The sequence below is a fragment of the Chengkuizengella axinellae genome (assembly GCF_030730905.1).
Taxonomy (GTDB): Bacteria; Bacillota; Bacilli; order Paenibacillales; family KCTC-33759; genus Chengkuizengella; species Chengkuizengella axinellae.
Genome location: NZ_JAVAMP010000011.1, coordinates 57,672 through 115,342, shown reverse-complemented (window position 1 = coordinate 115,342; position 57,671 = coordinate 57,672). Strand labels below are relative to the sequence as shown.

The window sequence follows — 57,671 nt, the reverse complement described above, 5'->3', positions numbered from 1 at the left end:
AGATGTATAGCGGTGGCTGTTTTGGTGGGAAGCGAGAGGATATAATATAAAAAAACGCACCTCTAATTGCATAACAATTGAGGTGCAGTTAACCCGGGATCAGACTTGCTCTGTACGTCTCTGACTAATAAGTATAGTTTTTTATTTCAAATCAAACCTATCTGCATCCATCACCTTCGCCCATGCTGCGATAAAGTCACGTACAAATTTTTCTTGATTATCGTCTTGTGCATATACTTCAACTAAAGCACGAAGAACTGAGTTTGAACCGAATACCAGGTCAAAGCGTGAGGCAGTACGTACTACTTCTCCTGTTTTACGGTCGTGGCCTTCATATTTGTTAAAGCCTGCTGGTTTCCACTCAATCCCCATATCAAGCAGGTTTACAAAAAAGTCATTTGTTAAGGTACCACCACGGTCAGTAAAAACTCCTTGTTCTGTGCCACCATGGTTTGTACCGAGGACACGCATACCTCCGAGCAAGACTGTCATTTCTGGTGCAGTTAAGTCAAGTAGTTGTGCTTTGTCTATCAGCATTTCTTCTGGACTGATAGAGTATTCTTTTTTCTGGTAGTTACGGAATCCATCAGATACCGGCTCTAATACTTCAAAGTTTTCCACTTCTGTTTGTTCGGCTGTTGCGTCGCCACGACCAGGAGAAAATGGAACCGTTACCTCAAAGCCTGCATCTTTTGCTGCTTTTTCGATAGCTGCGTTTCCACCCAGTACGATTAAATCAGCAAGGCTGATTTTTTTATCAAGCTTGCTTTGAAGGTTTACGTAGATTCCTAGGACTTTTTCTAGCTGTTCAGGTTCGTTTGCTTCCCAGTCTTTTTGAGGAGCCAAACGGATGCGTGCACCGTTCGCACCTCCGCGCATATCAGAACCACGAAATGTGCTTGCTGAAGCCCAAGCTGTTTTCACAAGTTCGCTTACGGTTAATCCTGTGTTCAGGATTTTTTCTTTTAGGTCAGTGATTTCGGCATTGGATAGTTCGTAATTAACTGCTGGAATCGGATCCTGCCAAATTAACTCTTCTACTGGAACCTCTGGACCCCAGTATCTTTCTATAGGCCCCATGTCGCGGTGAAGTAATTTAAACCAAGCACGAGCGAATGCATCGGCAAATTCCTCCGGATTTTCATAAAAACGACGAGAAATTTTTTCATATTCCGGATCCATACGCAAGGCCATATCTGCTGTTGTCATCATCGTTTTTACTCGGACGGATGGGTCTTCAGCATCAGGAGCCAAATGCTCTTCCTGCATATTAACTGGTGCCCATTGTGAAGCGCCTGCGGGACTCTTTGCCAATTCCCACTCATACCCGAATAACAGATCAAAGTAGCCATTATCCCATTTAGTAGGGTTCGTTGTCCATGCACCTTCAACACCACTTGATATCGTATCACGGCCTTTTCCGCTCTTGTATGTACTCTTCCAGCCAAACCCTTGTGTTTCAAGTGTTGCAGCTTCCGGGTCGTCGCCTACATGAGAAGCATCCCCTGCGCCATGTGCTTTACCAAATGTGTGTCCACCAGCGATAAGCGCCACTGTTTCTTGGTCATTCATCCCCATGCGTTCGAATGTATCACGAATATCACGGGCACTTCCAAGTGGATCTGGCTCTCCGTTAGGCCCTTCGGGATTTACATAAATTAGTCCCATCTGTACAGCAGCAAGTGGATTTTCAAGTTCACGGTCACCAGAGTACCTATTGTCTGCTAACCATTCTTTCTCTGAACCCCAATATACATCTTCTTCAGGATGCCAAATGTCCTCTCGCCCTGCACCAAAACCAAACGTTTTCAAGCCCATGGATTCAAGTGCCACGTTACCAGTTAACACAAGTAAGTCGGCCCAGGAAATCTTGTTTCCATACTTTTGTTTAATAGGCCATAACAGACGGCGAGCTTTATCAAGGTTGACATTATCGGGCCAACTATTTAGAGGTGCAAAGCGCTGTGATCCAGTAGAGCCGCCCCCGCGTCCATCAGCCGTCCGAAATGTTCCTGCTGCATGCCAAGACATACGAATAAAGAATGGACCGTAGTGACCGTAGTCAGCAGGCCACCAATCCTGGCTATCAGTCATCAAATGATGTAGATCTTTCTTTAGAGCATCATAATCGAGCTTAGAGAATTCTTCTTTATAATTAAAGTCTTCTCCCATTGGGTTGGATTTTTTGTCATGCTGGCGAAGAATGCCCAAGTTCAATTGGTTTGGCCACCAGTCTTTATTCGTCGTACCTCTAGGAGCTGTCGTTGTCGTTATCGCACTATCTTTGTGATGGGTTACAGGACATTTTCCTGCAGATGCAGCTGTGTGTTCCTTTTGGTCAGGATAATTGTTGTTTTCCATTCATCATTCTCCTTCCTATTTTTGAACATTAAGTCGAAGATAACATTACATCTTACTACAAATAGATGTTAGACTATTTTGATAATTCTCACTATCTATTATAGTGGACTGGTAGTTTGATTCAAAGTGATATGGGTTGTGGATTTAATAATATTTACTATTTAATATGATTTATCATCACACAAGTAGGGTGAAAAATGTTTCCATGTTATTAAACTTTCCTGAATAAGAAGTTGTTAAACAAGATTTTTCCGCTTCTTGCTACTATTTTTTGAGCAATAGCGCTGAGCGTTATTTGTTAATTATACCAATTATCATATTGCTTTAAGGCTGCTAAGTTGACTCCCTTATTTTCCAAGTTACACTGTTTACTGTCCAAACCTCGTTATACCATTCTTCATCAAACTCATCACCTCATAATAAGTTATTCCATAGAGTCATTTTTAGAAGAAAGGAGAAGAACTAACATCATATTTCAATATTAATATTCACTACTATGGACACCAAGCTGCAATAGATGTTTATATCAGCGTTGAGAAAAGACCATGAAAAATTATGGGGTTTAATGGTAGGTGATATGGATGAAGTCCTAATGTTATTATGGATAAAAGGTATTTGGTTTCATCCAATGTAATTTATATAATGAAAGTGCACATAGAATACAATGATAATAGCAACAATCAAATGAAGCATTACACATTACACAAAGGAAGGATAAATAAACGGTGAAGTATAATTTTAGAATGGATAATATAAGGAGGCTAGATTTAAATGAAAGACATCCTTATTCAATATATGAAACGCTTCACAGACTTTAGTGAAGCAGAATTAGAGACGATCACTGCAGATATACCGCTTGAAGAGTTTAAAAAGGGAACCGTCCTTCTGCATCAAGGAGAGGTTCCAGAGAAGTGTTACTTTGTTTTAAAGGGATGTGTCCGACAGTTTGCAATCGATGAAGCAGGAAAAGAAACTACTTCTAATTTTTTCACAGAGGAACAAGGGGTTACTATCTTTAATCAACATACGTCTGAAAAAAAATCAAAATATTCATTAAGCTGTTTAGAAGACTGCGTACTTGTCGTGGGTGACTTATCTATTGAGCAGCAAATGTACGACGAACATGCAGGACTTGAATCTATGACACTTAAGATGATTGAAAAAAATATGGGTGAGATGCATGATGACTTTGCAGCATTTATTGCTTCTCGACCTGAAGAACGTTATCAGATACTTCTTGAGAAGCGACCTGAATTGATTGATCGTGTGCCGCAGCACCAATTGGCTAGTTATTTAGGCATAACGCCAGAGTCGCTTAGTCGTATAAAACGTAGGTTAGAACGACCTCATCTAAGAAAAGTGCAGGACTAATTTGAAAAAGGTTTTTTACCCCCTTTAATTAATAGCCAGATGCCAAAGCCAAGCTCTCCAACAATCATTGGAATGCTTAAAATCGTTTCTATTGTAGATGTAGCGTCTTTTAAGATTGGAAAAAATCCATGTAATAGATGAACCAACATATAACTAACGCCGGCTAAGACAAGTAAAATGCTGATCACCTTTGGTATTGTCTTGTTTTTTAACGCTACAAAACCCACCACCAAGAGATGCAGACCAAACACAATTAATCCCAATGACCAAACAGATTCAAATGTCATGATAGACATCATAACTTGAGAAGCAAGAGTATCGTTTGACTGATTGAAAAGCTCCCCATGATCACTAACCAAATTACCTACTTGAATCAAATTTGATATTGCAATAGCAAGTATGGCCGTATACATTAGTCGAAGCCATGCGGCTAGTAATGAATAACCTTGATGTATAGGCTTTAGGTACATATAAAATGCCCATGATACCAAAACATCTGTTATTAAAATGACAAGCCATCCAAAGATCTCTGCGCTAAACAAACCTGAGGACATTTGGATTTTATTTAGGGTTGCAATAGATTCCCCGTTCGTAATTAATGAACTATGAACATATCCATAAGAAAAAAACGCAGCTAAGGTCATGATTAATAAAGATATTCCGGCAATCACTGCTGATTTTCGAAGTTGATTTGTATCTTGCTGTAATGTTTCCATTTTTTGTATTATTCCCTCCTTAGTGTTTTGAATGTATTGTAATTGAGAAAGAGGTACATCGCATTGACTTAAGTCAATAGAAAAACAGTTTGATTTAAAATAATAGTTCCATAATTTAATACGGCACATATTAATAACAAGATTGACTAAATATAGCTTTAAAAATCCATTAAATCCTCTGTTAAAAGAAGATCTAATGGATCTTTAAAAAGATAAATATGGTAATGAGTAAATGGTGTATCGATTCATAGCTTTAATGCTAAAAAAACCTCTAGTAATAGTAATTAATATATAAGGGCTGATCTATAAGTAGATAATTCTACTAAGTGATCAGCCCTTATCATCTTATTTCCTAAATAAATTGATCATTTTTTTAAAGCAAAGGCACCATATTATAATTTCCTTCAAACATATCTAATATAGGAAACGTAAATTGAATGTTATGGAATTTCCATTGCTCGTTTTCCTTTATAACTAAAGCTTCAAATCTAAACTCCCACAAAGATTCATCTCCAAAAGACAATTCTTTTAAGGTATAAGCGATCTGTTTTTGAGCTTCAAAAAGTTTATCCTCGCCTTTTCCTTCTTTTTGTAATGTTTCCTTGACTAGTTTCCACTCATTTTGCAGCAATTCTTCAGAGTTTATTATTTTTTTCAAAATCCCACTTGTAACGATGGTTGCTGTGTTTCCCTCAGTTCGAATCATGGATTCATGAATATTCAGGTTCATTTCATCCCATTTTTCTCTTTGCTGCCATATCATTTTTTCAATACGATTCCAACCTATAGCTGCGGGATTTTCATGAGGATCAACAACGTAAATATCATCATGGGATAAAAACAAGGTCTGTACAGTCTCTTGAATATTGGTTGATGTATTTAAATAATGATTTTGAAAGTCATGTAGAGTTTCAATAATATCTTTTTTGTTATTATCATCATACTTCTCATTATATTTGCTCATTTTCTCTTTTATTTCATTGAAATATTTTAAAGAATCGGGATTATCCCTATCTATTCTCCATTCTGGATAGCTGGACATTGGAGCTGAAAATTGCAATCTATGAATAAGCCATTTGTCATTTTTCTTTATTAACCCACCAGACAACCTTAAAGGGAAAGGAATATTACTACCTTGATTTCCACTAATGGATTTTACTATAGATGCTAATTTTAAGTTGAGCATAGCTAACTTTGGCATGGTTTTAAAGTTAATAAAACGACCTTCTTCAAAAAAATCTGCTATTAAATCTGCACACCATTCATCATAATTATCTGGTGTATCAAAGCTGATCGTACAATCGGCTATAAACCAAGCTGCATTATCTTTAGAGTTGATTTTTGCATTTTCAAAATCTACAATAAGATCTCCCCAGTATGTCCAATCACTTTCAATCATATCCTTTAAATCTTTAAGACCGAAGCACCACTCTGTACGAGATGTTCCTACCGTGATCATACTATTATCGTTAATAAATAGATCATTAATATATTCATCTAACACTTCTATGTTTTTATTTGTGTAACCTTGCTGAAATCTATTTAAGACTGTTTTAACTTGCGTTATATCTTCTTGTTTTACTAGTATGTTTGTTGTCATATGTAATGCTCCCTTACGGTTATTTCTTGGGTTCTATATCAAAAATATCATGATTATTTATATTAATAAAGTATCACTTATATAAAAAATGGGATAGGTAAAGAATATTTATAAATTAAATATACCCTTACTTTTTAACGTACAGATCATCTTTCATTTTTTCTGCCGCTTTATGTTTAACAAAAACGATTTGATGATATTACCTGGGTAATAATTTGAAAAGTGATTTTAAGTACAATAGAATATAATAAAAACCCTTAAACGATGTTTGATACGCTTAAGGGGTTTTTATGGTGTGTTTCTCACCATTCTTTTGGCTGATAATTTAGATCCTGAAACAATCGAGTTTTTTCTTTTTTTGATAGATCTCGCCATTGTCCTAATGGGAGATTGCCCAAATGAATATTCATAATTCTAGTTCTTTGCAGTCTGTAAACCTCATAACCTAGAGCTTCACACATACGACGGATTTGACGATTTAAACCTTGGGTTAATATAATTTGAAATTCAAACTTGTTTATTTGTTTAACTTCACAAGGAAGTGTTTTTGCACCTAAAATCTTAACTCCTTCTGACATCTTTTTCAGAAATTCAGGGGTGATGGGTTTATCTACTGAAACTACATATTCTTTTTCATGTTGATTTTCAACACGTAAAATTTCATTTACAATATCTCCATCGTTTGTAAGGAGTATTAAACCATCCGAATCTTTATCAAGCCTCCCAATATTAAAGATCCTTAGAGGGTGATTAACCAGTTCAATAATATTTCCCTTTACATTCTTTTCTGTTGTGCTTGTAATACCTGGTGGTTTATTTAATGCAATATAGACGTTGTTTCTGGCTATACGGATTGGCTCACCACTTACTATAACATCATCTCCAGGCTCAACCTGGCTGCCTATTTCTGCAATTTTTCCATTGATAGTCACTCTTCCTTCTCGAATGAGTTTATCTGCACCACGTCTAGAGGCTTTTCCAGTTTCACTAATAAATTTATTAATACGCATGTTAACGACATCCTTAATTTAGAAAGTTATAGCTTTAAGAATAACCAAATACAATCTTGTTTTCAAGGACTTGCAGAGATATAGTGGCTATAGATTGTAGATAAGAAAGTGAATGGTTATTATAAAGTTACATAGATAAATAAATATTAGGAGTGCGATTCAATGAAAACAGTACAAAAGATAAAAAAGATCGGGGAAAGATTTTACTATATGACGCCTGTTTCAGAAACAGATCGTCCAATATTGGGGATGATTGTTGGTGATAAGAAGATACTGATGATTGATTCGGGAAACTCAGAAGCACATGCCCAATATTTTATTAACGAGCTTTCAAAAAAACAAATTTCCAAACCAGATATTGTAGCCTTAACTCACTGGCACTGGGATCATATATTTGGTCTTTCCTCATTGACTAATACGGTATCCATTTCTTCCAAAGAGACAGCAGAGGAGATGAAGAAGTTAATCCCTCTTTCATGGTCAGATGAGGCAATAGATGAACGTGTAAAAGAAGGGACGGAAATCGAATTTTGTGCAAACGCCATAAAGGAAGAGTTCGTATATCATAGGGATATAACTATAACTTTACCAACATTAACATTCGAAAATAGGCTTGAAATAGATCTTGGTGGAGTGACTTGTATTTTACAACAGGTGGGGGGAGATCATGCTTCGGATTCGGTGGTGGCGTACATAAAAGAGGAAAAGGTTTTATTTTTAGGAGATTGTATTTATCCAGATATTTTTTCATATAAAACAAACTATACCATCGAAAGAATTTTATCGTTGTTGGAAGTATTAGAAGCATTTGAAGCGGAAACCTATATCTACTCACATGGGACAGACATCTCAAAAAAAGAATTCAATCAAGAGGTGATTCTTTTAAAATCCATAGCTAAATATACTGAACTTTCCAAAGGTGATAAAGAGAGTATAAAAGATGCATATTCTAAGCAAGTGGAACGGGAGTTGAATGATGAAGAGCTTGAAACGATTGAGTTTTTTGTGAATGGATATCAAATGAACAATGAAATATAGAGTTATGCATTGTAGGGATTTTGAGCAAAATACTAGAATAAGTAAAGAATGAAATCATGAGGGAGGGATTAAAATGATTACTTATGAAGAAGTAATGGCCAAACTTGAGGAGCTTGGAAATGAGCAAACCAAAAAGATCTTTAAAAACCACGGAGCTGTCGAACCTATATATGGTGTAAAAGTGGGTGATCTGAAAAAACACTTAGTGAAAAAAGTTAAAAAGGATCAGGACTTGGCTTTGAAATTGTACGATTCTGGGAATAGTGATGCGATGTACCTAGCTGGTTTATCTGTTGATCCGAAACAAATGACAAAGCAAAAGCTACAACAGTGGGTTGAACAAGCTAACTGGTATATGTTAAGTGAATATACAGTTGCACAAGTAGCTGCGGAATCTCCATATGCTTTAGAATTAGCTAGAGAGTGGATGTCCTCAGACAGTGAAATGGTAGCTACAGCAGGTTGGAGTACGTATTCAAATTACTTATCCATAACCCCAGATGATCTTATTGATGGGAATGAAGTAAAGAAACGCTTAAAAAAAGTAGAGCACTCTATTCATGAAGAAAGAAATCGGGTGCGGTATGTAATGAATGGATTTGTTATTTCTGTAGGAGCTTATTATCCGCCTCTGACTGAAGAAGCAAAACGTATTGCTGAAGTGATTGGGAAAGTGAAAGTCAATATGGGGAAAACGGCTTGTAAAGTCCCACTTGCTACAGAATATATTGAAAAAATAGAGAGCAGAGAAGTAATTGGCAAGAAACGAAAAACGTGTATTTGTTAATACTGTAGATCTTACTCTTCTACAAGAGGGAGATTACAGCTTACAGTTTCATCTAAATAAAGGAGGTGTTATTGTTGAAATTTAATGTTATCACTTCACAGGTTTGAAAATCAAAGTTATCTATATGAAAAACAGTATGGGTTTTGATCAAGCTCCTCAGAGCATTTGAAAGTTGTTATTCAAATAAATTATTGATGGTAAAACGACTCTAATCGTTCATTTCTTAATACTAAGAAATTACTTTTAAGGAGTGCGATTAGAATGAAATATGTGAATGCGGATGAGGTTTTTCCAAAAGAATTAGTAATAGAAATGCAAAAATATGCTCAGGGGCAGATTGTATATATTTCAAAGCTTGAAGGAAACCACAAAAAATGGGGAGAAAAATCAGGGAATAGACAATATTTAAAACAAAGAAATCAGGCGATTCAAGAAGAATTTCAAAGTGGGGCAAGCATCGTAGAGTTATCTGATCGATATTTTCTTTCTGTTTACAGTATTAAAAAAATCGTTTATACCAAAATACAAAGTTAGTGAAAAGGCTGGATGAGTAAATCCAGCTTTTTTGTGTTGCACAACAAAACAACACTTAAGTGTCTATGGGTTTACAAAGAATGGAAGTAAAATAATTACAGTCCTATATGAATCTGCTTTAACAAGAAAAATAATTTGGAGGTGTATTATGGAAGAAGCGAAACGAAGTGAACATTTAATTGATTCAGAAATAAAAGGGATTATAGATGAAATGGGTAGTATGAGTTTAACACCAGAAAACTATTTAGTAGTACGAGAACAATTGAAAGCATTTTTCTCTTCTGATGTAAGAGAGCGTTATGATGTAGAAATTGAAGAAGTTTGGATTGATAATCTATTTGATAATTCAAAAGTTAGGTTGGTCATTACAAAACCAAAAAATATAGAAAAACAATTAAATCCCTTCATTTATTCTATGCATGGCGGTGGAATGATTGTTGGTAGTCCAGAATTAGATCATGAAAAACATGCATTTTTAGCACATCATTATCATTTTGTTGCTGTCTCTGTAGACTATCGTTTAGCCCCTGAATTTTCCCAACCAGCTCAATTATATGATTGTTATTCAGGCATTAAATGGTGTATTGATCACGCTGAAGAATTAAATATTGATACCGAAAAAGTTGCTGTTTTTGGTGAAAGTGCAGGGTCTGGATTAGCTGGTGGGCTAGCGCTATTTATTCGAGACCAACAGGAATTTAATATACAACACCTGAGATTATCGGTACCAATGTTAGATGATCGAACGGCAATTAAAGAGGCTCATCCATTTAATGGTGAGTACTTCTTTAATCATACTATTAATGATTTCGGATGGAAGTCTGTTCTTAACCAAAAGCCCGGAACTGAAGGTATATCAGAATATTATTCCCCCGGAAGAGCTAACAATCTTAAAGGATTACCTAGCACATATCTATGTGTAGGTTCTATTGAATTATTTGCTGATGAAACGCTCGATTTTGCAAAACAATTAATGTATGACGGTGTACCAGTCGAATTGCATTTATATCCCGGTTATCACCATCTAGGTTTATCGGTACCAGAGGCGTATCATGCGAAACGTGAAAACGAGAATAGTTTAAATGCATTATTACGTGCATTAAAAATAAAAGAATAATGCAGGCGGTGAATAAATAGGAGGGTATCATTTTGAATAATGTAAGTGAAACGATGGATACGAATGCAATAGAATTAGATTTAAGTCATTTAAAGAGAGTTCCTATCCTTGTTGCCTTGCTTATAGGGGCATTTGTCATGATTTTAAATGAAACGTTACTGAATATTGCTTTTCCTGATCTAATGATTGAATTTGCGATTAGTGCATCCACCGTTCAATGGTTAGCTACTGCATATATGTTAGTAGTAGGAATTTTAGTGCCTGTAACAGCCTTGCTGCAGCAATGGTTTACTACAAGACAAATGTTTTTTGGAGCTATGATATTATTTTTAATTGGAACGCTAGTTTGCTCCATTTCACCTGTTTTTGAAGTTTTATTAGTTGGTCGAATCATTCAAGCGTTAGGCACGGGACTTATGATGCCTGTTTTAATGAATACAATCTTAATCATATTTCCACCAGGGAATCGAGGAGCAGCTATGGGGATGATAGGACTCGTGATCATGTCAGCTCCTGCAATTGGCCCTGCACTTTCTGGTTTAATTATTGACAGTTTGAATTGGAGATGGTTATTTTATTTAGTTATTCCCTTAGCTGTATTTTCTATATTATTTGCAAGTGTTTATTTGAAAAATGTATCTCAGTTAACAAGACCTAAAGTAGACTTTGTTTCCATCATACTTTCTACAATTGGATTTGGTGGAATTGTATTTGGATTTAGCAGTGTGGGTGATGGTTCATGGACGGATCCACTGGTATATTGGAGTATCATGATAGGAGTTATTGCTTTAATTCTTTTTGTATGGAAGCAACTACACATGAAAGAGCCTATGTTGAATTTACAAGCATTTAGGTATCCGATGTTCTCACTTGTCATCGTTTTAATGTTAATTGTATTGATGAGTTTATTTTCAACAATCATCATGTTACCTTTATTTTTAATTCATGTTCTAGGCGTCTCAGCTCTTACAGCAGGCTTAATTTTAATGCCAGGTGGAATTATTAATGGCATATTAGCACCGATTTCAGGAATTATTTTTGATAAATTTGGTCCTAAAATATTGGTCATACCTGGATTAATCATGTTTAGTGTTTCTCTATATTTATTTTCTCAAATTGAATCCACTTGGACGAGTGGATATGTTATCTTTTTACATGTTCTAATGATGATCTCCATTGCAATGATTATGATGCCGGCACAGACTGCAGGTTTAAATCAGCTGCCAAAAAATTTATATGCTCATGGAACAGCAATCATGAACACTATACAACAAGTATCTGGGGCGATTGGTACTGCTTTGTTTATTAGCATTATGTCTTCTGGTACAAGAGATTATTTGGAATTATCTTCAGATCCCTCTAATCCAGTTGAACTGATTGAAGCTCAAGTTTATGGTTTTCATATTTCATTTCTAATAGGTGTATTTTTTTCGATCGCTGCACTTGTTTTAGGTTTATTTATTAAAAAAACGAAATCACCGTCAGAAGAAAATAAGATACCGATAAAGTACAATACTGTTATTGAATAGAAGTAGATTAAATATTAAATTTAACTTTATTCATAAATTTAGAATCCATTGAATGAACCTTTTAAAAATGGATTCTTTTTGTATGTCATTTATTTTTTTCGTTAATTATTCTCATCAAACTCTCATTGTATTCTCCTCCTATTTTCACTCTACTTCCGTATTATGAAATCATAAAAACAAAGGAGTGAGAGGAATTGAAAAACAAGGCATCTCATAAAATGGTTCTGCTTAAAGGATTTTTAAAATTAGTGTTAGTGGTTAGTTTTGTTTTTCTTGCGATTAGTTTAATTAATTTGGTAGTTCCTATATTCTTTATAGATCAAATGGAAGGTGTGGATGTATTTTTAACAAAAGTTACAATGGTATTTACGATTTCTGCAATTTTATTATTCGTTTGGGGAAAACTTTGGAAAAGTGTTAGAACAAAGAAAACAAAGGAAAATAAATCTTCAAATGTAATTCGGAAAATATGGCTGTTCTTTAAAACTAGACATGTATTATTTGGATGGATTGTAGTAGCAGCAGGCATTGCACACAGCTTATATTTTACTATTTATTTGCCTGAACAAATGATTGGTTTTTGGAGCGGTGTCATCGCATTCATTATTATGATCATTGCTGTCGTTTTTGGGTATTATTTTAATAAAAAGTCAGTCACAAATCCTTTGATTGGAAAACTTCATTTATGGATAGGAGTTCTCTTTTTTATAACATTTGTATATCACTTTATCGATTCTAAGGGGTAGAGTTAAAGAGTAACACGATTGACTCAAAGGATGTGTCAGTTAATAACGTCGCACAGGACGTGACCTGAACTTAGACTAGTGCCGAGTACACTAATCAAGATATTACCACATGGACGTGCTAAATAGAAAAAGGAGATAAATCATGAGTAGGATCTTAATTATTGAGGACGAAAAAAGTCTTGCTAGGTTTATTGAATTAGAACTTCATCATGAAGGGTTTGAAACTCAGATTGCCTTGGATGGAAGAGAAGGTTTATCACTAGCCATAAATGAAGAATGGGATTTGATATTGCTCGATTTAATGCTGCCTAATCTTAATGGTATAGAAATTTGTAGAAGAATACGTACCCAAAAAGACACTCCAATTATAATGTTGACGGCACGTGACAGTGTGTTTGATCGTATTTCTGGACTCGATAGTGGGGCAGATGATTATTTAGCAAAACCGTTTGAAATTGGAGAACTGCTTGCACGTATTCGATCTTTATTCCGTCGTATGAATCGATTGGATTCTTTTAATAACAACAAATTAGTCTTTAAAGATCTGATTGTTGATCAAGAAGGATGTATTGTAAAACAAGGAGAAGATACTCTTCAATTAACGAAACGAGAATATGAGTTGTGTATCATATTTATGAAAAATATCAATCGTGTATTAACGAGGGAAATGTTGCTTGATATAGTTTGGGGTTTTGAATTTTCCGTAGAAACAAATATCGTTGATGTATATGTTCGTTATTTGAGAAATAAATTGGACGCTGATTCTCCATCTAGGTATATTAAAACGGTGAGAGGAATTGGTTATGTGATGAGACAATGATGATCATAAAATGGTTTAAAAAGCTTCCATTTAAAATAAAGGTGTTTTTCATGTCTTTTGTGTTCATGTTTGTTTTTTTTCTGATCTTTTACCGTATTTTATTTGAAATCATGATGTCAGGGTTTAAAGAACAGCAACAAGAAGAAATAATTAGGAAATCTGAGGTGTTAAGTGTTTTACCATCCATTGATGAATTGCAAGTAAACGAGTGGTTAGAGAGATTAGTGATTGAAGGAGAACGTATTCGTATAGTTAATTCGTTTGGTCAAATGATGTATGAAGCTTCATCTGAATACAAGGTTGATTTTCCAGAAACGATCTTTGTTAATGAACCATCATTTCATAGAGAAAATAAAAATGAGCTTGTAATATACACTTACCGCTACCCAATTGATGATACTGATTTTTCTGGATCTATTGAATTATCTCGAGATATGAAGTTATTGACTAATCAAATGATTAAACCAATGCGCTCCCTGTTGTTTTTGGGAGGAGCAACTGCAGCGATGTTAAGCGGTTTGGTAAGCTTTTTTCTTTCGAGACAACTGCTATTGCCAATGAGAGAAATGATTCGAACAATGAAAAGGATTCGACAAAAAAGTCTTAAAGAAAGAATGCCATTGTATAACAGAAATGATGAGATTGGTCGTCTCTCAGAAATGTTTAATGAGATGATGAATGAGTTAGAAAGCTCATTTAACCAGCAAAAGCAATTTATTGAAGATGCCTCACATGAACTCCGAACACCTATTACCATTCTTGAAGGTCACTTGAATTTACTCAATCGATGGGGGAAAGACAATCCAGAAGTTTTAGAAGAGTCATTACGAACTTCTTCACAAGAATTAAATCGATTGAAACAGCTTGTCCTTGCACTCTTGGAATTGAATCAATCTGAAGTGGAAGAAAATACGTTACCTAAAGAAATCATTAATCCATATGTAAGATTAAAAAAAATAATGGAAGATTTTAAGCCCATGCACCCTGAAGTTGTTTTTACTCTTTATGGGGATGAAAAAGAGACAGTATTAATTGATGGGAATCGTTTTGATCAAATTTTCCGTATTCTTGTAGATAATGCATTAAAATATGCTGAAAGTGAACAGATCATTGTTAAGATAAATAAGGATAGTAACCAAATTACTATTTCAGTTGAAGATAAAGGCATAGGGATATCTCAAGAGCATTTGCCACATCTTTTTAATCGTTTCTATCGAGCGGATAAATCAAGGAGTAGAGTACAAGGGGGGAGTGGGCTGGGTCTCGCAATTGCAAAAAACTTAACTGAAAAATATGGGGGAAAGATTGAAATAGATAGCAAGATAAAAAAAGGAACGACTGTAAAAGTTTCATTTTCTGCAATATACCTTAGTTAACATAGCGATGACCTATTTTTATTATATAAACAAACTAGTCCATCATAAATTTAGAAACCATTTAAAGTATTTTTTAAAATAGTTTCTTTTTTTATGTCATTTTATATTCATTTTAGGTTACTTTGTTGTGTAAAAAATAAATATAATGACAAGTTATATATTTTACTTGAATGGCAGCATGTATACTTTTACGATAAACGTACAACAAGTTGAGGTGTAGACATGATCTATGAATTAAATAAATCACATTTTTACAAAGTATCCCACCTACTCACGGGGGATTTAGTAAATATAGAAATTAAAGGGGTGGTTCAAGGTTACCAACCTGGGTGGGTGTTTGTTGAACATATAGATCATCCAAAGACAGCTATGATATGGTCAAAAGCAATAGATGGTTTTTATTTTATTGGAGATGAAAACAATACAGATTTCAATGATTATATAAATCAATTTATAAGTCTAGATATCGCCCCTCGGGCAAAGGATCTAGGTTTAATATCTTTTGAATTTAGTGGAACAAGCTTATCTTGGGATAAGACCTTGGAGAGTGTTTTTCAGAACCGAGAACTACATCGTTCAAAGCAATTCACGTATAAATATAAAAACATAATAAATGCTTCCATAGCGGAAATTGAATTGCAAAATGGATTTGAGATGATGGAAGTGAATGTTTTCCTACTAGAGAAAAAGCTATCTAATTTAGACTTTGTTACATCTATGATTCTTGACTGGTGGGATTCACTTGATGATTTTTTTGTTAGTGGGGTTGGATTTTGTATTTTATATAAAGATCAAATCGTTTCTTGCTGTATTTCTAGCTGTGTAACTGATGATGCAATGGGATCGCATACTGTAACTTTAAATGATTATAGAAATCATGGACTCGCTAAAAAGTTAATCCATCAATTTTTAACGTACTGTAGAGATCACGGATTTGAGCCGAATTGGGATTGTATGGAGGAAAATTTGGGGTCAAGACTGTTGGCAGAAAGCTGCGGGTATACAAAAGATTCAGAATATATTTTGTATCATTTTAAACTATACTGAAGGTGAATTTTCATGAAAGAATTATTAGAAAAAGATTATAACAAGATATTGAAGCTGCTAGATAGAGGTATACAGTATCCAGAGGTGATATCCATTATAGAAAAAAATAATCCGGGTACTATCTTTGTAGACGAAATATATGAACCCAAATCGGCTTTAGTTTGGAATCAAGGAATGAAAGGATTCTATTTCCTTGGAGATCCTGAAAGTAAGTTGTTTTTAGAACATATTAATGAATTTATGGATCATTTTATTCCTAAATTTTTGAAAGAGAGAAATATAAGTTGTTTCGAAGGGTCAGGTACAACACAAGAGTGGGATGAAACGATAAAAAAAGTGTTTGAAAACAAAGATTTACATAGTGGGAAACAGCGTATATACACTTGGGATTATAACAGTAATATCCATCAAATGAAACATTTTAAGTATAAGATCTATTCAATACGATCAATGAATCATCAAAGTTTTTTTAATTGGAAGTATTATGAGAGAGTATTGGTATCATTTTGGGGTTCTATAGACCAGCTGATTGAAAAAGGAAATTGTTATTATGCTGTTGATGGGAATAAAATTATAGGGATTTGTTATAGTGGTTTTGTTACTTCTAATACGAAAACTATAGGAATAGAAACAGATGAAAAATATCGAAAGCAGGGAGTTGGGTATCACCTAGCACTTCATTGTATTAGGGATATACTCCAAGAAGGAAAAATGATATGGTGGGATTGTATGGAAGAAAACATTGGATCTGGAAGGTTAGCTGAAAAACTTGGGTTTGTAAAATCCCAAGAGTATGAATGTTATTATTCTGGTTTATAACTCAAGGGAGTAGAGTGAAATGGATGAATAGAAGAAAAATTAATATTAATTCAGTACCAAAAAAAATGTCAGTACGATATCAAAATAAAGATTTATATTTACCTGATGAATTAAAAAAAGAGTTAGATCATTATTGGGCAAACTTAATCAAAAGTGGAAAAAAATTTACTCGTGGAAACGTATATGCAATAAAAGACATCGTAATGAATAGTGAGAAATTAAATATTCATTTAGAAAAAACAGATTATGCTCACTATTTATATTCACGAGAATTTCCATTATCAGAAGAAAATGTATGCAAAGAAATACACTCAGCAGCAATGATAAAAACATCGGATGAGAAGATGTTTTTTGGAGAAATGTCACCAAATACAGCACACCCAAATCGATTGCAATTTGTTGGTGGTGGAATTGATCTCTCAGATATTAAAGGTGGGTTAGTAGATTTTAAGCATTCCTTAGTTAGAGAAGCAAAGGAAGAAGTTGGATTGGACTTATTGGATGAAACAATAACAGAAACTATTTTCCCTAAATACATTAAAACGGGTGGTTTATATCATGTTATTGCAATCATTTATGAAGTGAAGTTGAAAATAGACTCACAAAAATTTGAAGAACTGTATAATGATTTTATAGATTTATTAAAGGAAGCTGGAGAAGAACCAGAATTTGTGAATTTACATTCTGTATCTGTTAACTTAGAAAGTATAAATGATTTTTTTAATAATGAAAAGAGAGCCATGGTGGATTATATTGAACCTGTTTTTAGAGAAGAAGTTGATAATAAATAAAATAAATATCGTAGACCTATAGAGTAAAACAAGGGTGGAATTATAATACTGTTTAAAGATATTATTTGCAGAACAGCAGGAGTGTATTCTGAGCATCTTATAAGAGGAAATTCGTATCAAGTTATAGATATAAACAATGAGAAAGAATTAATTCGAATCAAAACAGAGCAAGGAAAGCTTTGTTGGTTTCCACAACATCTCTTTAATTTAAATGGAGAAGAAGTAGTATGTCTATTAGATTGGAAATTTGATGACGAAGTGACTGATGATCCCTTAGAAACAAACTGGATTGAGATAAGTTTAAATATGAATGATGGGGTATGAGTTAAAGGGTGTTTCAACGGACACGACAATAGCTATTGAAATAGAAGATTACCAAAGGGTAAAAGCGGAGTTTGCTATGAAAGCTCAGTTTCATCCATTGAATTTCATTTTAAACATCTACTCATTACCTATAGTGGTTTAGTAGTCGTTCTTATTATTGGCTTTTTATGGAGAGTAAAAAAAGTGAAAAACCTAAACCTAAACCTAAACCTAAACTATTCCTAGCCATTACTAACAAACTGTATAAACCCTATTCAAAATGATACAATTGGAAAAAATATGGAGTCATTTAAATGCGAGCGAGAGGGTGGGTACGATATGTCTGAAACTATCCTTGTAGTGGATGATGATAAAGAGATTGTTCGGTTAATCACAGATACATTGAAATATGAACAGTTTTATACTGCTTCTGCATACTCTGGTGTAGAAGCTTTGGAAAAGATTGAAAATCATAATATAGATTTTGTCATCCTAGATATCATGATGCCTGGAATGGATGGAGTCGAGGTATGTAAAGAGATTCGATCTCGTTACAACATGCCTATTTTATTATTAAGTGCAAAGGATCGAGATATAGATAAAATCATAGGACTTGAGGTTGGAGCGGATGATTATTTAACTAAACCATTTAATGTGCATGAGTTAATCGCACGTGTAAAAGCACATTTTCGCAAAGTAGGCAGAATAAGGAAAGAGCTAGAACAAGTAAATGGCTTCCCTTTAAAGGATACACCGCTTGTACTTAATGAAAATACATATGAAGTTTTCCTTCAAAAAGAGAAACTTCAACTTTCAACCAAAGAGTTTCAGTTATTGCTTTTCCTTACTAGACATCCTAACCAAGTATTTAGCCGTGAACAAATTTATCAAAATATTTGGGGAGACGAGTACGGGGATTTAAATAATGTCACTGTACACATAAAAAACATACGTCGGAAATTAGGGAAAGCACATGACTACATAAAAACGGTATGGGGTGTGGGTTATAAATTTATGATTGAAGGCGATCAAACATGAAGCTGAAATTTCACATTCCGTTGTTATTTCTAATTATAGAAATAATTTTCTTTTTTTTAGCATTAGTCTACATGAGAGTAGACGTTAGAGATAAGTTAGCTTTTGAATTTGATGAAAGTAATGAACAGTTTATTCAAAGGCATGAAGAAGTGATTAAAGAAGTAGAAAATTTATATCCAGATCAACAGCGTATTCAGAATTATTTGTATCAATTAGCTAACCAAGAGCAGTGGATCATAAAAATAAATGATCCAACATTTGAGAAAGTTTTATTCGAATTTAATAATTTAGATACCGAGCTTTTTACTAAGGAAAGTTGGTTGCCTGTAAAATCCCCACAAGATGATAACATCGTTTTATTTATCTCCATCCAAAGAAAATTAGATGAATTCATTGAAGTGTCATATCAATTTGCTATAGATTTATTTATTTTTGTAGTGATTACTCATTTTATGATCTTCTTATTGTTAACACTTTATTTTCATGAAAAGATAACGGGTCCGATCACAAAATTAATTCACCGCTTTAAAAAGGTTAATTTACATCGTAAAATTCCATCTGAAGAGGTTTCTAGAAAGGATGAAATTGGAGAACTGTATCAACGCTTTAATGAACTTGAAACAAGGCTTCAGAGTATATATGGTGAACAAATAGATATGGTTACATCCATTGCACATGATCTAAAAACACCACTTACATCCATTAATGGATTCCTTGAAGTAGTAATTTCTTCGAATATGCAATCAAAGGAACAAAAGGATGAATATATAAAGTTAGTGCAAAAGAAGGCATTGTTTATGACAGAGCTAGTAAACCAATTCTCCGATTTCTCCAGAAGTGAAATTGCCTTGCAGGAAATGGAACGGGGCATTGTTCCACTTAAACCGTTTTTCGAGTCTATTGGTGAAGAATATGAAGCTGAATTATTGGGAATGGATTACACTTTTCGCTGGAAACATGACTTTTCTGAAGAGCTCAATATAATTGGCAATGAAAAATTCCTACGTCGACTATTTGCCAATCTAATCAGTAATTCGATTAGATACGCTAATAATGAAGAACTGAAGGTATCAATGATAGGGACAGTAAAAGAAAACTCTATTATGATAACAATCGAAGATAACGGAATTGGGGTTTCTGAGTCTGACCTCCCGTATTTATTTCAAAAGTTTTATACTGTAGATAAATCTAGACAAAGAGAAAAAGGGGGAACAGGGCTGGGTCTTGCCATTGCAAAATCGATTGTAGAAGGTCATGGAGGAAAGGTAGTGGCGTACCAGTCAGAGAAATTAGGAGGTTTGGGTATTAAAATAATCCTTCCACTTGATAGCTAGTGCTTAGGCTCTTTAGGATGATAAAAAATAGAATTTTACTGAGTTAATCAAAATAAAACTGCTGTGGTTTTATTTTTTTTTATTTTTTTTTCATTTTCAATTTATGGTTGGGTGATAAATTGATCTCATACAAGAAATTAGGAGGTTTGAGATCATGAAACATATGATTAAATTACGTTGGGTGTTGGTGGTTTTTTGGGTAGTTGCAACGTTATTATTAGTTACTACCATGCCTAGTTTAGACGATTTATTAAGAGAAAAAGGACAGCCGAAAATCCCTGATGGATATTCTTCTGTTTTATCGGTTGAGCTTTTAAATGAACTAAATGGGGTTTCATCGGAGATAGAGAATATAGATGCAGTTGTTGTTTTTTATGAAAAAGAAGGAATCAATGAGACACAATTACAAAATATAGAAGACCAAATCAACGATTTAACAACAAAACAAGAAGATCTGGGGATTTCAAATATTTTAACTCATTTTGATAATGAAGAATTAAAGGAGCAGCTTGTTTCTCCGGATGAAACAACTATCATCACCGCACTTAGTATTGACAAATCAGGTAAAAAAGTAAGTGAGATTCGAGAGGAGCTTCAGAAGGAGTTAAGTGACAGTGAAGTAACGACGTATATAACTGGAAGTGAATTCATTAATGAAGATCAGATTCAAACTACGGAAGATGGTGTAAAGAAAACGGAGCTTTTCACAGTGATCTTCATCATTATTGTATTAATTATTGTATTCCGTTCTCCAATTACACCGATTATATCTTTATTGACAGTAGGGGTTACGTATATATGCTCGTTAAGTATAGTAGCACATTTAGTGTATACCTTAGATTTTCCATTTTCAACGATTACTCAAACGTTTTTGATTTTAGTATTGTTTGGTATTGGTACAGATTATAATATCTTACTCTTAAGTAGATTTAAGGAGGAAATTAGCAAAGGTTTCAAAATCAAAGAATCTATTATAAATACTTATAAAACAGCTGGGAAAACGGTCATATATAGTGGTTTAGCTGTATTTATTGGTTTTAGTATTCTGGGATTGGCTAAGTTTTCAGTCTTTCAGTCTGCTTCTGCTGTGGCTGTTGCAGTAGGTATTTTATTGTTAGCCTTGTTTACTTTAATGCCTTTTTTCATGATGGTAATGGGTCGATTGATGTTTTGGCCTGTAAAAGAGCCAAAATCTCATGGAGAAAATAAACTTTGGTCACGATTAGGTCAATTTTCAACGGCCAGACCTTTTGTATCTGTTATCCTTGTAGCTATTTTAACTATCCCATTTCTTTTTATGTATGAAGGAAATGTATCCTACAACAGTGTGGATGAAGTAAGTGATGCTTATGAATCTGTTCAAGGTTTTAACCTTTTGTCTGACAAATTTTCACCAGGTAAAGCTTTACCTACAACCGTGGTCATCGATGCAAATGAACATATGGATTCTAATGAACATTTGGATTGGATCGATGAATTAACACAAAAAATGATAAATATTGAAGGTGTTGAAGCTGTATATAGCCCCACAAGACCAAAGGGAGAAAAAATAGAGGAATTATATAGTACAGATCAAGTTGAGCAAGTTAGTGAAGGACTTGTTTCAGCGAATGATGGGGTAGCACAAATTGCAGAGGGATTATCTGAAGCTGAAGAACAATTATCTAATTCTGCTGACTTTTCCAATGTAGACAAATTAATAGTTGGGACAAATGAGATTGCTGGGAATGTGAATCAGCTCCAAAGTGCGTTGCAGACCTTAAATGAGGGGATTGCCAATGGAACAGTAGGGGCAAGACAATTAGAAGATGCAATGAAAACTTTATCTAAGAGCTTATCTGAATTAAACCAGTCGTCAAGTGAATTGCATACAAGCTATGGACAGTTGCAAAGTGGGTATTCTTTCATTGCAACTGAATACGATGAAATAATGAATCAAATGATGTTCATCCGAACATCAGCGAATGGCATGCAAGGATTAGTTGTACAAATTGAAAAAGCTCACCCTGAGGTTGCAGTTGATCCCAATATGATGACTTTAAAAACGACAATAGAGGAACTAGTTGCTCAACTGAATGCACTTATCTTAAGCTCAGAAGAGTTAAATACTATCTTTAAAGAAACAAACGATGCATTTACAAAGGCAAATGAAGGTCTTTCCCAAATGACTCAAGGGCAAACTCAATTAAGTGATGCAGCAGTAGAGATTGAACAATCTATTTCCACGCTTGCTGATGGTTTAGAGATGGGGAGTGAAGGGCAATCAGAAATCATCTTAAATCTGGGTAAAATAGAAAAGGGTATTCAGAACATTAATGATGGTCAAATTCAGCTTAAAAATGGGTTAGTAGAAGCTTCTTCTGGAATGATTGAATTAGAAGTAGGACTCTCTAAAAGTACAGAAGGATTAGATGACATCTCTTATGGTTTGGTAGAAGCTACAAATTTTTTAGAAGAAATGACAGAAACGGATTCCTCATCAACGTTCTATATCCCATCTGAATTACTTGAAGGAGAGTATCAGGAAGTACTTGATCTATATATGTCTGAGGATAGAGAAGTTTTCAAATTATCTGTTGAGTTATCTGTAGATCCGTATTCTACTGAAGCCATGGAAGTGATGAATGCATTAAATGAAGTTATTGATAGTGAACTTCAAGATTTAAAGTTAGAAAATGCAAGGTTTGCATTAGGTGGAATTTCTTCTATGAATGACGATTTAAATACAATAGCCACAGAGGATTTCGTACGAACTGTTACCCTTATGTTGATCGGGATATTCATTGTCCTTGTATGGATTATTAGAGGTTTTTGGATCCCAGTGTATATCATTGTATCTCTGATTTTAGGGTACTATACGGCACTTTCATTTACAGAATTATTAGTTGTAAATGTATTTGGACTTAGTGGATTATCTTGGAGTATACCGTTCTTCTCATTTATTATGGTGATTGCATTAGGTGTAGATTACAGTATCTTCTTAATGATGCGTTATAAGGAATACACAGATATGTCTTCACCGGAAGCTCTTTTATTAGCGAAAAAGAAGATTGGGGGAGTGGTTATCTCTGCAGCGATTATTTTATGTGGAACATTTGCAGCTATGTATCCAGCAGGGGTACTGACATTAACTCAAATGTCTACTGTAGTTATAACTGGTTTAACTTTGCTTACCGTAGTCATGCTGCCTATGTTAATTCCAGCACTTGTTTCTATACAGTCTAAGTTAAAACAAAAAGAAGTAGTCAAAGGCATTGAGAAAAATGAAGTAAATATAAAAACTCATTTATAAGCGTAAATTTGCAGAGAGCTAGGGTTATTAACCTCAACTCTCTGCATTTCTATTTATACTCGAACAAGGCGCTGTTGCCTATACATCTCAAATGCTGGATGTGAGTCTTTAACAATTACATCCCTTAAAATCTTTGCGAGTACTCCGCTATAAACTAAACCGTTATCACCATAGGCATATACAAAATAACAGTTTGGAAAGGGTATTGACCAATCATCGGTAATTCATCATGTGTACCTCCATAAAATGCTGCAAGATAGTATTCTGGATAAACTTCAATTTCCGGAAATAGCTTGTTGAACTGGGCAATGAGTTTATCCTTCTTATGCATAATTTTAGAGTCAAGATCATTTGATTTATCGGTATTGTCATCGAGTCCTCCAATAATGATTCTATTATCTCTAGTTGTTCGCATATAGATGTAAGGTCGTGCCGTTTCCCAAATTAGTGATTGTTTGTGCCAATCCGTGAAGTATTCTACAGGGTTAGTAACAACAGCATATGAACTAGTTAAAAACGCGTTTTTTTCTTTTTTAAATTCTAAGCCTTCATATCCTGCGGCAATAATGACATAGCGTGCTTTAATGGAATGTTTATTTTCAGTAAAAAATGTAGTAGATTCATTCTCTGTTTTATGTCCATTTATTCTAGTTTGTTCGAAGATTTGAACACCCTTTTTATGAGCATCCATTAGAAGACCATGGTTATATTTGAAGGGATTGATTTTTTGCATCATTATAAATATAAAGGGCTGATGTCTTTTTAAAAGGATACAAATCTCCAACTTGAGCTTTGGTTAATAAATCCACACTAAAATTATGTTTTTGAAGATAATAGGCCAGTAAAACTTTCCATTTTGTAAATCCATATATTCAACTCCTTTTAGATAAATGGTGAGTTATTACATTATGTCTCCTAAATGAATTGCTAAAATTCTTTGTACATTCTTAAAGAGAGTTAAATTAGGGATTAATCAGGTCATCATGGATGTTGATAAATTGTGTTGGAAAGTATTGATGGTTGATGATAAGAGGAATAAAAGAACCTCTGCCTCAATGAGATGAGGCAGAGGTTTCTAATGTATTTATGGAATTAGACACCCATTCGCTTGCGCTGGTTATTTATTTTTTTCGTTTGTTGACTTGTCAGCTTTTTGGTTTGATTTCCTCTGTTATTAACAGCGTTGTTTTTGGATTGGGCTTGCTTAGTATTTTGCAATTTCTGTTTAATTGCGTCTTGTAAACTTACTTTCTTTTTGGATTGATCATTTAATTGATGGTCTACTGTTTTATTTGTCATTCTGAGTACTCCTTAATGTTTTTATTCCTTATTATAGTTATATTCTATCTCTTCATTATGTTCATTGAAATCTACCTTCAACTGATGTCCTTCAAAATACCATAAATCACTTTCTTCTACGTAATAGGTTACATCATCTAGTTTTACTGATGCGCCTATTTTTTCAGGTTTATCATGGGAAATACCAAGAGAAAAGCCAGTCTGAATCACGCTGTGTCCACCGTATTTTACAAAAAAATGTACATAATCGCCTTGTTTTAATTGAAACTCATCCATAAAATGATCTGCGGCTGTTGGAGTCACTGTCAGCTTCATCTTCCCTCTCCCTTTCTAATAAGAATAACTTTATTATGGCAAAGAGTGGATATAAAAGCAATTGCAATCAATGTTTGAATGTGACTCAAGTAAGGATAAAACCAAGGGAGCCTAGTAGTATACTGGTGAAAGAACTGTTAAAGTGAGTCGTTAATCACCTTTTTATAATAAAGGACAGATAACATTCCGAATATAGAGTATAGTGCTGTATATATGCCCATCACGATAATCATCGGTGTCCAAAGTTCAGTACCAAAGAAAAACCACCCAGATTTTACAGCGAAAAAACTATGTAAAAGCCCTATGATTAAAGGAATACCAAAATTGTAGATTTGCTTTCCTCGTATCCCTTTTAAAAGATCAGATTGAGTATAGCCCAGTTTTCTTAAAATCGTATAGTTTGGCTTCTCATCTTCACCTTCTCCCATTTGCTTGAAATAAAGAATACAGCCAGAAGTGACTAGGAAGGTTAATCCTAAGAAGCTTACGATAAACATGAGGAATCCCATGTTCATTTTCCAGTCGTTCATCATTTCCAAGCGGGAATCATACGCATTATTGCTGTTAAAACCCAGTGCTTTAAAAATATCATTCGCTTGTTCAAGATCGTTTTCCTCCGTAATATGAATCCCGATATGAGTAAAGGATGGCAATTGAATTTCTGGATTTAAATCGTTTTTTAATTGCTTAAATACCAATTCGTCCACAATAGCAGCTGGTCCTCCATTTGTGAAATACCACGATATGAAATATTCATTTTTAAATCCTATATATTCATGTGGCGTTATATCGTTTTGTCCAATCCATTGGATTGAACCTGCATCTTTTAATGATAAAAACATCAAGGTATCATTACCAGTAAGTAGGGTTTCATTTGCTGCAAGGTCAATATTTTTTATGGACAGATCACTGATAACAGGAGCGCTCATCAAACTTGGATCAATACCTAATTCACCTAAATTTGTTTCTATGATCTGCTCAGCATTGATATTTACCTGAATAACATCAATTTGATATTCAGTATATTGTATGTGGTTTGTTGTTAGTTTCTGTTTAAATATCTCTGCGTCTTGTACATTTGGAATAGAGAAATCTGCAGCTACATTATTTTGAGCATTTTTCTCTGCTGAATAATACGAAATATAACTTAAGGATAAGAAACTAATGGCAAGTGCGGAAACTGTTGTAATTATGGTCAGCAATAAGGCGTTTGATTTCATTCGAAACATAATGGAAGTAAGAGATAAGACCTCATTAATACTTAAATAACCATTCTTTTTCTTACGTATCAAATGAGAAATAAAGCTAACCGATCCTTTATAAAATAAATAAGTTCCTATAATGACAGATGTTAGGATAAAGATCATAGTAAGGAAGAGTTCATTTACGGTAGAAAAGGAACCACTAAATAATTTAGATGAAATATAATAGCCAGTGGTAATAAGTAAGATTCCTAAGACACCAATCAACATTTGCAGCCATGACATTTTTTGAACTTTAGCTTCTGTTGTGGAAATCACATGAAATAGGGACAAAATATAATGTTTTTTAATAAATATATAATTCATCAGCATGATGAAAATGTAAATCAGACTAAAAACAATAAGCGTTTGAATCAGTGCTTCTGAAGAGAAGTGAAGAGTTGCAATGCGTTTGACTTCAGTGATCTTGAATAAAACCAATAGAATGAATTTTGATATCGAAAATCCAATGAAAATGCCTAATATAACGGATCCAAAATAAAGGATAAAATTTTCAGCAGTTAGGATGCGGAATATTTTATTTTTAGTCATCCCAATTAATTGAAACAGTCCAATTTCTTTACTACGCCGTTTAATAAAGATGGTATTCGCATATAAGAGAAAAATACTAATCATAGCAAAAAGCAAGAAGGATGCAGACCGAATGGCCGCAGCGCCTTTTATGGAACCACTGGTTTCATCCATAGATGGATCATATTGCAGGGTAACAAAGGCAAAATAAAGTGCAACACTAAAAATTAAAGCAAACACATATAGGAAATAATTTTTTATATTCTTTTTTAAATTCCGGTATATAAGTTGATTAACGTTCATAGTGCACACCGCCTAAAACAGCTTGTGTATTCATCACATCTTTTAAGAACATTTCCCTTGATTGATCTCCTCTATGCAATATCGTATAAATTTGCCCATCTTGAATAAAAATGACTCTATGGCTGTAGCTCGCTGCAACTGGATCATGTGTAACCATCACAACCGTTGTATTTCGTTTATTATTGAATTCACTGATTTTAAATAGTAAATCGGAAGCGGATTTTGAATCTAACGCACCTGTAGGTTCATCTGCAAAGATGATACTAGGTTCATGAATAAATGCACGGGCAGCTGAAGTACGTTGTTTCTGTCCTCCAGAAATTTGATTAGGGTACTTATCTTTTATTTCGTAAATCCCTAATTCTGTTACTACAGATTTGAACCTTTGTTCCGCTTCACTTTTTGACACTTTTGTAATGGATAAAGGTAATAGAATATTCTCTTTGACAGTCAGCGTATCTAACAGGTTATATTCTTGAAAAATAAAACCAAGGTGTTTTTTACGAAATTCAGCCAACTTTTTTTCCTTCATATTTGTAATTTCTGTTTCTTCAATTTTAATGGAGCCATGACTTAATTTATCAATAGATGAAAGCACATTGAGCAGTGTTGTTTTACCTGACCCAGATGCACCCATGATGCTAACAAACTCTCCTTTTTCAACACGCATATTTAGTCCTTTTAATACTTCTTGTTTATTAAATTTGTTTCCATAGCTTTTATGAATTCGATTGGCTTCTAATACTTTCACAACAACACATCCTTAGCAATTTATAAAATAATGTTTGTTCACTTCAACCTATATAATTGAGTATAAAAAGTTTTAGGTGTGTTTTCCTTCGATTGTGCTAACAATGCATAAAAGCATGTGACATTTTTGTCACATGCCTCTTATATTTGAGAAGTTATTGCTTTTTGGAAAGGTTAAAGTAAAGGTTGTTCCTTCTTCTGGCTTTGATTGAACATCTATGTGGACCATTAATGGTCTAGCTATTTTTTGAACTAAATACAAGCCCATGCCTGTTGCCGCATTATCATAATGGTTTGTTGTGGAAGTGAATCCTTTGTCAAATATGCGTGGTAAATCCTTTGCATCAATCCCTCTACCGAAATCCTGAATTACAAGTACACAATGTTCTTCTTTAATTCTACTTCCCATCATAATATCCGATTCGTGGCTATATTTTACTGCATTGGTTAGTAGTTGTCTGATGATAAAGGCTAACCATTTCGCATCACTATATACCTCTGTGGCTTTTAACTCAATGTCAAAGCCAATTCCTTTCTGCATACACCACGATTGCAAGGTTTTAATCTCTTGAAAAATGATTGGTTTTATTTCCACTTTTTCAATGTATAGATCATTCTCTATAAAAAGCAACCGTTTTTGATGAAGCTGATGATCGAGAAGATAATGGACTCTTAGCCACTCAACTTTTAATTGAGATTTTAATGTCTCATCTTCTATGCGATCTATCATTAATTGCATAGCAGTCAATGGTGTTTTCACTTCATGTATCCAAGATAAAAGTTCATCTTTTTCTTGCTCCAAATTGAATAAATGTAGTGAAGCTTCCTTTTTTAAAAGCCTTGTCTGATCTCTAATGCTTTGATCTATAATATGTTCAAGTGGACGTGCAGGACTAGCTACACTTGTTAAATCAAGATTGTTTTCACGTTCTTCCAAGCTTTTATAAAATTTTGTTTCTGTATTGTATCGAATGATTAAAAATATCAAAAAAATAATGAAAGATAAAAAGGTAATATAAAGGATTGGTTTTAATTCAATTTGTGTATCCAACATAGCAATAAAAACAGTTAACAATTGAAGGAATATAACTAAAAAGATCCAACTGCGCCTTTCAATTAAGTATTTTTTAATCATAAATGTTTGCACCTTCTGTTGCAATATAACCTTGTCCAACTTTAGTTTCAATAAATTGCCCTAACCCGAGTTCGTCCAACTTTTTTCTTAAACGATTTACATTCACAGTTAATGTATTGTCACTTATAAAACGTTCATCATCCCATAGATCTTTGATTAATGTTTCTCTAGTCACTATTTTGTTTTTTTGTTCAATAAGTGTTTTCAAAATCAATGTTTCATTTTTGGTCAATTCAATGGAAGCTATTTTAGTAGAAACTTTATTTTTTTCATAATCTATCGTTGCATCATGAAAGGTTTTTAACTTGATTTGATCCGTACTATAATTATAAACACGACGCAGTATAGCTTGAATCTTTGCAATCAGTACATCAAAATGGAATGGTTTTTGGATAAAATCATCTGCACCCAGCTGCATAGACATGACCATATCAGTAGGGTGATCTCGTGATGATAAGAAGATTATCGGGACGTTAGAATAACTTCGAATCATACGGCACCAGTGAAATCCATCAAACTTTGGTAATTGAATATCAATAATGACCAAATGGGGTGCTTCCAAAGTAAACTCTTGTAAGACATGATTGAAATCTTGAATTCCTACAACTTCATAGGACCACCCTGTTAATCTATCTTTTATTTCTCCAAATAGTGATATGTCATCTTCAATTAATAGAACTTTAAACAATAGGCTCACCATGCTTTCCATTATCATCCTCAAATTATTGTATATAAAACCGTTTTGTCTGGCAATTTATTTATCCTTTACTAGTAGGAGGAATGTTTGAATACAGTACATGATATGTTTTTTGAGTATCTAAAGGAGTTGGTAGGTGATTATAGAATATTTACAACATAGTACTATGTTATAAAGTTCAATTCATGGTTGTTCAGTCATAAACTAATACATGTACAGTTTAAGAATATTTCTAATGAGGGTGATTAGTTCATGTGGAAATCAGGTCTTAAATGGATGTCATTAATTATCGGAGTAATGATGGGTGCTGGATTTTCCTCTGGGCAGGAGGTTTGGCAATTTTTTGGAGAACAAAGTGAACTGGCTATACTTTTATTTATATTTATATTCTCAATGAGCTGTTTCGTTGTATTGAACATTAGTTTTGAAGAAAAAACAGAGAACTTTTTGCCGGTCTTACACCAGCTTGTTGGAAAAAAGCTCTCCTCCTTTTATGATGTATTAATTGTATTTTACTTGTTTGCAACAACAGTAGTTATGACAGCAGGAGGGGGAGCGGTTTTAGAAGCTTTTCATATTCATTATTGGTTAGGTGTTTTTCTGTTTGCATTACTTCTTGCCCTTCAATTTCTGTGGGGCTTTAAAGGTCTAATGGTCGTGAATTTTTATGTCTTTCCTGTTCTTATTCTTGGATTAATCGTTACGTTATTTTTATTCATTGCTCGTTTAGATGAACCTTTCTTGAATCCCATAGGTTTACAACAAAAGTGGTTGTCTGCATTTACTTTCACATCATTTAATATTTTACCTATTATTGCTGTATTAGCTGTAATCGGTAATAAAATGAAAGCAAAAGGAGAGGCTGCTATTGCAAGTATAGGAAGCGGAATCGTGCTAGGTTTTGTTTGTTTTATTTATAATCAGTCGCTTTTAAAAATACCCACAGATATGAACACGTATGAGATCCCTCTTTATGCAATATTAGAATATTTGCCTAGCTTCATGATGATTTTTATGTCCCTTTTTCTATTAACATCGGTTTATACTACGGCTGCTTCAGGGATTTTTGGGTTAACTGCTAGATTACAGCAGAAGTTTAGCGTGTCGATTTGGGTTGTCGTTGTGTTTGTCTTAATGTTTATGATCCCTTTGACAGCCTTTGGATTCTCCAACCTTGTTTCGGTTCTGTATCCACTAGCAGGATTAATTAACTTATTATTGCTGTTGTCCATATTGATCTTTCCATTACGATTAGCAGTGAAAAAAAGAAAAGATTCTCAGTCTTTTAAGATGTAAGCAAAGATTTAGTAGCTTAGGTTAAGAACATTTCATTTTATGATTCTTATGATAAGATAAAAAAAGAGATAGTAAAAAGCTAATGTTAAATCATTCAGTCAAAAATCATTTTGATGTTTGCAAAGACTAAAGGAGTACTACATGTTGAATAGTAAAATCAGAAAAATAGCACAACTAGACGCTGTTTTATATTTCATAGTTTGTCTACTTAGTGCATATTATATAGCAGATCATCCGCCACCACCTAGGTTTATACTAATTGTTTTAGGATTATGTATTATGACCTTTGTTGTATATAAATATTGTTTATTTATTGTAAGAAAGATGATTTTAAATGAAAGGCATTTATTATATAAAACGATAATCCATGGCGCTTTATTTGGTGTAGTATTGGGAATTATATTTAGTATGTTTCCAAACGGTGAACCTTCAAAAGAGGGAGTCTCAACAACTTGGATTGACTATCTTTTTCTTTTTGTTGTAACCATAGCTGTGAATATGATCATTGCTGGTAGTATTTATATATTTAATCGGGCTGTACTTAAAATCTGGAATAGGAACAACTAAAACACTATGAAATATGAAAATGGTGTTTTTAGTTGTGGAAAAAAAATCGAACGAAATAGACAGATGTTTCCAATATATAGTGTATATACATGAGAGATTTTTATTAGATGATGTGGATGACGTAATGCTGGACATTTACTTACAGGTGTATAACTCTCTTCTCACATTTATTTCTGTTATAATTTTAACCACCAAACTCCAGCACATTCAGGTAATCTTACAAGGTTTTCTTTTAACACTTGATCTCCTAAATCATCTCCAAAGAAAAAACGTGTCAACTCCTTAGCCTGATTAAGATTATCAAAAGTATAGTCTAGTCTAATCCAATCATGCGAAAAACTATAACCATTGATTAATGTCTCAAAATAAGGCTTCAAAAAATCAGGAGGAGAAGGCTGCTCTACACCTGTACCAAGTGTTTCAAAAATAATAATGGTTCCACTACTGCGGAGAACTCTCTTCATTTCTTCCATTACTCTATGAATATCTTCTTTCCAGTAGGGATTATTTGAACTTCCTAAATAGCAAATACTCCAACCTGCTACTATGAGATCAGTGCTTTGATCTTGAAGCGGAAGCTTCCTAAGATCGGAAACTTTCGTTTTCCAGTTCGTGAATCTTGCGTTCTCTAATCTCTCCACTGTTATCTTTAACATTTCTTCAGAAGCATCAATAGCCACAATCGAATTTGCTTTTTCTGCAAGCTCTGTGGTTAGCCTTCCTGTCCCTGCCCCTAAATCCACAATGTCCAATGATTCAAATGGCTGTATCTTTTCAATCATTTGTGTTAGCGTATTTTGTTTTGAAATTAGCTCATTGTATTTTTCAGCTTTTTGTTTGTAAATTTCTGTATGATTTGGCATAATGTCACCTCCACATTTTATGATGATTTACTAAATTGTAATGGTTTACGTTGCGTTAAGGTCAAGCGTGATTATAAATGGTCCACTCTATTAATAAACTATAAAGTAGGTAATGTTATTTTTTCAGTATAGAGAATAGGGATAGACAATCTGTGATCCAGTTCTTTGTAGTGGTATCATGAAATAGAAGAAACGAAAAGTTAATTGATCTTAACAGGAGATATCAGTACGAAGAACGTGACAAACGAAGTGATTTATAAAATTAATGGAGGACTGCATATGAATAAAACAGTGATGTTAGCTGGTCATGCAAAACTTCCACAAGGGATGGCAGCTAGTGAGCTGCACCAAACCTTAACGGTTACTCTAGAAACAGATAAAAAATATTGGGTTATCGTAGATGCTTCTTGTACATTAGCAACAAATCATGCGCAACATTTTTTTGGGCAATTATTAAGAGGGTATAGCCTGCAGGATGGTACGGAACCCATTATTCAGAAAATAGAGGAGCATTATTACGGTAAGGCACAATCTGCACTCATTTCTGCTGTTAAGGATGCATATAAACAGTATTTATCTCGTATTAACAATTCATAAGTATAAGTTTTTAATACGTAGTAAAGAAACTAAATAAATGAGAACATAACAAACGATTTGAGAAAAATAGATCAATGGAGGATAAATATGAGTCAATATGATTGGCATGAACAAGCGAAACAAATTTGGGGTGGAAAAGCGAGTGAATGGAATGAAAATAGTGAACAAATGTGGGAAAAAGGAAGTCGTAAAACGATCATCCCATTTTTAAAAAAACATATGCCAGAAAACAGTTATATTGCAGATATTGGTTGTGGGGACGGTTATGGTTCATATAAATTATTGAACGAAAATTACAGAGTAGTTGGCATGGATATTTCTCGGGAAATGATTAAAATTGCCAGTAAACGCAGTGAAGGGGATCAACTTACATTTCTTCAAGCAGATGCAGCGAAGCTTCCTTTTGAAGAGAACACATTTGATGGCATCATGTCTATCAATTGTATTGAATGGACAAAAAAACCAAGAGAAACATTATTAGAATTTCAAAGAGTGTTGAGACCAAACGCTTATATGTGTTTAGGCTTATTGGGACCTACTGCTCACCCTAGACAACATAGTTTCAATAGACTCTATGGTGAAAACGTCATTTGCAATACCATGATGCCATGGGAGTTTGGCAGATTAGCAGTAGAGAACAATTGGGAAATATTTGATAGTCATGGGGTTTATAAACAAGGGGTTAAAGAAGCATTAGTTCAAGGTTTAACAATAGAATTAAAACAATCTCTTACGTTTATGTGGGTTTTTATGCTGAAAAATAATAAGAATTAAAATGTGATGATCAAAAAGCAGTAGTATACAACCTAGTAGGGAGTATTAAATGAGAATAAGACTAGATCATAAATCAATGAAATAATTTGACACTATGCCTACTTATATGATATTTTTGGAAAAATATAAAATTTTAATCTGGAGGATTATATGATGATTTGACGTTTTTGACACCATGCTCGAGCCCCTCCTAGTAAATATTGTATCTAGTAAATGTACATGATCAATATTTATTTAGAAGGGAAGATGTACTTTGGAATACATTTATATGTTCAAACAATTATGGTTATATGCGGAACGAGAAAGATGGAAGGTTATCGTTTATCTTATTTTACACGCCATCTCTCTCTTGGGTGAAATAGGTAAACCTCTTGCACTATCAATGATTATTAATGCATTGCAGGAGAATAGTTCGACAGTACTGAACGATGTTTTAAAATGGGTTATGATTTATGTTTTGTGCTTCTTTACTTTTGAAATCTTTCATCGTTTTGCTCGTAATATTGAAAGATTTGTCGCCTTCCGTATTCGGAAGCGATTCATGAATACCATTTATGATCATCTTCAAGCTCTGTCACTGAAGTGGCACTCAGATCATCACTCTGGATCTGTGATTGACAGAGTGAATAAAGCAGCAGATGGCTTGCATAATTTTAGTCAATCACAGGACGGTTATGTAGGGTTCTTTATGAAATTCTGGGGACCACTCATCATTTTGTGGAGCATATCACCTATGATTTCAGTGATTACGGTATTCTTTGGATTGTTGTCGGTACTTATTACGAAAAAATTATATAGTTTATCAGTGCCTGAGTACCGGGCGCAGAATGACAAGTTTCACAATATCGCAGCTGCACTTCATGATTATATTAGTAATATTAGAACTATTATTATGCTGAGGCTGGGACAATCAGCAAAAGATGATATTGTAAATCGTATTGACAAAGTGTTTCCACATTTGGTGAAAGAGCATAAAATAACTCAAATTAAGTGTTTTGTGGCTGCATTTATCATCATGGTACTTGAAATTGGGACGATTTTTTATTATATCTATACTCAAAATCAAAGTGGACAAGTCATCATGATCGGTTCTGTAACGGCTATTTTCTTTTATCTTCAACAATGTATGTCATCCTTTCAATTTTATACTTTTGATTATGAATCAGTCATACTTCAAAAGACAGATTTTGAAGCAGTAAGACCTATATTAGAAGAAAAAGTAAACCGACCGAAATCTACTGAGAATGTATTAATGAATTGGAATACACTTGAAGTTCAATCATTAAACTTTTCTTACGATCATCATAAGGAGCATCTTAAAAATATCTCCTTAAAATTAATAAATGGCAAAAAAATCGCATTTGTTGGTGAAAGCGGTGCTGGAAAAAGCACCATGCTTCATGCACTCCGTGCTTTAATTCCCCCTCAGAAGGGTGTTTTAATAAAAGATAATGATGATTCTTTACCGATCTCATCTCTTTCAGGTATTACAGCTCTCATTCCACAAGAGCCTGAAATTTTTGAAAATACGATTCGAAACAACATTACAATGGGGATGCACACCAGTGAAGAAGAAGTACAAAAGGCAATTCAAATTGCAAGCTTCCATCATGTTGTAGACCGATTGCCCGATGGACTTGAAAGTGATATTCGTGAAAAAGGGGTAAATCTATCTGGCGGTGAAAAACAAAGGCTTGCACTTGCTAGAGGGATCTATTCCATACGAGACAGCAGTATGATATTGCTGGATGAACCTACTTCAAGTGTAGATCCCGCTACCGAAATGAGCATCTTCAAAAAACTATTCGGGCATTTATCTGATAAATGTGTTGTCTGTGTATTACATCGATTGCACCTAGTACAACATTTTGATTATGTTTATGTTTTTAAGGAAGGGAAAGTCGTTGAAGAAGGAACCTTCTCTGATCTTCGTAACTTAAATGGGGAGTTTACTCGACTTTGGAATCGATATTTAACCGATGAAAATGTAGCTGACAAAATGACCTCATAGAATAAAAATTAGAAAATGACCTCAATAACTGGGGTCATTTTCTACACTTTTTCACATACTAAAACCATTTTATGACCATCAGCATAGGATGGTTTTTCTTTCCATCCAGTATGGATGTGGAGTATTTTGAACCCGTTTGTATGTATAGTTTTTTTAAGCACTTGGAGGGAAGTAAATCTTAAGTTAATGGTTGATAACCGCTCCTCTGTTATTTTTTGATTTTTAAAGAATTTTCGTGTAATTTGATAGTGTTGTATTTGTGTTGCAGGCTTATAACTTATTTTGTAAAAGATATGATATTTATTATTATTTTCATCTTTGACTGTTCGGTTTAACTCTTTTGATTTAATTAATATAGAGGGATCCATAATATCAAAAATAAATACACCTTTTTCCATAAGCGTGTTATGAATAGATTGTAACAGTTATTTACTTGATTCGTTACTAGCTCTTGTAAAGCGCATTGCATCGGACAGACGCAGCAGTCACATTGGGTCTCATCAAATACTCCCAATTGTTCCACCTCCCCTTTATAAGGTTATAAGTCATTTTATGCAATGAGTTACATAGATGTTTGGACTTATGTCTTTGATTTGACTAAATCTCACTTCAAGTACAGAAAATAGGTGTTTGGTTATAAATATAAATCTACAAAAGGGTTGACATTTTTTTGAAAAATGCATAAACTGAACTCAAATTACTTGTAGAAAGGCATCTCCTTTCACACTCGGTAATCATTTTGATCAATTAAATATGAACTTAATTTTGGGTTTAAGTAACTGTAAAGTTTATCGGACTTCCAATTTGAAGCCGTAAATAGACTAATAGCCAGTTATATCAATTCGTATTTGCGAATGGTATAGGTGGCTATTTTTAGTTTCGAACCCCATAAAAGTTTAAGCTATTATTTTTATCTTAAATAAGATTTTTTAGGAGGAGAAAACAGATGAAGAATGAAGAAGTAAAACAATTCGTAGAGAAATACGATGCTTTTGAAGTAAAGGAGCATTCTGATCATCAACGTTTATATCATATTGAATTAAATCATGAATATTTAAACACCTTCTTATCTGAAAATCATGACGTTAATGTCCAACAGCTAGAATATGTTCCATATATGAGATTGGTTTTAGCACAATCATTGCAAAATGTGTTTGGAAAAAGATTTTCAGGAACGATGCGGGCTATTTTACATGACAGAAAATCGGGCGGATTTACGATGGGAATGCAGCAGCAAACAACACATCATGAGCAGTATGTTTTATTTGCAACTGCACTGACACATCTATTAGGTGGAGTCAATTTTGATGATATGTCTGGTAAATATTATGCTCGTTTTATTGTGAAAGACACTGACAATAGTGATTCTTATTTGCGTCAAGCTTATCGGCTTTTTACATTGCATACGGATGGTACCTTTTTCGATGAAGCAACAGATTGGTTATTAATGATGAAGTTTGCTGAGGAAAATGCAGTAGGCGGGGAATCACGTTTGTTGCATTTAGACGATTGGGAAGACTTAGAGAAATTTTCAACACATCCAATCGCAACATGTGGAATACAATACAAAGCACCATCCAGCAAAAATGTAAATAAAACCGTATATAATCAAACCTTTTTTCAACAGAATGGAAAACCATGTGTTTGTTTTATTGATCAGTTTGCATATCCAGCAACATTGGAGCAAGCGGCTTATTTAAAAGACTTATCCATATCGATGGAAAACAGCCCAGCTACAGTCGCGTTACCACTTCCAGTGGGTGATTTGGTTATGGTCAATAATACTTTTTGGCTTCATGGAAGGGCATCTTTTGAAAAGAATCCTAAATTACATCGTGAATTAATGAGGATAAGAGGTTATTTTTCAGTTGTATAGAGGTATGTATGTTTAAGGAGGGAATATGGACGATATCATTATCATTGGTGGAGGTATTGTTGGGTTATCCACTGCTTATGCATTAACCGAACGGTTTCCCCATGCTAGGCTGAGAGTCGTAGAAAAGGAAGATCAATGGGCAAAACACCAAACAGGGAATAATAGCGGGGTTATTCATTCAGGTATTTATTATAAACCTGGGAGTTTAAAAGCAAGATTTGCAAAAGCAGGCAGTGAACAAATGAAAGATTTTTGCGCTAAATACGATATTAACTATGAATCCTGTGGTAAAGTCATTGTGGCAACGAAGCAAACAGAGCTTCCGCTTTTGCAAAACTTATTTGAACGTGGATTAGCTAATGGACTTGATATATTCATGATTGATCCAGAGCAATTAAAGGTAGAAGAACCTTATGTCCAAGGTTTGCAAGCGATTAAAGTCCCTCAAGCTGGAATTGTTGATTATAAACAAGTATGTGAGACGTTAGTGTTGCTGCTGAAAAATCAAGGAATAGAGATGGTTTTAAATACAGAAATAAACGATATTTATGAACATGAACAGAGTGTAGAGGTCATTGCGAATGATACAATCTACAAAACAAGCTATGTTGTGAATTGTGGAGGGCTTCATAGTGATCGTATAACAAAAATGACAGGTTTAAAACCAGATCTGCAAATTGTGCCATTCCGTGGTGAATACTATGAATTAAAAGAGAAGAAGCATCATCTAGTAAAAAATCTAATTTATCCTGTTCCCAATCCAGATTTTCCATTCCTCGGTGTTCATTTTACTAGAATGGTGAATGGTGGGGTAGAGGCGGGACCCAATGCATTGCTAAGTTTAAAAAGAGAAGGATATCGCAAAACAGATTTTGATTTGAAGGATTTCACAGAAGTTATGTTTTATGGTGGTTTTTGGAGGTTGGCAGCTAAATATTGGCAGGAAGGTGCTAGAGAACTGTGGCGTTCTTATAATAAAAAAGCGTTTGTAAAAAGCTTGCAAGAGCTAATTCCCTCCATTCAAGAGGATGATTTAGAGTCTGCACCATCTGGTGTAAGAGCACAGGCCCTACAATCAAATGGTAAGCTTGTTGATGACTTCTTTATAGTAACCGGCAAAAGAAGCATTCATGTATGTAATGCACCTTCTCCAGCAGCAACTGCTTGTTTTCCTATCGGGAGAGAAATTGCAGGGCGAGTACCGGAAATAGGAACTTAAGTGATCCCTTCCAAATCAATTTCAATCCAATCTTTTGTAAATATTAGTGCGACTTCTAGATTCAATAGAAGTCGCTATTTAATTGCGATGCGTAGCCTTATTTTGTAAGTTTCTTGTAAGAGGGTTTTGATATATTTAAATAACTTGGTCATACATAATGTTTAATAGGAGGAATAAGAAATGTCATTATTTCAAAAACAAGGGTTATCGACAGAAGAATTACAACTTCTAAATTCAGAGATGCTGAATAAACAAAAAGCATCAGGAGTGACATGGTTGTTGTGGTTTTTTGCAGGAGGTTTTGGAGGTCATCGTTTTTATTTAGGCAAAACAGGTACAGCAGTTGCTATGCTATTTACATTTGGAGGAATTGGAATTTGGACTTTAATTGACTTATTTCGGTTAAATGGAATGATAAAAACTACGAATGAGCAAATTGAGAATGGAATTATTTCAGAAATTCGTTTACTTAAAAATGCAGAAAACAATACTAGTGTAAGTGTTTAATAAGAAGGTGAAAGATTGAATCAGAAATTAAAGAAAAAAGATCTTACACTTGAAGAACTGGCCTTTTTAGAATCTGAAATGCTAAAAAAGCTAAAGAGTAAGGAAGCAGCTTGGGGTTTATGGGCTGGATTATCTTTTTTTGGGGCTCACCGTTTTTTTACCGAGGATTACGTATATGCTAGTTTGATGCTTACAACTACGATGATTCCATTATTCACACTCATCATATTAGTAAGTACAAACACTACTTCAGGTATACTCATCGGTTTTTCTTTATTTTTTTTATCTGGTTCCATTGTTTGGAGCTGGATTGATGCTTTTTTTCTTAATTCAAGAATAGCTAAGCTGAATGATAATATGGAACAAACCGTTTTAATTGAAATTTCAAAGAATAGAAGTTAATGTTTATTAATTTTTGAGACCATCAAAGTACATAATCGTTTTATCAAATTTTTAAAAGAATATGTCTCTAGGATTCAATTAGAAAAGGTTGAAATACAGAGCAGATTGGGTCTGCTCTGTACAGCTTATTATTCAAAATTTTTAAGAAGCTCTATATATTCACCAGTCATATCATTAACAAAAGTAGGATCTTGAAGTATAATTTTTTTATTCACTTCTTGCCATGACATGTTTTCTACATTGATTCCAAGTTCTATAGCACGTATAAAGCTGCGATTGACAAACTCACTCTGCACAAGTTCTGATAATTCTTCCATTGTTTTTCCTTTAGTTTGTAAATCTAGACTTTGAGCCTGTAATATCGTGTGCACATCAGAAACAATGCCATATTCTTTAGAGGTGTCCACACCAAGTTCATTAGCAATTTCTAACGCTTTCTCATCATATGCTTTATCTATTAATACCCATAACTCATCGTAAGACTTGCCTTTAGTGTTAATTCCAAGCTCTTTCGCTTCTTTTATAGTGCCTTCTTCAGCAAGTTTCCAAGCTTCCTCTGTAATTTGATCAATGGATTTACCATCCACATCAACACCTAAGCCAATCGCTTGATAATATATAGTGATCGCCTCGGAAATCTCATCTATCGATTTTCCTGTCATTTCAATGCCAAGAGATAGAGCTTCCTTAATAACATCACTTTGTTTCACCATTTCTAACCAAGCTATTGTCATGGTTTTTACAAATTCAGGATCTTGAAGTGTAATTTTTTTATTAATGTCCTGCCATGATAAACTTTTCGTATCTATTCCTAGCTGTTCAGCATGTTCAATACTTTTTTTCTCTAAAGTTGTACTAACTTCTTTCTCTAGTTCTTCATAAGATTTTCCTTTCACATCAATCCCTAAGCCAATGGCTTGTAATTGATTCTGTACTTTAATAATAGCAAGTGATGGATCAGATGTATCGATACCAAAGACCTGTGCTAATTCAAGTTCTCTCTTATTATATTCTGCTTCAATGATGATCGATAAATCCTCGTATGATTTACCGGTCGTATAAATTCCTAAGACTTCAGCTTCTTCTCTTTGCATTTCTTCAGCTAGAGTCCATGTTTCATCATAAATTTGTTCAAATGTTTTTCCCTCTACCTCTAAACCTAGTTGAATAGCTTGATAATATAATGCAATATCACTGGATATTTCTTGAAACGATTTATTTTCATCGTAAATACCTAGTTCTTTAGCTTCCTTCATTATTTTTTTTGATGCTTGATCCAACTCCGGTGCTGTTTGAGCATAACTTACATTCGTATTACTTTTTACAGCAGGGGTGCCAGATAAAAGACCTCCAATAAGTAATGTAGATAATGCTATGGATGCTGCTATTTTTTTTGCTTTCATTTTCATATCTCCTTTAATCCTTATATTTATTTGCTTTTCATCTAACAAAACGAGAGTATATGAAAAATGGTTTTAAAATAAAAATAAAAATTTGAGTGAAATGAGAATGAAAAATCTGGATTGAACCACAATAAAAAAGAATACATTTTTCAATGATTAAAAAGGAGTGAGATAGACACATGATCAAGTTAAACAAATTGTTAGTGATTATTATCTGTTGCTCTATCGTATATGCACCTATAAATGCACTTGCGGAAAGATCTGAAAATGTAAAAGAGGATTGTTATACTCAAGCTGTTGTAGATTTTAAATTTGAATTAAGAAGGCTTTGGATTGATCACACATGGTGGACTAGAAATGTGATTATCAGTCTGCTCGCTGGTTTAGATGATAAAGAAAAGGCGTTAGAGAGGCTACTGCAAAATCAAGTAGACATAGGGAATGCAATCAAACCTTATTATGGGGAACAAGCAGGCGATGAATTGAGTAAACTTCTAACTGAGCATATATTGATTGCAGGTAAAATCATCGATGCGGCTAAACGAGAGGATAAGACTGAATTTGAGAAATATAATATCGAATGGTATAAAAATGCTGATGATATTGCAAGTTTTCTAAGCAATGCAAACCCAAACTGGTCAGAGGAAGAATTGCAGGATTTATTGTACACGCATTTGAAGTTAACAGCGGATGAAGTCATTGCAAGATTGAAACAGGATTGGGAAGCAGATATTGCTGCATTTGATGAAGGAGAAGATCATATCATTAAACTTGCAGATGCCCTTTCAGTAGGCATTATTGAGCAATTCCCGGATAAGTTTAAGTAATGAAGAAATCCACGGCTAATGGATGTAATGCAACTTGTATTAAGGGAATTTAAGGGTCTTGTTCAGAAGGAAATGGTTAAACTGGATTGGATTAAAATAAGACCCTCAATTTCCTCTGTTTTTGATTTCTTAAAATGCATATTCATCAGGTGTTTTTCCTGTAATGGTTTTAAAATCTTTAATGAAGTGAGACTGGTCATAATAGCCAAGATTTATCGATAAATCTAACCAGTTATGTGTGACGTTCTGATCGATCATTTCCGCTGCATTTTGAAGTCGATATAATTTAATAACCCATTTAGGGCTGACCCCTACATACTGTTGAAAAATACGCTGTAGTTTTCTCTTGTTGATATGATGATAATCACACACTTGATCCACCTTTGTTACTTCTTGGTTTTCACAAATATAATCTATAATTTCATTTATAAACGTCACATTTTTATTTTCTTCAGGAAGCTTTGCACGAATTATTTTTTCTACATATTCAACCATTGCATGTTCATTATTATGAGACAGGATGGATTTTTCAAATGTCTGTGAATCAATATTAAAAACAGATTTAACGTCCAGTGGACGATTGGATAAATCAGAAACAGCCTTTTTCAAAAAAGGATAAAACCCTCCAGGTTTGAATTTCACCCCAAAAACTTGACCCTTTCCTTCTACTAAATAAGAAAACTTATTTTTAGCTGGACCAAATATGCCAGTTTTGTTCTGCTCTATAACTAAATTCACACATGGATTTGGAATGACTTCCTGCATAAATGGTTCTTTATCTAGTAAATCCCAGCTGACACGCCAAAAATGTTTTACAAAGAAACCAACGTCCTCTGATGGAGTATATCTTGATAAGTGATAGTTTTTTCTACTTTCTTGTAACTTTAAAACTCCCAAACTGGGCATATCATGATTGGAACTCATCCTTATGCACTCCTTTTTAAATTTCAACCTAGAAGATGTCGCGTTTTTACAATACTTTCATTTTATTCAGCTTTATAATCCATATTAGCAGTGAAAAAATGATATCGCAATTGAATATAGTGATTCGTTTTATTAAGGAGGAAGTCGCATTGGATTTAAATTATGAATTTTATATTGATGCAACACCTGAGGAGGTCTGGCATACACTTGTTTCACCAGAAGGCACTCGCAAATCCTTTTTTGGATGTGTGATCAATTCCACTTTTAAAGTAGGTGATCCATATGAGTATGTTGGACCAGGGAACGAGGGGGATGAAACGGTTCAAGTTTACGGAACAATATTGTTTTATGAACCCCATAAAGTATTAAGCTACACTGAACATCCAGGTCCATCTTATCAAGTTAAACATAAAGAACTTGAATCAAGAGTCACTTTTACCCTTGAACCAGTAGGAGGGTGTACAAAACTAACTCTGGAGAATGACCAATGGACAGAAAATCATCCTGCATACGAAAATTCTAAGAAACATTGGTGGATGATGTTAAGCAATATAAAAACGGTAACTGAAACTGGAAAATCATTAGACCTTGGTTGGTAATAAGTACAAATAAAAAGTGAAGTTAAAATATTAAAAAGAAAGAAACTTGACCAAAAAATCGACTGCTTTGTTTGCAGTCGATTGCTTTTATTTTTGCATTTATTATTTCATATAAGGGGAAATACAGCTCGTTTTCTGTTACAATACAATAACTTAATATAGCATTTCTTGAAAGAGTGTAAGGTGGGAGGAACATATGGATATATCTATCCGAAAGGCTAATAAAAGCGATTACGAACCTTCATTGTGTTTATTCAGGCAGGTTCATGAATTACACGTTAGCGAAAGACCAGATTTGTACAAAGAGAATTCTACTCCAGTGAGTCAAGAGTTTTTTGAAAACCAGCTAAATGATGTCAAACAGCACATTTTTGTGGCTACCATTGGTAACGAAATTGTTGGAGTCATTGTGATGAAGGAAGAAGAAATAACTGAAAATTCATTTGTGAAAGCAAGAAAGGTATTATTTATAAACAGTTTATGCATTGCCGAAGCACAGAGAAAAAAGGGAATCGGAAAAACACTTATGAAATATGTATTTGACTTTGGGAGAAGTCTGAAAGTTGATAGTATTGAATTGGGAGTATCTGAGAAGAATCCGGATTCAATTGAATTTTATGAGTCAATTGGTATGACAACCAAGAGTAGAAAAATGGAGATTATATTAAACTAACGGGTATGCTTGTGTAATAAGAAGTCAAAAAAACCATGAATCACATAATAAATGTTGTCGTAAAGTGAACATGAATAGTCTACAGAACCTTGTGACAGATTTTACATCGCTTTATTACACATAATGGTATAATTTTCTTAATACAGTGGAGACTATGATGTTATTTCATTTAAAATCATTATTTTAATGGGGTGTTGCTCAATGCCAATGGATATGCTTTTAACCTTTTTAATATTAATCGCTGCAACCCTATTTTTTATAAGCGGAAAAGTACGTGCAGATATTGTAGCTGTGGGCTCTTTATTAGCTCTATTTATAGCTGGGATCCTTACATCGAATGAAATTTTGACAGGGTTCTCAAATTCAATTGTCATTATGATCGCAAGTTTGTTTATTGTAGGTGCTGGGATTTTTAATACAGGTTTAGCAAAGCAAATAGGGAATCAACTATTAAGATTAGCAGGTGATAGTCAATGGAAGCTCTTTATGATTATTATTATCGTTGTGGGTGGTTTTAGCGGCTTCTTAAGCAATACAGGCACGGTGGCTGTTTTATTACCTGTTGTTTTAAGTATTTGTATGAAAATGAAGGCAAATCCCTCTCAATTTTTAATTCCACTTGCTTATGCAAGCAGCTTGGGAGGAATGATGACATTAATTGGGACACCTCCAAACATTGTGATCAGTGAAGTATTGTTGGAATACAACTTTGAGCCGTTATCCTTTTTTGATTTTATGCCTATTGGTTTAGTTGCATTGTTAGTGGGAGGTTTGTTTCTTTTATTTACAAGGAATAAACTGCTGCCGAACCACCAAACTCGAAAAACCGTACAGACCTATTTATCATCAACAGAATTAATTAGTTTTTATGAATTGCAAAATAAGCTCCACTATGTTCGTGTCACTAGTTCTTCTAACATCATTGGGCAAACCTTAGAAGATATTAAGCTTTCAGAGAAATATAAAATTACAATAGTGGAGGTTCATCGAAGAATAAACGATAGGTTTATTGGATTAGGTCAAAAACAATTAACAGCAAACTCAAACACAATGCTTCAAGAAAATGATTGTTTACTTCTTTTTGGTGATGAGCAGGTTGTCCATCAATTTATTTCAGAATATGAGCTTGAACAAGCCAACAAAGAAAATAGATTATTGCATGACGATCTAGTTTCCAAAAAGTTCGGTTTATTAGAGTTGTTTATCCCTCCACATTCTAAGTTTCACAACAAAACGATTGCAGAGCTGCATTTTCGTGAAAAATATCACTGCAATGTAGTAGCGATTAATAAAAGAGGGAAGTTCATTGTTACGAATATTAAGGATGTCAAATTGAGCTTAGGAGATGCGTTGTTAATTCATGGGGATTGGGATGATATTGAATTGTTAGCCAATGAAAAAATGGATGTGATTAGTGGCGGAGATGTTTCCACAGAAGCTAAGGCTGCTTACGCTAAAGGTAAAGCACCTATTGCAGCTGCAATTATGATTTTCATGCTTTCTATGATGATTTTTGAAATAGTTCCAACTGTAGTAGCCGTTATGATTTCTGCTTTCTTGATGATTATCACGGGTTGCATTAAGTCTATTTCAGAGGCGTATCAACAGGTAAATTGGGAAGCCGTTGTATTAATCGCAGCGATGCTACCAATGGCTACAGCTTTAGAAAAAACCGGAGGCATTGCATACATATCGGATGGATTGTTATCAACGATAGGTGAGTTGGGAACTTATCCGTTGTTAATAGGTTTCTATCTTATTACGATGTTATTAAGTCAATTTATTAGCAATACAGCAACAGCTGTAATATTTGCTCCTATAGCCATCACAACAGCGATGAATATAGGTGTTAGTCCATATCCTTTTTTAATGGCCGTAGCTATATCTGCCAGCATGGCATTTGCCACTCCAGTTGCATCACCTACAAATGCTTTAGTCATGACTGCAGGTGGGTATTCTTTTTCTGATTACGTAAAAGTAGGGGTTCCATTGCAGCTAGTCCTTGGGGTTGTCATGTTGATATTGATTCCATTGCTATTTCCTTTTTAATTTATTTTCAAAGTACATTTTTTTCACGATTCATATATCGTTCTTTTGTTAAAATGAAGTAATTACATTTTAGATTATTTCTTAATTTTTTTGAGTGCGTTGGAACATACCCATTTTTTTTCATCATTTTGACTACTAATTCATAATAGGGGTTAGCCAGGTAGGCTATTGTTACAATTTCATGATGGTTTGATTTATTAAATACATAGTCATAAATTGCCTTGTTTGCTTCAGTAACGTAGCCTTTATTTCTTTGATCTTTAGAAATGAAATCCATTCTTTCTCTCTGTGTTGATTTAATTTCTGGATTCGCTATAATAGCACTCCAACCAACTAATTTTGCTGTATCTTTTTGGAAAAGACCAACAACAAACCTCGTATCATCAGGTTTAAATTGGTTGTGCTTCTCCTTTAAATATTTATTATATCTTTTTAAATCTTCTTTCTTAGAAAAATGAATCATAAAATCATTTTGACGAGTAAACGTATACAATTCATTTAAATCACTTTCGTTAAATTCCCTTATTATTAGCCTATTAGTTTCAATTATAAATACATCATTGTTTGAATTATGCATCGTATCCCTCCCAGACATTTCTGTGATTTTTATTTTCATCTTATTACATCACATCATATGGTGATACAGACAAGTGCGGATTTTTATAATTTAAGACATCTACCTAATCATCATTTAAAGCATATTCATACAGTATCTCATCAAAATAAAATACTATCGTTTGCTCATATATCTTTCTCTAGTAAGAATAAAGTAATTGCACCTCTTAGTATTACTTGTATATTTCGGGAGCATTGGGACGTACCCCGTTTTTTTCATAATATCAGTTACTAATTTATAATAAGGATTAGAGAAATAGACTCTTGCTACGATTTCATGATGGTTTGTCTTAGTAAACATATAATCATAAGTTCCCATTTCAGCTTCAGTAACATACCCTTTATTTCTTTGGTCTCTGGAAATTACAATAAATCTTTCTCTTTGTGTAGATTCGAATTTTGTATTTGGTAAAATCGCACTCCAACCCACAAATTCCGGTTTATCTTTTACAAAAATACCAAGAATAAACCTCGTATCATCAGGATTAAACTGGTTTTGCTTCTCTTTTAAATATTTAATATATCTTTTTAAATCCTCTTTCTTAGAAACAGTAAGCATAAAATCATTTTGACAAACTAATGTATACAGTTCATCTAAATCAATTTCATTAAATTCCCTTAATATAAGCCTATTAGTCTCAATCATAAATTCTTCTCTATCTAAATTAGTCATTATATTCCCCCAGACACATCTGTGATTTGTTACTTACATTTTATTCATCACATGATGTATTGAAACTGATAATTTCGGATTTTTACAACCTTAGACATAAGTCCAATCACTACATTAAATCCACGCATATTATATCTCATCAAATAAAATAAGGAGGAAGTGGATCTTATGGGACATTTTGATAAAACTATATGTGATTGCTGCGTTTGTCCGATGCAGTGTGTTTTAGAACAGTTGGTGGGCGAGGAGGTTGATATAAGAACTATTTCTCTTGAATCTGATATTGTCGGAACTTTAATGGCTGTCGATAGTTTTATTGCTACTCTTGATTTAAATAATAGTGGTGAGCTTGCTTACATTTCAGTTAGTGAAGTTTGTTACGTTGAGGTTTTAGTACCATTTACGATCAAATTAAAAGATATTAGAAAAGACAAGGGAGAATGCTCGTGTATTGAAGATCCAGTCACAAACTTAGCAAAATCTATGATAGGGGAGATGAAAGAAATTATAGTATGTAATTCACAACAAACTGTAGGTGATGAAGGACAAAATGGAAGAATTGTTAATGTTGGAGAAGGTATAGTTCTTCTTTTTATAGAAAGCGCTAAAAAAGGAGATAAATTATCAGCAATATCTAGTTGTAAAATAGAAATCATTGCTCCTCCATTTTCAATCTAAGGGATTTCTTGTTAATATTCATGTGAATCAATCTCCGAGTTTTCAAGGGAACCAATGATCTTCCATTATAAAGAATCATATGGTGTATTGTTTTGAGAGACAAGCATTATTTCGGATGTGGTGTCTTTTAAAAAACAATGAAAATATGAAAATTATGCAAAATGTATTGAATATTTAACCAGTTTAAAGTATAATCTTCCTATTATTTGCAAACGGTTTCACGTGCAGCTAGAGAAACCAAACTATATAGTTTGTTAATTGTGAAAAGACTATATTTCTACAATTGAAATCGTTTTCAAAAAGATAAAAAGGAGGATAGGAAATCATTCTACTAGCAAGAACGACTTTTACTAAAAATAAGGGAGAGGTTTATGCTGGGTAAAAAGAATCTGATTGCAGTTGTATTAAGTTTGTTGTTATGTGCTAGTTTAATATCTATCTCTATAGCTGAAGAACCATTGGATGAAAAATGGAACCTTGTATGGAGTGATGAGTTTGGTGGTACCGAGCTTAATATGGATTATTGGAACTATGACATTGGGTGGGGTCCATTTGATAATGGATGGGGGAATTTTGAGCTTCAATATTACACACCCGAAAATGTATCTGTTGAAGATGGTAAATTAATCATTAAAGTCACTGAAGAAGAACGTACAGTATATGAAGCGGATGGAAAACCATTTACAACCTATTATTCTTCTGGAAGAATCAATACGAAAAATAAAGTCATGCCTCAATATGGGAGAATTGAAGTTTCAGCCAAATTGTTAGAGGGAGATGCCATTTGGCCAGCAGTTTGGATGCTTGGTAAAGAATGGCCAGAAGAGCTATGGCCTGATGTTGGTGAGATAGATATTGTTGAGCTGTTAGGTCAAGAACCAAATAAAATATATGGAACTGTTCACTCACCACTATCAGAACAAAACGGTTTTCAGGGATATTCTAGTACCTATGTGTTGAATGAAGGCACTTTTGCAGATGGTTTTCATGAGTATGTTGTAGAGTGGGACGAGAATACAATTCAGTATTATATTGATGGAATACCATATCATACAGTAAACAAAGATGTCATCATTGCACAATATGGTGAAGAAAGTTGGGTTTTTGATAATCAATTTTATTTTATTATGAACGTAGCCGTTGGTGGTTTTTTCCCAGGCAGTCCAAATGAAAATACGATTGTACCTAATCAAATGGAAGTAGATTATATTCGTTTATATGAAGAGGTAGAGCCAACTGTACCTCAGTTGAATTTACAAAATGGGACTTTTGATAACGCATTAAATGGATGGGATACATATATTCATAGTGATGCTGCAGCCAGTATAACTGTAGTAAATGGAGAAGCTAATATCAATGTAAATTACGAAGGTAATGAATTTTGGAGTCTCCAGTTAAATCAAGGACCATTTCAGTTAGAAAATGCTCAGACTTATACCGTACAGTTTGATGCAAGATCTGATGTGGCAAGACAATTAGAAGTCGTTGCAGAGAATGAAAATTTTACGAAGTTTGTAGATGAAACATTGAATTTAACCACTCAGATGAATACGTATACAATTTCGTTTACAATGCCTGCTAATGAAGAGGTTAGTTTAAAATTACTTGCTGGAAAAATTGGTGAAATTGTAGGCGTACCTCATCAAATCTACATTGATAATGTAAGATTTTATGAAGGACTACCTGTGACTGAAGTTTCTAAAGTTACAAATGGAACCTTTGAAGGAGCATTAACATCTTGGGATCAATATGTACATTTTGATGCAGGGGCAGCCATTCAAGCTGAAAATAATGAAGTGAAAATTTCAGTTAGTAACGTTGGTGCAGAATCTTGGGGAGTACAGTTGTATCAAGGGAATTTAGACTTAACTGCAGGCAAGCAATATACAGTAGAGTTTGATGCTAGAACAGATCAAGCAAGAGACATCCAAGTCATCATTGATAATGCAGTTTACCATCAATATTTGAATCAAAATGTAAGCATCAATTCAATGATGAGTACTTATCAATACACTTTTACGATGTCAGAGGATGATAATACTTCTTTAAAATTTATGCTTGGAAATGTAAACGGTGCTCCAAGCACACCTCATCAAATCTATATTGATAATGTTAAGTTATATGAAAATTAAAGCTAAATTTATCTATAAATCACATACTAGGAGGAAATAAAAGAATGGTGAAAAATATGAAGTCTAGTCGTACTTGGGCAATTATATTATCATTATGTTTATTATTTACAAGTGTTCCAGCGTTAGCAGCATTTAATGATGTAGCAGATCATGAGGCTTATGAAGCAATTAAACGTTTGAATGACAGTGGAATTATCAATGGTTATCCTAATGGGGACTTTAAACCCGATCAACCGATTACCAAAGTAGAAGTTATTATAATTGCCAATAGAATATTAGGTATAACAGATGAAGCTGAAGTAACGTATAAGGATGTTCAAGAATCAGATTGGTATTATAATGAAGTTGCAAAAGCAGCAGGCTATCTTCCTGTATCTGAGGATGGTTTATTACATCCTTTGGAAACGATCACATTTGCTGAGGTAGAAAGCTTATTAGCTCCCTTATTAAATACTGTAAGTATTACAGAAGTTATAGATACATCTGATTCGAGCAAGTTAGTGACTCGTGCTGATGCAGCTGTAATATTTGATGCAATGATGAACTTCGATTTTGAAAAAGAAGAGTTGTTAAACAGAACAAATACTGAAGCGGATGAAGACTTGGTTGAAGAATGGCAGCTTACATGGAGTGATGAATTTGATGGAGATGAAATCGATAGAACAAAATGGACTTTTGAAATCGGAAATGGTGCAGATTACGGTAATCCTGGCTGGGGAAATGGAGAGCTAGAATATTATACGGATGAAGCTCAAAATGCTTTTATTGAGGATGGAAACTTGGTTATTAAAGCAATTAAAGAAGAAAATCCTCGTGAAGAAGCAGGAAAAGAGTTTTATTATACTTCTTCAAAGCTGACAACTAATGATTTATTCAGTCAAGCTCATGGGAAAATTGAAGTGAGGGCACTTGTTCCAGAAGGAAAAGGAATATGGCCTGCGATTTGGACTCTAGGGCAGAACTTTGATGAAGTAGGCTGGCCTCAAACTGGTGAAATTGACATTATGGAGTTGGCAGGTCATACACCGGATAAAATTTCTGGTACTTTACACGGTCCTTTATCTAGTGGTACAGGGATAACTAGTGATTATCATTTATCTGAAGGGAAATTTTCAGATGATTTCCATGTATATGCTGTGGAATGGGATGAGGATGAGATTGAATTTTACGTTGATGACGTATTGTATCATATCGTAAATAAAGATGAAGTTGTATACAACTTTGGAGAAGAAGAGTGGGTATATGATCTTCCTCAATATTTGATTTTGAATCTTGCTGTAGGAGGAAGTTTTTCTGGTGAACCAGATGAAAGTACAGAGTTTCCTAGTGAGATGAAAGTCGATTATGTAAGAGTATATGAAGATGTTGATCCTGCAATAGTTGAGAATGAAGTAATTAATACGGAATTTGAATCTGGAGAGTTAAGAAGACCAGAGGAAGCTTCCTCGTTAGATGGATTTCTGAATGGAACATTTGATTCTGCTGTAGAGCCTTGGGTAACATTTGCACATTTTGATGCAGATGTGAACATAACTTCAGATAATGGAGAAGCAAAGGTAGCTATCCAAAAAGAAGGAGAGATTTTCTGGAGTATTCAGTTTACACAAGGGGAGTTCGAGGTTAAAAAGGGACAGTCTTACACGTTAGAATTTGATGCAAGAAGTAATGTGGACAGAAAATTGATGGTTGTTGTTGATAATGTTGTGTATACAAGATATTTGGACGATACAGTAGATTTATCACAAACAAATGAAACGTTCAAATTTACATTTGATGTGCCAGAGGACGATAATGTTACGGTAAAATTCTTAATGGGTAAATTGGATGGAGAAGAATTAATTGGTCAACACGATATTTTCTTAGATAATGTGAAGTTTACAGCAACTGGAGAGGCTGTTGATGTAGGAGCTGAGGTCGAAGAAGCAGTAGATGCTAATCAGTCTGCATTCATTTCAAATGGTACATTCGATAGCTCAGTTGAAGGGTGGGAGTCATTTGTTATGACCCCAGACCAAGCTGAAATTTCAGTTGTAGACGGGGAAGCAAAATTCGCAATTCAAGATGAAGGAGATATGTTCTTTACGATCTCTTTAAATCAGGGAACATTTGAAGCGGTAGAAGGTCAAGAGTATGTTGTACGATTTGATGCGAGAAGTACAGTAGATAGAAAAATGCAAGTGATTGTAGATAATGTAAGCTATGAGAGGTATTTAGATCAGGTTGTGGATGTAACATCAGCTAACACACCTTATGAATTAACATTTACGATGCCAAAAAATGATGATGTAAACTTGAAATTTTTTGCTGGAAAAATGGATGGGGAAGAAAAACTAGGTCAAGCCCATGATATCTATTTAGATAATGTGGAAGTGGTATTGAAAGAGGAATCGTCAGCACTCATTTCAAATGGTACATTCGATAGTTCAGTTGAAGGGTGGGAGCCATTTGTAATGACTCCAGATCAAGCTGAAATTTCAGCTGTAGATGGAGAAGCGAAAATCGCAGTTCAAGATGAAGGAGATATGTTCTTTACGATCTCCTTAAATCAAGGAACATTTAAAGCAGTGGAAGGCCAAGAGTATACTGTACAATTTGATGCAAGAAGTACAGTAGATAGAAAATTTCAGGTCATCGTTGACAATGTTGACTATACTCGATATTTAGATCAAACGGTAGATTTAACATCTACTAATACATCTTATGAATTAACATTTACGTTGCCAGTAAGTGATAATGTGAATTTGAAGTTCTTTGCAGGTAAATTAGATGGGACTGAGAAAATAGGTCAAGCTCATGATATCTTTATTGATAATGTGGTAGTAACAGAAAAAGAATAGCTATCAATGTGAAGTCAATTAATCACAATAAAACACAGGGGATTTTCTCCTCTGTGTTTTTTGCGATGATGGTCAAAGCAATCTTCAATCTATAAAACTTCGGCCCCCTATTTTGAAATCAAAACCTTCTCTAGTAAAAATATATCTATTCGTTTCTTTTACTAGTTGTGTTTGTTTAAGTAACTCTAGCTCTACGACTATATGATACTGATAATAATAACGACGGAAGTCCTTTACTTCAATTTCAACCAATTCTTCTTCTGGATAACGGTTTAAATATGTTAGATTAAAAGCCATAAGTTCAGTGTGTGAAGCTTCAGCAAGATTAATACGTTCCTCCTCACTGAGCTCGTTGTTTGAGAGTTGGTAATATAATTCAATCTTATCCATTGCATTCTCTTTTAAATGCTGCTCCGTATAAAAATAGGGGGTAAACATCTTATAAACAAAGAAAAGGATGAGCAATAAACTGCAAATCAATTGAAGTGTAAATTTGAAATGAATTTTATCCATCCATATATCAATGAGAGAAGCGATAATGAAGGTAAAAATAAAAGCGCCAATGAATATGAATAAGTCAATTGCAAGATGACCAAAGCCTGAAAGCTGATTATATTTTAGGAAAAGGTAAAATAAAAATAGGGTTACTAAGAATATAAAAACGCCTTTTATTAAATAACGTACCACTCGTATTAACCCCCCCGCTTCACATGGACATATAGGTATAATAACATTCATATTATCATTTGTATGTAATAGAAAAAGACGAATTCATGTGTGAATTCGTCCTGTTACAGTTGAGTTTGAAAACATATACTTACAATCTAAATGAACTTTTCAAAGATACGATCAAATTAAAAACGATATGATCTTCTGTTGAATGTTTAGGGTCTACATTAAAGTAACCATGTCTAAAAAATTGGAATTTATCCTGAGGTTTAACATCCTTCATATTCGGTTCAATAAAACCATTAAGCACTTGTAAAGAATTCGGATTTACATGATCTAAAAAGGTTTTTTCTTCCGATTCATCTTCAACTTGTTCTTCTTCCTCGCTTAGAATCAATGGCTCATATAATCGAAATTCTGCTGGAACAGCATGTTTGGCATCCACCCAATGAATTGTTCCTTTTACTTTACGGCCTGTAAATCCTGATCCACTTTTTGTTTCAGGGTCGTAGGTGCAATGAATTTCAACAACTTCTCCATTCTCGTCTTTAATCACTTCTTCGCATTTAATGAAATAAGCATGTTTTAAACGAACTTCATTGCCAGGGAATAAACGGAAGTACTTTTTAGGAGGGTTCTCCATAAAATCCTCTTGTTCAATATAGATTTCTCTTGAAAATGGAATTTGTCTTGTCCCCATTTCAGGATTTTCAGGGTTGATTTCCGCTTCCAGCATTTCCTCTTGACCTTCTGGGTAGTTTGTAATGACAACTTTGAGAGGTCTTAAAACCCCCATCGTACGAGGAGATTTTAATTTTAAATCCTCTCTCATAAAATGATCGAGCATTTGAGAATCAACAGCACCGTCACCTCTCGTTATACCTAACGCACGAACAAATGCACGAATGGCTTCAGCAGTAAAACCTCTTCTTCTAAGTGCAGAAATGGTTGGCATACGTGGATCATCCCATCCATCTACAAATCCTTCTTCTACTAGCTGTTTTAATTTTCTTTTACTCATCACTGTATTTGTTAAATTAAGACGACCGAACTCAATCTGTTGTGGGGTACTTTCCATTTCTGTTTGTTCAATAATCCAATTATATAAAGGCCTTTGATCTTCAAATTCAAGTGTACAGATGGAATGAGTCACATCCTCAATAGCATCCTCAATCGGATGAGCAAATGCATACATTGGATAAATACACCAATTATCTCCTGTATTATGGTGTGTGGTATGTGCAATTCTATACAATACTGGATCTCTCAAATTAATATTAGGAGAGCTCATATCAATTTTAGCTCTTAATACCTTCTGTCCATTTTCAAACTCACCTTTACGCATACGATCGAACAAATCAAGGTTCTCTTCTACGGAGCGGTCTCGGTATGGACTGTTTTTCCCAGGTTCAGTTAAAGTACCACGATACGAACGAATTTCATCTCCTGTAAGATCATCGACATAAGCTAAACCTTTTTTAATGAGTAAAACTGCTCGATTATACATTTCTTCAAAGTAGTTTGAAGCAAAGAATAACCCATCCCATTCATAACCGAGCCATTTTACATCTTCTTTAATGGATTCAACGAATTCAACATCCTCTTTTAAGGGATTGGTATCATCGAAGCGTAAATTGGTCTTACCTTGAAACTCATCTGCAAGATCAAAATTTGTAATAATCGACATCGCATGTCCAATATGTAGATAACCGTTCGGTTCTGGTGGAAAACGAGTGATTACATGGTCTCGTTTACTCGTTTCTAAATCTTTCTGAATAATGGTCCTAATAAAGTTTGACGATTTATTTTCCATCATTTTCAACCTTCCTCATATTCATGATCGTGTTCACATAAAATTTAATCTTATTTATAACATATATATAAAGTTTTTTCCAACAATCATCTTTGAAATACAATAAACCAAACCATGATTTATTGTATCATGAACTACTTTTTCTTATCTCTCTTTGATTGTAAGAAAAAGATAAATAGTTCGACTGCATAGAACATGTGTTTGTTTAATGTGAATTATACTGATAAAATAGAATGACAATAGGACAAAATTATTGCATGAAATAAAGGAGGTTTGTAAATGCCGATTTATAATAAGTTGGTTCGAGACCTTATCCCAGACATCATAAGTAATACAGGGAAGAAATATCACACTAGGGTATTAAATGAAAGTGAATTCACAACAGAACTTCGTTTAAAATTAAAGGAAGAGTTGGATGAATATCTTGCTGCGAATACAGACGAAGATGCATTAGATGAGTTGGCCGATATGTTGGAGGTTATACATGCTTTAGCAAGTCAACATGGTGCATCATTAGAAGAACTTGATAACATAAGAGAGGTAAAGGTACAAAAAAGAGGTAGTTTTAAGGAGAAGATATTTTTAATAGAAGTTGCAGATAATGAAATGACTTAGGGCAGTAGTTGTTGTCTTCCCTAAGTCATAGTACAAAACGATTTGTAAGACTCCCTCTTCTTAAGGGGGGTAAAAACCTGTAGAAACCAGATTAAGGTTTATATCTGTGACTAACAATGCACTAGACTTCCTGTACTTGTCTGAGTGAAGGATTCTTTTTATAGATTTAACCATTCTTCAAAAAATGCAGTATGATCTTCTTAGAAATAATGGTTGAAAAATGCAATAAATTTTTGTGATAAAAGCTAGTTTTTTGTTCATGTTTACGAAATCACCTTCCACTATAATGGGATATATTACTAGATTTTATTATTATAATTTTATATAAAAAACTAGATTTGAATATTTATAGTAGCTGCTATTTATGTTTTTTCTTTGGTATATACCTTATAAACCCTATGATTATGGATCATTTTTACTATAGAATTCATATATTACATATGTTATGGTTATATATAATCACATTCAAAAAAATAAAAATTGAATGTAAAATGAATGGAATGGGAAATAAGGCTAAGTGGAAGGAGGATTTATCGGTTTATTAGTCGTTGGTCACAATAAAAATAAAAATAAAAAGGATTTAGTTATAATAGAGACAAGAAAGCGTTTTCAAAAATATAAAAATTAAAAAGATATAAATTTGCCTTTCAAAAAAAATAAGTACTCTATTTTATATTTTTTAAAAAGTTGCTAATGTTACTTAATTTCATGTTTGAACAATACATAGTTTGAATGAAATCAATGATCTTTACAGTTTAATCTTTGTTTTATTAAGCTTCAATTTGTGTTGTTCTATGTTTGTTATGTAATACAGCAATAAAACTAATGTTATGTAATAGATTTCATAATTGATTAAAAGAAAAAACAAACATTTAATCAATATTCAAGGGAGATTTATTACTGTATTTTAATTATTCAACAAAAAATATAAAAATCCTTTTTAATTTGGAAAATATTTTATTTTAACATGTGAGTCATTTGAATAAAAAACTTGGGGGAAAAAATATGTTAAAGAAAATGATAACCATAACCATGATGATGTCATTAGTATTATCATCATTGGTAACGGGTAATATTGTGTCCGCAGCAGATTTCACTGCTGAGCTTAAAACCGTAAATACTAACTCATCTCAGATTGTATTCGCATCTAAT

51 protein-coding genes and 1 pseudogene (1 of these 52 only partly in view) are annotated in these 57,671 nt (G+C 33.8%); 34 read left to right on the top strand and 18 right to left on the bottom strand.

Annotated features, from left to right (window positions below):
* Nucleotides 1-141: 141 nt before the first annotated feature.
* Nucleotides 142-2,361, bottom strand: a complete 2,220-nt coding sequence (katG, locus tag Q5Y73_RS18225) for a catalase/peroxidase HPI (protein ID WP_305993346.1) — start codon at nt 2,359-2,361, stop codon at nt 142-144.
* A 771-nt stretch (nt 2,362-3,132) separates the two neighbouring features.
* On the opposite strand from katG, the gene Q5Y73_RS18220 reads away from it, so the two are divergent.
* Complete coding sequence (locus Q5Y73_RS18220; protein WP_305993345.1) at nt 3,133-3,732, top strand: Crp/Fnr family transcriptional regulator; 600 nt, start codon at nt 3,133-3,135, stop codon at nt 3,730-3,732.
* On the opposite strand, the gene Q5Y73_RS18215 is transcribed toward Q5Y73_RS18220, so the two are convergent.
* The 3 genes from Q5Y73_RS18215 to Q5Y73_RS18205 form a co-directional block, all read right to left on the bottom strand.
* Entirely contained in the window at nt 3,729-4,448 is a 720-nt protein-coding gene (locus Q5Y73_RS18215) for a DUF4386 domain-containing protein (RefSeq protein ID WP_305993344.1), read from the bottom strand. The genes Q5Y73_RS18220 and Q5Y73_RS18215 overlap by 4 nt on opposite strands.
* A 373-nt stretch (nt 4,449-4,821) precedes the next feature.
* Nucleotides 4,822-6,048, bottom strand: coding sequence for a nuclear transport factor 2 family protein (locus tag Q5Y73_RS18210; RefSeq protein ID WP_305993343.1), 1,227 nt, complete (start codon nt 6,046-6,048; stop codon nt 4,822-4,824).
* A gap of 302 nt (nt 6,049-6,350) precedes the next feature.
* Nucleotides 6,351-7,058: a pseudouridine synthase gene (locus Q5Y73_RS18205; RefSeq protein ID WP_305993342.1), complete on the bottom strand. Its 708-nt coding sequence runs from the start codon at nt 7,056-7,058 to the stop codon at nt 6,351-6,353.
* Nucleotides 7,059-7,220: 162 nt separating this feature from the next.
* Between Q5Y73_RS18205 and Q5Y73_RS18200 the strand changes: the two genes are divergently transcribed.
* From Q5Y73_RS18200 to Q5Y73_RS18130, 15 genes are all read left to right on the top strand, one after another.
* Nucleotides 7,221-8,096 (top strand): MBL fold metallo-hydrolase, encoded by an 876-nt coding sequence (locus Q5Y73_RS18200; RefSeq protein WP_305993341.1) that lies wholly within the window; start codon nt 7,221-7,223, stop codon nt 8,094-8,096.
* A 76-nt stretch (nt 8,097-8,172) separates the two neighbouring features.
* Entirely contained in the window at nt 8,173-8,883 is a 711-nt protein-coding gene (locus Q5Y73_RS18195) for a DNA alkylation repair protein (protein WP_305993397.1), read from the top strand.
* A gap of 261 nt (nt 8,884-9,144) precedes the next feature.
* A complete protein-coding gene (locus Q5Y73_RS18190; protein ID WP_305993340.1) occupies nt 9,145-9,417 on the top strand; it encodes a CD3324 family protein in 273 nt (90 codons plus the stop codon).
* A 148-nt stretch (nt 9,418-9,565) separates the two neighbouring features.
* Nucleotides 9,566-10,534 carry an alpha/beta hydrolase gene (locus Q5Y73_RS18185; RefSeq protein ID WP_305993339.1) on the top strand — a complete coding sequence of 323 codons (969 nt, stop codon included), beginning with the start codon at nt 9,566-9,568 and terminating at the stop codon, nt 10,532-10,534.
* 53 nt (nt 10,535-10,587) lie between these two features.
* Nucleotides 10,588-12,063, top strand: coding sequence for a DHA2 family efflux MFS transporter permease subunit (locus Q5Y73_RS18180; protein ID WP_305993396.1), 1,476 nt, complete (start codon nt 10,588-10,590; stop codon nt 12,061-12,063).
* Between the two features lie 194 nt (nt 12,064-12,257).
* Complete coding sequence (locus Q5Y73_RS18175; RefSeq protein ID WP_305993338.1) at nt 12,258-12,809, top strand: hypothetical protein; 552 nt, start codon at nt 12,258-12,260, stop codon at nt 12,807-12,809.
* Between the two features lie 142 nt (nt 12,810-12,951).
* The gene (locus tag Q5Y73_RS18170) at nt 12,952-13,629 is read left to right on the top strand and encodes a response regulator transcription factor (RefSeq protein ID WP_305993337.1); all 678 of its coding nucleotides are present in this window, start codon (nt 12,952-12,954) and stop codon (nt 13,627-13,629) included.
* A gap of 50 nt (nt 13,630-13,679) precedes the next feature.
* Nucleotides 13,680-15,005, top strand: coding sequence for a sensor histidine kinase (locus Q5Y73_RS18165; RefSeq protein WP_305993336.1), 1,326 nt, complete (start codon nt 13,680-13,682; stop codon nt 15,003-15,005).
* Nucleotides 15,006-15,227: 222 nt separating this feature from the next.
* Nucleotides 15,228-16,052: a GNAT family N-acetyltransferase gene (locus Q5Y73_RS18160; RefSeq protein ID WP_305993335.1), complete on the top strand. Its 825-nt coding sequence runs from the start codon at nt 15,228-15,230 to the stop codon at nt 16,050-16,052.
* A 12-nt stretch (nt 16,053-16,064) separates the two neighbouring features.
* Complete coding sequence (locus Q5Y73_RS18155) at nt 16,065-16,871, top strand: GNAT family N-acetyltransferase (protein ID WP_305993334.1); 807 nt, start codon at nt 16,065-16,067, stop codon at nt 16,869-16,871.
* Nucleotides 16,872-16,894: 23 nt separating this feature from the next.
* Nucleotides 16,895-17,662, top strand: a complete 768-nt coding sequence (locus Q5Y73_RS18150; protein WP_305993333.1) for an NUDIX hydrolase — start codon at nt 16,895-16,897, stop codon at nt 17,660-17,662.
* A gap of 81 nt (nt 17,663-17,743) precedes the next feature.
* Nucleotides 17,744-17,986 carry a hypothetical protein gene (locus tag Q5Y73_RS18145; RefSeq protein WP_305993332.1) on the top strand — a complete coding sequence of 81 codons (243 nt, stop codon included), beginning with the start codon at nt 17,744-17,746 and terminating at the stop codon, nt 17,984-17,986.
* A gap of 318 nt (nt 17,987-18,304) precedes the next feature.
* Nucleotides 18,305-19,003, top strand: a complete 699-nt coding sequence (locus Q5Y73_RS18140; protein WP_305993331.1) for a response regulator transcription factor — start codon at nt 18,305-18,307, stop codon at nt 19,001-19,003.
* Nucleotides 19,000-20,337, top strand: a complete 1,338-nt coding sequence (locus tag Q5Y73_RS18135) for a sensor histidine kinase (protein WP_305993330.1) — start codon at nt 19,000-19,002, stop codon at nt 20,335-20,337. The genes Q5Y73_RS18140 and Q5Y73_RS18135 overlap by 4 nt, the downstream gene beginning before the upstream one ends.
* 154 nt (nt 20,338-20,491) lie before the next feature.
* Complete coding sequence (locus Q5Y73_RS18130) at nt 20,492-23,629, top strand: MMPL family transporter (RefSeq protein WP_305993329.1); 3,138 nt, start codon at nt 20,492-20,494, stop codon at nt 23,627-23,629.
* A gap of 53 nt (nt 23,630-23,682) precedes the next feature.
* On the opposite strand, the pseudogene Q5Y73_RS18125 reads toward Q5Y73_RS18130, so the two are convergent.
* From Q5Y73_RS18125 to Q5Y73_RS18095, 7 genes and pseudogenes are all read right to left on the bottom strand, one after another.
* Nucleotides 23,683-24,465: pseudogene (locus tag Q5Y73_RS18125) on the bottom strand (NAD(P)/FAD-dependent oxidoreductase); the annotation flags it as partial.
* A 256-nt stretch (nt 24,466-24,721) separates the two neighbouring features.
* Nucleotides 24,722-24,928 carry a hypothetical protein gene (locus Q5Y73_RS18120; protein WP_305993328.1) on the bottom strand — a complete coding sequence of 69 codons (207 nt, stop codon included), beginning with the start codon at nt 24,926-24,928 and terminating at the stop codon, nt 24,722-24,724.
* A gap of 21 nt (nt 24,929-24,949) precedes the next feature.
* Nucleotides 24,950-25,243 (bottom strand): HesB/YadR/YfhF family protein, encoded by a 294-nt coding sequence (locus Q5Y73_RS18115; RefSeq protein WP_305993327.1) that lies wholly within the window; start codon nt 25,241-25,243, stop codon nt 24,950-24,952.
* Nucleotides 25,244-25,380: 137 nt separating this feature from the next.
* Nucleotides 25,381-27,318: an FtsX-like permease family protein gene (locus tag Q5Y73_RS18110; RefSeq protein WP_305993326.1), complete on the bottom strand. Its 1,938-nt coding sequence runs from the start codon at nt 27,316-27,318 to the stop codon at nt 25,381-25,383.
* Nucleotides 27,308-28,069, bottom strand: a complete 762-nt coding sequence (locus Q5Y73_RS18105) for an ABC transporter ATP-binding protein (RefSeq protein ID WP_305993325.1) — start codon at nt 28,067-28,069, stop codon at nt 27,308-27,310. Before Q5Y73_RS18105 ends, Q5Y73_RS18110 begins: the two co-directional genes overlap by 11 nt.
* 129 nt (nt 28,070-28,198) lie before the next feature.
* Nucleotides 28,199-29,203: a sensor histidine kinase gene (locus tag Q5Y73_RS18100; protein WP_305993324.1), complete on the bottom strand. Its 1,005-nt coding sequence runs from the start codon at nt 29,201-29,203 to the stop codon at nt 28,199-28,201.
* Nucleotides 29,196-29,891: a response regulator transcription factor gene (locus tag Q5Y73_RS18095; RefSeq protein ID WP_305993395.1), complete on the bottom strand. Its 696-nt coding sequence runs from the start codon at nt 29,889-29,891 to the stop codon at nt 29,196-29,198. Before Q5Y73_RS18095 ends, Q5Y73_RS18100 begins: the two co-directional genes overlap by 8 nt.
* Nucleotides 29,892-30,152: 261 nt before the next feature.
* Here Q5Y73_RS18095 and Q5Y73_RS18090 point away from each other — a divergent pair, with 261 nt between their 5' ends.
* Nucleotides 30,153-31,196, top strand: coding sequence for a YkvI family membrane protein (locus Q5Y73_RS18090; RefSeq protein WP_305993323.1), 1,044 nt, complete (start codon nt 30,153-30,155; stop codon nt 31,194-31,196).
* 144 nt (nt 31,197-31,340) lie between these two features.
* A complete protein-coding gene (locus tag Q5Y73_RS18085; protein WP_305993322.1) occupies nt 31,341-31,763 on the top strand; it encodes a hypothetical protein in 423 nt (140 codons plus the stop codon).
* A 176-nt stretch (nt 31,764-31,939) separates the two neighbouring features.
* Here Q5Y73_RS18085 and Q5Y73_RS18080 read toward each other — a convergent pair whose 3' ends face one another.
* Complete coding sequence (locus Q5Y73_RS18080; RefSeq protein WP_305993321.1) at nt 31,940-32,626, bottom strand: class I SAM-dependent methyltransferase; 687 nt, start codon at nt 32,624-32,626, stop codon at nt 31,940-31,942.
* A 279-nt stretch (nt 32,627-32,905) separates the two neighbouring features.
* Here Q5Y73_RS18080 and Q5Y73_RS18075 point away from each other — a divergent pair, with 279 nt between their 5' ends.
* From Q5Y73_RS18075 to Q5Y73_RS18045, 7 genes are all read left to right on the top strand, one after another.
* Nucleotides 32,906-33,223 carry a DUF3870 domain-containing protein gene (locus Q5Y73_RS18075; protein ID WP_305993320.1) on the top strand — a complete coding sequence of 106 codons (318 nt, stop codon included), beginning with the start codon at nt 32,906-32,908 and terminating at the stop codon, nt 33,221-33,223.
* A gap of 87 nt (nt 33,224-33,310) precedes the next feature.
* A complete protein-coding gene (locus Q5Y73_RS18070; RefSeq protein ID WP_305993319.1) occupies nt 33,311-33,997 on the top strand; it encodes a class I SAM-dependent methyltransferase in 687 nt (228 codons plus the stop codon).
* 253 nt (nt 33,998-34,250) lie between these two features.
* Nucleotides 34,251-36,008 carry an ABC transporter ATP-binding protein gene (locus Q5Y73_RS18065; RefSeq protein ID WP_305993318.1) on the top strand — a complete coding sequence of 586 codons (1,758 nt, stop codon included), beginning with the start codon at nt 34,251-34,253 and terminating at the stop codon, nt 36,006-36,008.
* 946 nt (nt 36,009-36,954) lie between these two features.
* Nucleotides 36,955-37,884: a glutarate dioxygenase GlaH gene (gene glaH / locus Q5Y73_RS18060; protein WP_305993317.1), complete on the top strand. Its 930-nt coding sequence runs from the start codon at nt 36,955-36,957 to the stop codon at nt 37,882-37,884.
* A gap of 25 nt (nt 37,885-37,909) precedes the next feature.
* On the top strand, nt 37,910-39,103 hold the full coding sequence (lhgD, locus tag Q5Y73_RS18055; RefSeq protein ID WP_305993316.1) for an L-2-hydroxyglutarate dehydrogenase: 1,194 nt from the start codon (nt 37,910-37,912) through the stop codon (nt 39,101-39,103).
* A 180-nt stretch (nt 39,104-39,283) separates the two neighbouring features.
* A complete protein-coding gene (locus Q5Y73_RS18050) occupies nt 39,284-39,610 on the top strand; it encodes a TM2 domain-containing protein (RefSeq protein WP_305993315.1) in 327 nt (108 codons plus the stop codon).
* A gap of 15 nt (nt 39,611-39,625) precedes the next feature.
* Nucleotides 39,626-40,012, top strand: a complete 387-nt coding sequence (locus Q5Y73_RS18045; RefSeq protein ID WP_305993314.1) for an NINE protein — start codon at nt 39,626-39,628, stop codon at nt 40,010-40,012.
* 128 nt (nt 40,013-40,140) lie between these two features.
* Here the strand turns inward: Q5Y73_RS18045 and Q5Y73_RS18040 are convergent, their stop codons facing one another.
* The gene (locus Q5Y73_RS18040) at nt 40,141-41,415 is read right to left on the bottom strand and encodes a hypothetical protein (RefSeq protein ID WP_305993313.1); all 1,275 of its coding nucleotides are present in this window, start codon (nt 41,413-41,415) and stop codon (nt 40,141-40,143) included.
* A 179-nt stretch (nt 41,416-41,594) separates the two neighbouring features.
* On the opposite strand from Q5Y73_RS18040, the gene Q5Y73_RS18035 reads away from it, so the two are divergent.
* Nucleotides 41,595-42,242, top strand: a complete 648-nt coding sequence (locus Q5Y73_RS18035; RefSeq protein ID WP_305993312.1) for a glycosyltransferase — start codon at nt 41,595-41,597, stop codon at nt 42,240-42,242.
* A 129-nt stretch (nt 42,243-42,371) separates the two neighbouring features.
* Here the strand turns inward: Q5Y73_RS18035 and Q5Y73_RS18030 are convergent, their stop codons facing one another.
* Nucleotides 42,372-43,166: a helix-turn-helix transcriptional regulator gene (locus Q5Y73_RS18030; RefSeq protein WP_305993311.1), complete on the bottom strand. Its 795-nt coding sequence runs from the start codon at nt 43,164-43,166 to the stop codon at nt 42,372-42,374.
* Between the two features lie 149 nt (nt 43,167-43,315).
* Between Q5Y73_RS18030 and Q5Y73_RS18025 the strand changes: the two genes are divergently transcribed.
* From Q5Y73_RS18025 to Q5Y73_RS18015, 3 genes are all read left to right on the top strand, one after another.
* Complete coding sequence (locus Q5Y73_RS18025; RefSeq protein ID WP_305993310.1) at nt 43,316-43,765, top strand: SRPBCC family protein; 450 nt, start codon at nt 43,316-43,318, stop codon at nt 43,763-43,765.
* Between the two features lie 196 nt (nt 43,766-43,961).
* Nucleotides 43,962-44,438, top strand: coding sequence for a GNAT family N-acetyltransferase (locus Q5Y73_RS18020; RefSeq protein WP_305993309.1), 477 nt, complete (start codon nt 43,962-43,964; stop codon nt 44,436-44,438).
* A gap of 201 nt (nt 44,439-44,639) precedes the next feature.
* The gene (locus Q5Y73_RS18015) at nt 44,640-46,487 is read left to right on the top strand and encodes an SLC13 family permease (RefSeq protein WP_305993308.1); all 1,848 of its coding nucleotides are present in this window, start codon (nt 44,640-44,642) and stop codon (nt 46,485-46,487) included.
* A 7-nt stretch (nt 46,488-46,494) separates the two neighbouring features.
* Here Q5Y73_RS18015 and Q5Y73_RS18010 read toward each other — a convergent pair whose 3' ends face one another.
* The gene (locus Q5Y73_RS18010; RefSeq protein ID WP_305993307.1) at nt 46,495-47,064 is read right to left on the bottom strand and encodes a GNAT family N-acetyltransferase; all 570 of its coding nucleotides are present in this window, start codon (nt 47,062-47,064) and stop codon (nt 46,495-46,497) included.
* A 153-nt stretch (nt 47,065-47,217) separates the two neighbouring features.
* Nucleotides 47,218-47,775, bottom strand: a complete 558-nt coding sequence (locus tag Q5Y73_RS18005) for a GNAT family N-acetyltransferase (RefSeq protein ID WP_305993306.1) — start codon at nt 47,773-47,775, stop codon at nt 47,218-47,220.
* A 168-nt stretch (nt 47,776-47,943) separates the two neighbouring features.
* Between Q5Y73_RS18005 and Q5Y73_RS18000 the strand changes: the two genes are divergently transcribed.
* The 3 genes from Q5Y73_RS18000 to Q5Y73_RS17990 all read left to right on the top strand — a co-directional run bounded on the left by Q5Y73_RS18000 (nt 47,944) and on the right by Q5Y73_RS17990 (nt 53,422).
* Entirely contained in the window at nt 47,944-48,453 is a 510-nt protein-coding gene (locus Q5Y73_RS18000; RefSeq protein ID WP_305993305.1) for a hypothetical protein, read from the top strand.
* Nucleotides 48,454-48,824: 371 nt separating this feature from the next.
* On the top strand, nt 48,825-50,585 hold the full coding sequence (locus Q5Y73_RS17995; protein WP_305993304.1) for a carbohydrate binding domain-containing protein: 1,761 nt from the start codon (nt 48,825-48,827) through the stop codon (nt 50,583-50,585).
* Between the two features lie 44 nt (nt 50,586-50,629).
* Nucleotides 50,630-53,422, top strand: a complete 2,793-nt coding sequence (locus Q5Y73_RS17990) for a carbohydrate binding domain-containing protein (RefSeq protein WP_305993303.1) — start codon at nt 50,630-50,632, stop codon at nt 53,420-53,422.
* Between the two features lie 84 nt (nt 53,423-53,506).
* Here Q5Y73_RS17990 and Q5Y73_RS17985 read toward each other — a convergent pair whose 3' ends face one another.
* Nucleotides 53,507-54,109, bottom strand: a complete 603-nt coding sequence (locus Q5Y73_RS17985; protein WP_305993302.1) for a hypothetical protein — start codon at nt 54,107-54,109, stop codon at nt 53,507-53,509.
* Nucleotides 54,110-54,239: 130 nt separating this feature from the next.
* Nucleotides 54,240-55,904: a glutamine--tRNA ligase/YqeY domain fusion protein gene (locus tag Q5Y73_RS17980; RefSeq protein WP_305993394.1), complete on the bottom strand. Its 1,665-nt coding sequence runs from the start codon at nt 55,902-55,904 to the stop codon at nt 54,240-54,242.
* Nucleotides 55,905-56,183: 279 nt separating this feature from the next.
* Here Q5Y73_RS17980 and Q5Y73_RS17975 point away from each other — a divergent pair, with 279 nt between their 5' ends.
* Entirely contained in the window at nt 56,184-56,519 is a 336-nt protein-coding gene (locus Q5Y73_RS17975; RefSeq protein ID WP_305993301.1) for a nucleoside triphosphate pyrophosphohydrolase, read from the top strand.
* A 1,005-nt stretch (nt 56,520-57,524) separates the two neighbouring features.
* Nucleotides 57,525-57,671: the beginning of a beta-1,3-glucanase family protein gene (locus Q5Y73_RS17970; RefSeq protein WP_305993300.1), read on the top strand. It continues 2,427 nt past the right edge of the window; 147 of the gene's 2,574 nt are visible here — the first part of the coding sequence; its start codon is at nt 57,525-57,527; its stop codon lies off the right edge, out of view.

Excerpts from the sequence above, each read along its gene's own strand:
- katG (WP_305993346.1), bottom strand. The coding sequence starts at position 2,361 with ATGGAAAACAACAATTATCCTGACCAAAAGGAACACACAGCTGCATCT.
- Q5Y73_RS18220 (WP_305993345.1), top strand. The coding sequence starts at position 3,133 with ATGAAAGACATCCTTATTCAATATATGAAACGCTTCACAGACTTTAGT.
- Q5Y73_RS18215 (WP_305993344.1), bottom strand. The coding sequence starts at position 4,448 with ATGGAAACATTACAGCAAGATACAAATCAACTTCGAAAATCAGCAGTG.
- Q5Y73_RS18210 (WP_305993343.1), bottom strand. The coding sequence starts at position 6,048 with ATGACAACAAACATACTAGTAAAACAAGAAGATATAACGCAAGTTAAA.
- Q5Y73_RS18205 (WP_305993342.1), bottom strand. The coding sequence starts at position 7,058 with ATGCGTATTAATAAATTTATTAGTGAAACTGGAAAAGCCTCTAGACGT.
- Q5Y73_RS18200 (WP_305993341.1), top strand. The coding sequence starts at position 7,221 with ATGAAAACAGTACAAAAGATAAAAAAGATCGGGGAAAGATTTTACTAT.
- Q5Y73_RS18190 (WP_305993340.1), top strand. The coding sequence starts at position 9,145 with ATGAAATATGTGAATGCGGATGAGGTTTTTCCAAAAGAATTAGTAATA.
- Q5Y73_RS18185 (WP_305993339.1), top strand. The coding sequence starts at position 9,566 with ATGGAAGAAGCGAAACGAAGTGAACATTTAATTGATTCAGAAATAAAA.
- Q5Y73_RS18180 (WP_305993396.1), top strand. The coding sequence starts at position 10,588 with ATGGATACGAATGCAATAGAATTAGATTTAAGTCATTTAAAGAGAGTT.
- Q5Y73_RS18170 (WP_305993337.1), top strand. The coding sequence starts at position 12,952 with ATGAGTAGGATCTTAATTATTGAGGACGAAAAAAGTCTTGCTAGGTTT.
- Q5Y73_RS18165 (WP_305993336.1), top strand. The coding sequence starts at position 13,680 with ATGTCTTTTGTGTTCATGTTTGTTTTTTTTCTGATCTTTTACCGTATT.
- Q5Y73_RS18160 (WP_305993335.1), top strand. The coding sequence starts at position 15,228 with ATGATCTATGAATTAAATAAATCACATTTTTACAAAGTATCCCACCTA.
- Q5Y73_RS18155 (WP_305993334.1), top strand. The coding sequence starts at position 16,065 with ATGAAAGAATTATTAGAAAAAGATTATAACAAGATATTGAAGCTGCTA.
- Q5Y73_RS18150 (WP_305993333.1), top strand. The coding sequence starts at position 16,895 with ATGAATAGAAGAAAAATTAATATTAATTCAGTACCAAAAAAAATGTCA.
- Q5Y73_RS18140 (WP_305993331.1), top strand. The coding sequence starts at position 18,305 with ATGTCTGAAACTATCCTTGTAGTGGATGATGATAAAGAGATTGTTCGG.
- Q5Y73_RS18135 (WP_305993330.1), top strand. The coding sequence starts at position 19,000 with ATGAAGCTGAAATTTCACATTCCGTTGTTATTTCTAATTATAGAAATA.
- Q5Y73_RS18130 (WP_305993329.1), top strand. The coding sequence starts at position 20,492 with ATGAAACATATGATTAAATTACGTTGGGTGTTGGTGGTTTTTTGGGTA.
- Q5Y73_RS18120 (WP_305993328.1), bottom strand. The coding sequence starts at position 24,928 with ATGACAAATAAAACAGTAGACCATCAATTAAATGATCAATCCAAAAAG.
- Q5Y73_RS18115 (WP_305993327.1), bottom strand. The coding sequence starts at position 25,243 with ATGAAGCTGACAGTGACTCCAACAGCCGCAGATCATTTTATGGATGAG.
- Q5Y73_RS18110 (WP_305993326.1), bottom strand. The coding sequence starts at position 27,318 with ATGAACGTTAATCAACTTATATACCGGAATTTAAAAAAGAATATAAAA.
- Q5Y73_RS18100 (WP_305993324.1), bottom strand. The coding sequence starts at position 29,203 with ATGATTAAAAAATACTTAATTGAAAGGCGCAGTTGGATCTTTTTAGTT.
- Q5Y73_RS18090 (WP_305993323.1), top strand. The coding sequence starts at position 30,153 with ATGTGGAAATCAGGTCTTAAATGGATGTCATTAATTATCGGAGTAATG.
- Q5Y73_RS18080 (WP_305993321.1), bottom strand. The coding sequence starts at position 32,626 with ATGCCAAATCATACAGAAATTTACAAACAAAAAGCTGAAAAATACAAT.
- Q5Y73_RS18075 (WP_305993320.1), top strand. The coding sequence starts at position 32,906 with ATGAATAAAACAGTGATGTTAGCTGGTCATGCAAAACTTCCACAAGGG.
- Q5Y73_RS18070 (WP_305993319.1), top strand. The coding sequence starts at position 33,311 with ATGAGTCAATATGATTGGCATGAACAAGCGAAACAAATTTGGGGTGGA.
- glaH (WP_305993317.1), top strand. The coding sequence starts at position 36,955 with ATGAAGAATGAAGAAGTAAAACAATTCGTAGAGAAATACGATGCTTTT.
- lhgD (WP_305993316.1), top strand. The coding sequence starts at position 37,910 with ATGGACGATATCATTATCATTGGTGGAGGTATTGTTGGGTTATCCACT.
- Q5Y73_RS18050 (WP_305993315.1), top strand. The coding sequence starts at position 39,284 with ATGTCATTATTTCAAAAACAAGGGTTATCGACAGAAGAATTACAACTT.
- Q5Y73_RS18040 (WP_305993313.1), bottom strand. The coding sequence starts at position 41,415 with ATGAAAGCAAAAAAAATAGCAGCATCCATAGCATTATCTACATTACTT.
- Q5Y73_RS18035 (WP_305993312.1), top strand. The coding sequence starts at position 41,595 with ATGATCAAGTTAAACAAATTGTTAGTGATTATTATCTGTTGCTCTATC.
- Q5Y73_RS18030 (WP_305993311.1), bottom strand. The coding sequence starts at position 43,166 with ATGAGTTCCAATCATGATATGCCCAGTTTGGGAGTTTTAAAGTTACAA.
- Q5Y73_RS18020 (WP_305993309.1), top strand. The coding sequence starts at position 43,962 with ATGGATATATCTATCCGAAAGGCTAATAAAAGCGATTACGAACCTTCA.
- Q5Y73_RS18015 (WP_305993308.1), top strand. The coding sequence starts at position 44,640 with ATGCCAATGGATATGCTTTTAACCTTTTTAATATTAATCGCTGCAACC.
- Q5Y73_RS18010 (WP_305993307.1), bottom strand. The coding sequence starts at position 47,064 with ATGCATAATTCAAACAATGATGTATTTATAATTGAAACTAATAGGCTA.
- Q5Y73_RS18005 (WP_305993306.1), bottom strand. The coding sequence starts at position 47,775 with ATGACTAATTTAGATAGAGAAGAATTTATGATTGAGACTAATAGGCTT.
- Q5Y73_RS18000 (WP_305993305.1), top strand. The coding sequence starts at position 47,944 with ATGGGACATTTTGATAAAACTATATGTGATTGCTGCGTTTGTCCGATG.
- Q5Y73_RS17995 (WP_305993304.1), top strand. The coding sequence starts at position 48,825 with ATGCTGGGTAAAAAGAATCTGATTGCAGTTGTATTAAGTTTGTTGTTA.
- Q5Y73_RS17990 (WP_305993303.1), top strand. The coding sequence starts at position 50,630 with ATGGTGAAAAATATGAAGTCTAGTCGTACTTGGGCAATTATATTATCA.
- Q5Y73_RS17980 (WP_305993394.1), bottom strand. The coding sequence starts at position 55,904 with ATGGAAAATAAATCGTCAAACTTTATTAGGACCATTATTCAGAAAGAT.
- Q5Y73_RS17975 (WP_305993301.1), top strand. The coding sequence starts at position 56,184 with ATGCCGATTTATAATAAGTTGGTTCGAGACCTTATCCCAGACATCATA.